Raw genomic sequence first — 55,229 nt, 5'->3', positions numbered from 1 at the left:
CGACCCGGCGTGGTGCACTCCCGCCGGGCTGCCCCAGGAGCTGCTCACGTTCAGCGGTGTGGCCCGGGACGGCCTGGCGGTCGGTTCCCCGGGGAAGGCGGGGGTGCTCGACCTGGCCCTCGCTCCGCGGGCCGGGAGCACCAGGGTGGTCCGGCAGTACCAGCGGGCACCCCTGCACATCTATCGGCCGATCTACCTGGACCCCGGCCGGCCCGACATGGCGTTCGTGTTCCTGCAGCAGCAGGGCGACGGGATCGTGCAGGGCGACCGGCACCGGGTGGACGTCGACTGCGCGCCCGGCTCCGCTGTGCACGTCACGACCCAGGCATCGACCAAGGTCTTCGCCGCGCGGGACGACTTCGCGACGCAGTTGGTCAACCTCCGCGTCGGTGCTGGTGCCGTACTGGAGTACCTGCCGGATCCGGTCGTTCCGTTCCGCGGCTCGCGGCTGTTCCAACGGACGTCCCTCTCCGCGGCCGAGGACGCGACGGTCATCCTCGGCGAGGTCCTCCTGCCCGGCCGGATCGCGCACGACGAGGTGCACGCGTACGACCTGTACTGGGCCGAGACCGAGGCGCATGACCTCGACGGAACGCTGCTGTTCACCGATTCGGTGCGCCTGCGGCCCGGCCACGTCGGCGACCCGAGATCGGCGGGCGTGCTCGGTGGTTACGACGTCCTGGCCACCCTGTACGTGGTGTGCTCCCGGATGTCACCGCCCGACCTCGTCGCGCTGCTCCGCGAGGCGCTCGCCGAGGCGCCGGACGTCCTCGCCGGAGCCACCGAACTGCCCGCAGGGTGCGGTGCCGCAGTCCGCATGCTCGGGCACACGTCCGCAGCGGTCCACGCAGCAATGCACACCGCGTGGAACAGGGCACGCATCGCGCTGCTCGGCGCCCCGGCACCTGATCTGCGCAAGGGCTGAACGACGCCCGCGCGGGAACCCACGGACTCGACCGCACCCGAGCCGGCGCGGCACTGGGCGGCCGACTGGGGTGATCCCCGAGGCGAGGTCGAGGCGGCCGGCGTGACGCTGTGTGCAGCGCCAACACCCGGCGCGAAATCACCGAGGTCGGCCGAGCCGATGGAGCGGAGATCACCATGAGTCAGGACTTCGAGGGGCGCAAGCTGATCGTGGTCGGGGGCAGCAGCGGGATGGGCCGGCAGACGGCGGCCGACGTCGTCGCGGGCGGTGGGAGCGCCGTCATCGTCGGCCGCAACCGGCAACGGGTCGACGAGACGGTGGCGCTGCTGTCGACCGCGGGCAAGGCGTGGGGCATCACGGCCGACCTCACCGACCGGGATCAGGTCGCCGGGGTGCAGGAGCAACTGGCTGCAGAACACCCGGACGCCACTCTCCTGGTCAACGCGGCGGGCGTCTTCGTTCCGACGCCATTCCTCGATCACGACGGCGCCGCGTACGACTCCTACATGGAGCTCAACCGCGCCACCTACTTCCTGACCCAGACGGTGGTGCGCGGCATGGTCGACGCCGGCCGCGGCGGTGCGATCGTCAACATCGGCAGCATGTGGGCCCACCAGGCGATCGGCGCCACCCCGTCGAGCGCCTACTCGATGGCCAAGGCCGGCTTGCACGCCTTCACCCACAACCTGGCCATCGAGCTGGGCGGTCAGCAGATCCGGGTCAATGCCGTCGCGCCCGCCGTCGTCGCGACACCCATCTACGAGGCCTTCATCCCGAAGGAGAAGGTCGACGAGACACTGCAGAGCTTCAGCGGGCTGCACCCCCTCGGCCGCGTCGGCAGCGCGCAGGACATCGCGTCGGCGATCACGTACCTGCTCTCGGACGACGCCGGCTGGGTCACCGGGACCGTCCTCAACGTCGACGGCGGCGTGATGGCCGGGCGCAACTGAGAACCGGAGCCACGCCGGTCCACGGCAGGGCGGGACCCCCGTGGACCGGCGTGCCGCGGACGACCTCGAATCCGGGCCACGTGGAAGGTCCAGCCGAATCCCGAAGGAGACGTTTCATGAACCGCGCGCAGGGGTCGACCGGAAGTCCCCAGGCCCTCTCCGACGACCTCGCCTACGCCACTGCCGCGGAGTTGGCGATGCGGATCCGCCGCCGCGAACTCTCACCGGTGGAGGTCGTCGATGCCGCGATCGCGCGCATCGAGGCCCGCAACCCGAGCGTGAACGCGTTCGTCCACCTCGGCCTGGACGACGCGCGAACGCAGGCACGGCTCACGGAGCGGGCGGTCGTGGCCGGCGAGGACCTGGGCCCGCTGCACGGCGTCCCCTCCGCGCTGAAGGACCTGTTCGACTTCAAGCCGGGCTGGCCCGCCAGCCTGGGCGGCATCCGTGCACTCGAGAACAACGTGGTGAATGGCTACTGCGCATTCTGCGAGCGGATGGAGCATCGGGGCGGGGCGGTGCTCCTCGGCAAGACCAACAGTTCGCTGATGGGGTTCCGCGGCACCTGCGACAACTACCTCTTCGGCGCGAGCCGGAACCCGTTCGACCTGACGAAGAACACCGGCGGCTCCTCGGGTGGGAGCGCGGCAGCCGTGGCCGACGGCCTGTTGCCGATCGCCGAGGGATCGGACGCCGGCGGCTCGATCCGCATCCCCTCGGCCTGGTGCGGCGTCTACGGCTACAAGCCGTCATTCGGACGCGTGCCCTTTCTGGCGAGCCCCAATGCCTTCGGCAACGCCGATTCGCCCTTCCTGTTCGAGGGGCCGATCACCCGCACGGTCGAGGACGCGGCGATCGCGCTCGACGTGCTCGCCGGCTACGACGCGCGCGACCCCTTCAGCCTGACGGGTCCGGCGCCCGACTTCACCGCTGCCACCCGCCGTTCGATCCGCGGGCTCCGCATCGCCTACAGCCCCGACCTGGACGTGTTCCCGATCGACCGCGGGATCGCCGACGTGGTCGGCGAGGCGGTCCGCGCGTTCGAAGAGGCCGGGGCCCACGTGGAGGAGGTCACGCTGGGCATCACCCGCTCGCAGCGGGAGTTGAGCGACGTCTGGTCCCGGCTGTACATGCTGCTCAACCTGCAAGCGCTGGACGACATGAAGCGCCGCGGCACCGACCTGCTCGGCGATCACCGCGCGGACTTCCCGCCCGAGTACCTGTACTGGGTCGAGCAAGCCGAGCGCATGTCCGGCCTGGACTTCTTCCGGGACCAGGCCGTGCGGACGGAGGTCCACCACGCCCTCCGGGGCGTCTTGGACGATCACGACCTCCTGGTCACCCCGACGCTCGCGTGCCCGCCGGTGGACAACACCGGCGACGGCAACACGCTCGGGCCCAGCGTGATCAATGGTGAACCGGTGGATCCACTGATCGGCTGGTGCCTGACGTACTTCGTCAACTTCACCGGGCATCCGGCAGCGTCCGTCCCCGCGGGCCTGTCCGACGGACTACCGGTCGGGATGCAGATCATCGGTCGGCGCGACGCGGACGTCGACGTACTGGCGGCCAGCGCAACCTTCGAGCGCCTGCGGCCGTGGCACCGGTCGTACGAGATCTGCGCGGAGAGGCCACTCGGGCCACAAGAGCTTGCGTCGTAGACCCCGATTCCCCGCTCACGAAGGAGACCGCCATGTCCCTGCTCGCACCTGGTTCCACGTTCCCCACGATCCCGCTGGACCTGCCCGGCGGCAGCACACTCCAACTCCCGGACGCTCTGTCGGGCCACTACGGCGTCGTGCTGATCTACCGGGGATCGTGGTGCCCCTACTGCAACGGTCAGTTGCGCGCGTTCCAGCGCGCCGCGGACAGCCTCGCCGAGGTCGACGCGCGCGTCGTCGCGCTGTCGGTCGACGACGAGGGCACCACCCAGGCCACCATCGACAAGCTCCGCCTGCAGTTCCCGGTCGGCCACAGCGCGGACGCCCGGGCCATCGCCGACGTCACCGGTGCGTTCGTCAACGAGGATCCGGTGTACCTGCAGTCCACGGGGTTCGTGCTCGACCCCGCCGGATCGGTGATCGTGTCCGTCTACTCCAGCGGAGCGATCGGGCGGCTCGTCCCCGACGACGTCATCGGGCTCATCCGCTACGCGCGGGAGCACGCGGGCTGACGGCTGTCCGGGTCGCCCTGCCCCGAGTGGCTCCGCACTCCCGAGCCCGAGCCTTGGCCGCACGCCTCGGCACGGGGCCACCGGGGCGTCGCACTCGGGTGGCCCTGATGCGATCGGGCGGCCCTCGCCAGCACCATCGACGGGGTTGGACCGCAGGGCCGACGCCGGTGATCGGCCGGGTTTCCTGCGTCGGCACTTCCTGGACGGACCAGAAGAAATGTGGAGACGGAGAAGATGGCCCGATCGCTCGAAGATCTGCGTGTTGCCGACGGCGAACCCGTGCCGGCGGAGCACGTGGCGACTGCTGTGACGGCAGGGGAGTTCGCCTACGGTGATGGCAGCACCCAGACGTTCGACCCGGACGGTGCGACGACGTACGTGGAGAACGGGCGCACCACCCAGGGGGAGTGGTACCTGGACGGTCAGGGACGGTTCTGCTCGTTCTGGCCGCCGAGCTACCGTGCCTGTTACGAACTCCACTGGCTCGCGGAGAACGGCCGTGTCGTCGGCCTCCGGTTCACGGAGCACGGCCGGGGGTCTGTATTCGACGGGCATTACAGGTGAGCGGCCGAAACCTCCCGTGCGATGCAGCCGAGCTCAGGACGCTGTTCCTGTTCGAGAAGCTGGATGACGACCAGTTGGCCTGGCTGTGCCGCAACGGGCGCGTGGAGTGGTTCGAGTCGGGCTACGTCTACCGGGAGGACGACCTGGCGACGTCCTTCTTCGTCCTGCTCGAGGGTGAGTTCGCGATCTCGCGCCGGGTCGCCGACGAGGACGTCGAGATCAACAGGACCAGTCACGTCGGCGCGTACGCCGGCGCCTGGCGGTCGTTCTTCGGCGACCGGGTGAGCCAGACCCTGGACAACACCTTGCGCACGACGAAGCCTTCCCGGGTGTACGTGCTTCCGGCGGACAAGTTCGCAGAGCTCATGCGCGAGTGGTACCCGATGCCCGTGCACTTGCTCGAGGGCCTGTTCCTCGGCCTGAAGAACACCCAACAGGCGATCAGCCAGCGAGAACGGCTGCTGGCGCTGGGCGCGCTGGCGGCCGGCCTCACGCACGAGCTGAACAATCCGGTGGCCGCGGCGATGCGCGCGACCGCGGCACTTCGTGAGCGGCTCGCCGGAACCCGGCGCCCGCTCGGTTCCCCCTCGGCCGAGGACGTCGATCGCGACGAGCCGGCCTCCCTGGTCGATCTCCGCCGGCAGGCCATCGACCACCTGGAGCGAGCGCAGCAATTGGGTCCGCTGGAAGCATCCGACCGTGAGGACGATCTGGTCGACTGGCTCGACGCACACGGCATCACAGATGCCTGGCGCATCGCCTCGACCTTCGTGCAGGCGGGGTTGACCGCCGACCGGCTCGGCGCGGTCGCGGACACGCTCGCGGATGACTCGACGCTCGCGGACGTTCTGGGACGGCTGCACCGGGCGATCGACATCGAGCTCTTGATGGACGAGATGGACGGTGCCACGGCGCGGATCGCGGCGCTGGTCACGGCGGCCCAGGAGTACTCGCAACTGGATCGCACGCCCTACCGGGATGTCGATGTGCACGAGTTGCTGGACAGCACGTTGCTGATGCTCAACCGCAGGATCGGCGACGGCATCGCGGTGGTCGTGGAGTACGACCGGGACCTGCCGCCGATCCCGGTGTACGCAGCGGAGATGAACCAGGTGTGGACGAACCTCATCAGCAACGCCGTCGATGCGATGAACGGCCACGGCACCCTGACCGTGCGCACGTCGCGGGACGACGACCGGCTGCTGGTGGAGATCTGTGACACCGGAGCAGGTGTGGCGGAGGAGATCAAGAGCCGCATCTTCGAACCGTTCTTCACGACGAAGCCGGTCGGTGCGGGCACCGGCCTCGGCCTGGACGTGTCGTGGCGCATCGTCACCAACAAGCACCGCGGCGACCTGTCCTTCGAATCGTCTCCCGGACACACCCGGTTCATGGTGCGACTGCCCTTCGACGCTGCCCCGGGCACCGGCGGGCTCCGCGAGGGGGCCCGCTCGCCCGGGTGCCGGCCGCGATCGAAGGCCTGACCGCCGTCGCACCTCGCCGTCGCTACCGGGGCGGCTCCCGCGTCTCGGTCAGGTCGCCCCAACGAGAGCCAGACCGTCGGCGATCACCGGGTAGAGCCAGGCGGTGGCAGGCGGAACCTGCGCCATGAGCGCGGCCTTGCACCAACCGTGCGCGGGTGGCCGCGATCGCGTTGGCGGCTACAAGCAACTCGCCGCGGCGGGCTGGATCGCCGTCAGGAGCTGGGAGCACGAGGATCCGGTCGAAGCGGCCTACTAGGTGATAGACAGCTCGTTCGCGACCGAACCGCCGAGAAGCCGCCGCGCCGGACACGTGAGCGCCTGGACGGGCGTGTCCCAGTGGTAGTTGAACCCCCACGCCTCTGACCAGGACCAACACGGTAGGCGGCATACGACCCGCACGAAACGCGCTGGTCAGAAAGCATGATTTTGTGTCCGAGGGGGGAATCGGCCACAGAAACGCAGCACACCTGCACAATGCAGGTGTCCATACGCTTAAGTGTACAGCATCCTGTCGTCGAGAGGTCCGGGCGTTCTTGAGAGTCGGCGACGTGTGGACCGCGCGATCTGCGCGTGTGGGAGCTGGACCGCAGCGTTGTCGCCCACGCCGGGATCACGTTGCGCCGCCGCGAACGGGCCGTCGATCGCTCGTACGGGATCCGTCCAGTATGCGACACTCACACCTCGCCCCGCGTGCGCTCTGTCGGCAACAATGCTGGCTGTTCTGGCGCGCTGCCTTCCCAAAGCCGCTCGTCGGCCACCGCTCAGCCTCTGGTCGGGGTGGATCGGCCGGGACGCGTATGACAGCTACGCGTTGCGCGAAATGGCCCAGGATCGATTGCAATTCCGGCATGGTGCTGACGATGATGTAGTGCAGGGGTGGGTGACGGAGGGCTCTGGGTGACCGACGAAGACGCTGTTCGTGTGAGGCTAGAGGTTGAGCTCGACGTCGAGGTACTTGACCTAGCCCTCCTCCAGTCAGCTGCGCTGAAGAGGATCGACGCCACGGAGTTTGCCGTGGATGAGGGCGACGATGCGGAGGCGCTCAAGGAGCAGGAGCGCAACGAGGTCCGATCGGGCGGCCCTGGCGCGGCACTGCTCGCGCTCGTTGATCCGTTCGACTTGATCCCGAATGGAGTCGGCGCCGAGGCGCGGGGCTCGGTGTGCGGTGTCCTGTCTGATGGGCGGCCCGGCGGCGGGCCCGACTTCGATGCGCTGTTCGAGGTTTGTACATGTGGCGACGAGGACTCGTGTGATCGATGCGCCGGATTCCAACTCACACCGCCCACGGCAAACGTGTTGTGGAGTGCGGCGCAGGTGCTGGCCGACTGGGGGTTTGACGATGTTGAGGCCAACGGTGATGAGTCGGTCACAAGTACCAAGGACTGGGCGCTCTTCGACGAGTACCCGGTGATCACCTATGGCCAGGACGCCGTGTGGCGGCGGCAGGCAGCTCGATGCTTCGACGACCTGGCCGGGGACCTCGAGCGGGGGGAGTGGCCACGGCCGACGTGTCCGGGAGAGGAGATGGCTGTCCACTTGATGCTCAAGTACGCAGAGTCGATGCTCGAGGACGGTCTCTGGACCGAGGACGGCATGCGTTCAGAGAGTCCCGTTCACGATGACGATTTCGACTGGGTGATGGCCGGCGAGGTGTTCGTGCAGGACACCGACATCCTGAGCTTGTTCGACGAGACGCTCGACGGCATTGACGACCCGGAGTCCGAGCTCAACCAACAAATCCGCATGGGAGACTACCGGCCGTCAGCATGGTTCGTCCCGTTCAACAACATGCCACGGCGTGATGGCCGACGCCCGTTCCGCCGATGACGCCGCCCGGTGGCGCTGCGGCGACCAGCAACGTAGGCCCTCGCGAACTCCTCCGCACGTAAATGTCCTGTCTGCTGGTGGGCAGCTGACAGAGCGATGCAGGTCAACATCCGGAATGTCCCGTTGCGGTCCCCGGCTTCGTCATCGGTCCCGCCATGGCGCTCTGATCGAACGCATGGACCGACGGGTGAGCTGGGTCAGCGCGATCTCTTGGATGGGTAGGTGCGCCGGACGGGCAGCAGACCCGCTGGTCGAGAGCGGATCGGGTGGGTCGGCCCGGGCCGAGGCGGGTTGAGGTTTGCGTTCTATGGCCGTACCTCGACGGCGGAGTAGCAGGACCAGTCCACGTCCCGGGCATGGCAGCGTGAGGTCGCCGGGAGCGTCATCGCCGGCCGGGGCGTGATCGTTGCGGAGTACTTCGATGTGGGGTGTTCGAGGCGGGTGCCGTGGGCTCGCCGACCCCAGGCGGGGGCGTAAATAGCCTCGGTGGTAACGAGGTCGAGCAGACCGACCCGGCGGCTGGCGCCTCAGCGGGAGTGAGTCGTAGGCCATTTGGCGGAGCATGGGCTGCCGCAATACCACACTTGAAGCAGTAGTCGCGACCTCGGAACGGGTGGAAGCGGTTACCAGATTGACCTTGTGTCGCAGGTCGCATTGCGTCATGCTGTCCAGTTGCTCAGTCACGACTAGGGGATAGGTGGCGATGGCCAGCACTGGGGATGCACAGGTCTTGGCAAGGACTCTGAACCTCGTTGAATATCTAGCTGAAGTAACGGACGCTGCCGAGCGTGATCCCGTCCGCGACATTCTGTCCGACGAGACAGGCGCCCCGGAAATCGTGCGCTGGCTAGATGAGTTGCCCAACGGTGTCCGGCTTGTCTCTACTCCTGCCGATGATGTGATCCTCCGCATCAGGCCGCCGCAGCAGCGAGCGGAACCCCGTATACCTGAGCGGTTGCGGGGCTGGACCGATTCGGACGAACCGAGAGGGGATACGGAACACGAACCGCGCCTTCTCTCTGCCATAGAGAACTACCCGGAACCGCCGAGGGCTGTCGTTGTAGAGTTCGAGTCATGGGTCCAAAAATGGCGTGCGTGGGCGGCGGAACACGACAGGCAGCGGGAAGTCCTTACGCTCTACAGTGAGCTTGAACGTGCGGCGAAGATCATGGAGCAGCAGGATGATGCATTCGAGTTCGTTCTGGGAGTGGGACTCATATCTTGGCGCAGTCCGACGGGCGAGTGCGTCCGTCGCCACCTGGTGACCGAGGCAGTTTCACCACGGATCGACCGGGCGACAGCTGAGGTGACTGTCACGATAGGGGCTGGTCGCCGCAGGGTCGAGGACAAGGAGGTCTTTGGGGGCGAGGAGGCTTACCAGCCGGAGCGGGCCCGCGTGCAGCGCCAGACTGTTGTCGATACCGACGTTCCCCTGCTTGACCCGGCATTGCTGGAATTGGTGCGCGAATGGCTGGCGGTCGGTCTTTCGGTGGCCTGCGAGCATGGAAATGTCCGCCCAAGTGAATCCGACCTGCGTTCTACTCCGACGTTGACGCTGTCGCCCTCGCTCATCCTTCGGCCTCGGAGCCGGGTGCTACTTGCTGAGGCCTACAAACAGATTGCAGCGGCACTCCGAGATCCGGATGTTCCTGTCCCCGTCGCGCTGGCACAGCTCGTTGTTGACACAGAGCGACACGAACGGGACGCATGGCTGCACGAGCAGGGGGCCGCGTCTGGCAACGTCCTCGGTTCGGACCCTCTGTTCCCTTTGGCCACCAACGAGGAGCAGAACAGGGTCATCGAGCTGCTACGAACCGAGACCGGGGTCGTGGTCCAGGGACCGCCTGGCACTGGCAAGACACACACCATTGCGAATCTTGTGTCGGCGCTGCTCGCCCGCGGCCAGCGAGTGCTGGTGACGAGTCAGAAAGATCAGGCGCTGAAGGTGCTCCGGGAGAAGATCCCGCCCGACCTCCGCCGCCTGTGCGTGCTGCTCGCCGGCGGATCAAAAGACGCGGCCAAGGAGTTGGAGCAAGGCCTCGATGCGCTGTCCGAGGCGCAGGCCTCGGCCGCGACCGCGACCTTGCCCGCCCAGATTGAGTATCTCGAGGCGGAGCGGTCTGCCTTGCGCTCCAAGGCTGCCGCTCTGAATAACACGATCAGGCAACTCCGTGAAGTGGAAAACATCCGGCATCCGGCAGTGGTGCCCACCTACAGCGAGACGGACTACGTCGGCTCGCTCACCGAGATCGTTCGCCAGGTGAAGGCCAACGCTGGCCAGTATGACTGGCTGCCTCGGGTGGATGCCGCGCAACCGGACGAGCCGCCCTTGGGAGCCGGCGACCTCGTTACGCTACTCCGGCTTCTACGCACTGCGTCCCCTGGCCGTATTGCACGAGCCATGCAGCGTATCCCGGCACGAGGAGATTTGCCCAGCGTGGGTGCCCTCACGGAGATCATCACCGCTGAACGACAGGCTCGGGAGACGGCCGAGGCTGACACCGGCGCGTTCGTCCAGTACCTGGCGGGCATTGGGGATCAGCGGTTGGCAGCGTTGGCCGATCTCCGGGGCCAAGTGCAGGCACTGGTCCAGCGTCTTGGTGCCGGCGGTGATAACACTCCGGAATGGGTGCGCATCGCGCTCGATGACCGGTTCGCGGGTCGGAACAGCGGTCTGTGGGGACATCTCGGTGCCGTGCGTGACGAGCCAGCGCGGCTGCAGCAGCGCCTGCAGGATCAGGGCGTCCGCTACGTCGTCGATCTCCCGCCGATCGCCGAGATCGGCCTGGGACGGGCCAAGAACCTCCTCGACAGCGGCCAGCAACTGCTGGCCCACCTGGAGCGAGGCGGCAAGCTACGCAAGGTAATGAAGAACGCAGTTCAGAAGCAGGCACGTGAGCTGTTAGAAACGGTGCAGGTCGACGGCCGACCGCCCGTTGAGCGCGCGCAACTGTCCGCCGCACTCGAACGCATGGAGGCCGAGATCGCCGCGGCTCTTCTCGTCACCAAATGGCACGACGCACGAGTTCCGGTGTCCGCAGGGAACCTGACACAGACCCTCTCGGAGCTAGACGATAACGGAAAGAAGCTCCAAGATATCGACCTCCTTGCCGACGCCAGAGACCGTGCGGTCACGATGCTGGCCGCCGGTGGACGCAACGTCGACCTGTCCACGCTGGATGCATTCCAAGCGACACTCGCAAACGTGGCGGGCGCCCAGCGCTTCCTCGCGCTCGAGCGAGCACGTACCCAGGTCGCCCACCTCGCTGCGACAGTCCGCGAGATGGCGGCTGCACCAGAGTCCTGTCCCGAGGTTGCACGGCTCGGTACTGCAATCGACGAGCGGGACGTTGATGCATACCAGGCCGGCCTGGCGGCCATAGAGATCGCGCGCACCGAGCAGGAAGAACAACGGCGCCTCGACGCGCTCTTCCGCACCCTACGGTCAGTACACCCGCAGCTGGCAGACCTCGTCGCGGCCTCAGCTGCGGACCCAGCGTGGGACGCCCGCGTTCGTGACCTTCCGGCGGCGTGGGCATGGTCGAAGGCCGAGCAGTTCGTCGAAAGCTGGCGCAACGCGGACGAGGAGCGCCGACTGGTGGCCGAATTTGAACAGGTCGAGGATCAAGTGCGACGGCTGACCGAGCAGCTCGCAGCGGCCAGAGCACTTCACGCATGCATGTCGCGGATGACCGACACGCATGCCAGAGCTTTGCGTAGCTACCGGGAACACATGAGCCACGTCGGTGCTGGCAGCGGCCGCAAGACCAACGAGTTTCGCAAGGCTGCCAGAGCCGCCATGGAGAAGGCCAAGGATGCGGTGCCAGCCTGGGTCGTTCCGCTACCGAACCTACTTGACAATATTCTGGCACAACGCGATTCGTTCGACGTCGTTATTGTCGATGAGGCGAGTCAGGTCGGGCTTGAGAACCTCTTCCTGCTATGGATGGCCCCACGGGTGATCGTCGTCGGCGACGACAAGCAGTGTACTCCCAGTGCATCGCGGATGGGCAGACTAGACGATCTCTTCGAACGCCTCGGGGAGCACCTCGGCGACATCGATCCGGAGATCCGGAACCACTTCACCTCCAAGACCAACCTTTACGGGCTGCTCTCGGCCCGCTCTGGCCGGGATGCTGTGGTTCGTCTTCGCGAGCACTTCCGATGCGTGCCCGAGATCATCAACTGGTCCTCCCGTCAGTTCTACGGCGAGGAAGGGTTGCCCGGTCTCGTCGCACTGCGAGAACGTAAAGCGGGCAGCCTTGATCCGCTCAGGGTTGTGTTCGTAGACGGCGCATACACAGAGGGGCGCAACCAGGCAAAGCGGAATCCGATCGAGGCGAAGCGCATTGTTGCGCAGCTCGTGGAGTGCCTCGGCGACCCACGCTATAAGCGTAAGACGTTTGGTGTGATCGTGTTGCAAGGTCAGGCTCAGGTGAAGTTGTTGGACCTGGAGATTATGGAAAATACTACGCCTGAACAGCGCGAAGACCACAAGATCCGGGTAGGAAGTCCCCCCAATTTCCAAGGCGACGAACGTGACGTGATCTTCCTATCGATGGTCGTCGCCGAGCCGCCGAATCTGCAGACGGCGCAGATGTGGCAGCAGGCCTACAACGTGGCGGCGAGCCGCGCGAAGGACCAGATGTGGCTGTTCTCGTCGATCAGGCCGACCGACCTCAAACCTGGTGACCTGCGTGCTTCACTGATGAACTATATGCTCACACCACCGTCAGTGTTCGGATCGTCGCCTGCGCTGGAGGCGGTCAGTGCGACACGGCACTGCGAGCCGTTCGACTCCCTGTTCGAGCAGCGTGTATTCCGAGACATCAGGAAGCGCGGCTATCACGCGGTGCCGCAGTACCGCGTCGGCTCACGTTCGCTCGACATCGTCATCGTCGGTGCGGGCGGCAGGATCGCCGTCGAGTGTGACGGACATTACTGGCACACGTCCCCGAACCGCCAGGTCTCCGACGCGCGTCGTGACCGTGAGTTGTGGCGAATGGGGTGGGAGGTCGTGCGGATCCGAGAGAGCGAATATGAGTTCGACCCAGAGCGGGAGCTGGCCCCGCTGTGGAGCCGGCTTGGCGAACGAGGCATCAGCCCTCGCGACGACGAGCCGAGTGACGGCGGGCGCACGAGCTGGGCCCCGGTTGAGCTACAGGACGAGCTGACAGAGGACGAGCAGGAGGCGCTCGCGTGAGCGACGAGCCGGAGGTCGCCGTGCGGCTGGACGACACAGTGCTTGATCGCCTTGCGGAGCTAATCTGCGGCGACGACACGCTCGCCTACCGCAGCGGCTACCAGCTGACGAGGTTCTTCGAGGCAGCCGGTTGGCGGCGAGTCGGTGAGATCGATGGGGGCCGCCTCATGTGGGTGCGCCGAACATTGCGGTCAAGACGCAACGATTCCGATGCGCTACGCGCTGTGCTCTTGCGGTTGGCTGATCCGCGCGAGTACCTCGACGAGGCGGATGCCCGCGTGACGGTAGTGCGAGAGCTCAACGAACTCCTCGCGCTCGAGGGCTACGAAGTGGTCTACCACGGCAGCCGCCCTCACCTGGTTACGCGCACCGGGACGCTGGCCAGGCCCGAGATGCGTGAACCCGTACGGCTCACTGCAGACCTTGCCGAGATCGTTAAGGACGAGAAGTTCGGTCAACAGCTCACTCGCCGCCTCGAAGAGGCCCACCTCTGTTGGGGATCTGGTGCGTATACAGCCGCCGTGATCATGCTAGGCAGTGTGCTAGAGGGGGTGCTCTACGACGTCGCACGGAGCCGGCACGTCGGCGGGCCGGAGCCAAAGGACCACTTGTACGGACTCATCGGACTGGCGGAGCGTAAAGGGTGGATCGCCAAGGACGTGACCGACTACGCCCACGTGCTACGCGATCATCGGAATCTCGTACACCCGAAAAAGCAGCTCGTCGACAACTACGCCCTGAAGGATGACACGGTCCGTATAGCCTGGAACGTTGTCGTCGCAGCCCTCAATGACCTTGGAGTCGAACCGGGAACAACCTCGCTGGATCAGCAGTTGTAGCTCGGGTCCCCGGAACATGAGCCAATACGGTTTCCGGGGACCGAGCTGGCGAAACAGCATGCCTCGTCCAGATCTGAACCGGGCACGGAAGTATGTCGATTATATCCCCCGCGCAGCAGATCGCAGGAATCTCTCCGGGACGTTTTGCGAGATACGCCCGATACTGTCCTGGAGGGTCTGTCGATTGTTGCTGGTAACACGGTTGAAAGATCAACCCGTTCGGCAGCCCGCGATGGTCAGGCGATGGCGGTGATGTCGCCGTCGTCGAAGTAGATGGCTTGGTGGAGTCGGCCGCCCAGCGCGGTGGCGTAGCGGGCCAGGACCTCCTGTCCGGAGATCTTTCCGCGTTCGATCTGCGACACGCGGCCCTTACTGACGCCCATGCGGTCGGCGACCTGCTGCTGAGTTAGGCCTCGGGTGCGGCGGATCTCGGCGAGGCGGTGCCCGATGACCTCGGCCAGCAGTTCCCGCTTGCCGGCCTCGACCGCGGCTTCCCCGCCCGCGCGGGCGACGTGTTCGGCGCGGATGTCGTTCCAGGCCACGTGGCTGGTCATCGCTGTTCCTCCTCCTGTGTCCGCTCCTTGAGGTAGCGCTCGTAGCGTTGTTCGGCCAGTGGGATCGCTTCGCGGTACCACTGCGTCCAGCGGCCGGCCTTGTCGCCGGCGACCAGCAGGATGCTGTCGCGCCACGGGTCGAAGGCGAACAGGATCCGTACCGTTCCTGGTCGTAGTTCTTTGAGGTTGGCGATCGTCGAGCCGTGGATCGTGTCGACCAGCGGTCGACCGAGGCCGGGTCCGACGTCGGCCAGGGTGTCGATGGCCTGCACGACCCTGGTGTGCGTTGTGGCGTCGAGGGAGTCGATCCAGTCGCGTACCTCGTTGACGACGTAGACCTGCCACTGCCCGGGCACCACGGCGGCGAGTGTACCGATCGCTAAACCTGGCGGCCAGTGGCTGATCCGGCCCGGCGGGGCGTGGCGGCGTCCTGGTCGGCTCTGCGCTGTCAGTTATGAGTGGGCGAGGGGGTGTGGGTGTCCGGTCATGGCGGCCAGCGCGGTCGCAACGGCTTGAAGGTCGGCCTTGATGTAGGTGGTCGTGGCGGGGCCGACGCTGTTGGTGTGGCCGGCGTAGGCGCGGGCGATGCCGTAGCCGTAGTGGCGTTCGACCCAGGTCAGGGTGGTGTGGCGCAGCCAGTGGGTCGAGATCCCCTGCGCCGCGACCCACGGCAGTTGTTGGCCGAGGCGTTTCCAGAGGTGGTCGTAGCGGCGGCTGGACAGGGCGCGGCCGTCGCGATAGCGCAGCAACGGGTCGGTGGACAGGACAGCATCGCGACCAGCGGCGTGCTCGGCCAAGCTCTTCGCGAGCGCAGGGCTGACTGGTTGCCACCGGACGGTGCTGCCTTTCTCCCGGAGCTGGATCAGGCAGTGCTCGGTATCGAGATCGCAGAGCCGTAGGGCGAGGGCGCCGCCGCGGCGGCAGGCGGTCTCGGTATGCAGTCGCAGTAGCAGCGCGTCGAGGATGACGTCGTTGCCGCTGGTGCGGGCGGCGATGTTGATCTCGTCGAGCTCGTGGGCGGTCAATGCTCGCCGGGTGCTGGGGAGTCTGCGGGGTTTGTTGACGCGGTGGGCGGGGCTGGCGCCGGGGGCGATGAGGTTGTCGGCGATGGCGCGGGTGTAGATGGCGCGGGCGGCGGCGATGACGTGTTCGCCGGCGTGGCGTCCGTGGCGGCTGTTGCGTCGTGACCGTGCTGTGGCGGCTGCGGCATGTTGGAGGGCTTCGATGTCGCTGGCGGTGATCTGGTCGAGCTGGCGGTCACCCCACGCTGCGAGCATCTTGCGCCAGTAGTTGCCGTAGGTGCGGTTGGCGCCGGGGCCGGCCGCGGCGATGACGTGGGGCAGGTACTCGGCGAGCGTCGGCACGCTCGCGGCCTGATCGGGTGGGGTGGTGTTGGCGTGGTTCAGGTCGTCGAGGGTGACGCCGAGCTGGTCCAGCAGCAGGCGTGCGGTGGCGATCCGTTCCGGGTCAGCGCTCATGGGGCCCGCCCAGTTGGTCTGCGTAGTGGGTGGCCAGGAGCCGGGCCACGACCTTCTCCGGATGGATGACAACGGTCTGTTCGGGAACCGAGGCGGCGAGCACGACGGGTAGGCCGGGGTTGATGCCGCACATGTTGCGCGCGGCTGCCGGTAGATGGAGCGCGCCGCGGTGGTCCAGAACGTGTGGGCCGGTCGAGCTTGGCCGTACGACGATCAGTCCGTGGATCACGTCCAGGGCGAGCTGCTGTCCGGGCAGCCAGCTCAGTGCCTGGAGTAGTCGGCGTTCATGGAACCGGCCGGAGCGGTCGATGCGGGCCATCCCCAGGAGCAGGTCGTCAGTGCTGGATGTGGGAAGGGTCGTGGGGAGCGTCGGCAGCGGGGCGGGGGAGTGTGGTGCTGGCTCGACGTGGACGTCCGGTAGCAGAGCTGCGATCAGCTGTTCCTGGACGGCCGGTGGTGGCTTGCAGGTGTGCCTCATCGCAGCATCGTCCGCGACGGATCAGACCCTGTGCCTGGTCGTGGCCTGTGTTTGCGCTGGTCAGGCGTGCGGCGTGGTGTTCGGCTCGCCCGCCTCGCCGTCAGCGGGATGGTGAAACTCCACCAGAACTGGTGTCCGAGGGGGGATGCGCACTAACCACACGCCTCGTGCTCGGCTGATCTCCAGGTTCGATTGGGCCGGAGGGGGCACCGTGCCAGGTCATCCATCCTCACGACGGCGTCCGGCATCAGATCAGGCACCAAGTGCAGTGCCACCCGGTTCCGGCTCGCGTGATCGTTGGCGCAACTCATTGTTCGGCGGCGGGCCAGGATGTCGTCGAGCACCGCGATATCGGCTTGATCGGCCGGATCGAGACCGAGCAGTATCGGCAAGTCGTCGAACTCGAAAGCGCGGCAGTTCTTCACGCCCGGCCCGTTTCGACCGTTGCCCGTCGGCCCCGGGAGCGTCGGATGCGGCGGTCGTGACGGCGCCGCAAGCGACCCTCCAGCTTGCCGACCGCGTCGTCGAGCACCGCGGGGAGATCCACTCCGACGGCTTCGGCGCGGACGGCCGGACCCCTGCCATGGCTGGTGATCACAACCTGCTGGGCCGACTTCGCCTGGCGCGGATTCGGCTCGTGATTCAGCCTCGACGTCGTAGCGGACGACATCGTGATCCAAGTGATCGAGTCTGCTCAGTTTCGCGGCGACCAACGATCGGTAGCGGTCGGGCCCGGCGATGTGGTGGCCTGTGATGACGATCTCGACTGCCGCGTCCATCTCGGCCTTCCTGAGGTTGTTGAGCTCGAGTTCATCCGACCGCTGTGTTCGAACGTTCTCGACGGTGTCACCCTACTCCTGTTCCCGGACGTCACCGCGGGAGTTCCGGTGATCGCGAGCAGGTCGAAGGAGCGAGGACTCCGAGGGCCAGCGACGACACACCCGAAACCGAGTGGGGTGAGCACGTCACCGACGTGGAGTATTCGGTCGGCCGCGATGGTTCATGGGGTTCTGGCCGGGCACCGGAAGTGCTTACGCCTCATGCCGAGCCTTGCCATCGGGGGGTCGCGGCGAGGACTATTGACCTCCTCGAGTGCCTCCAGATCGGGGTGGCACTTCGATGACTCCACTACGCGCACCCACCATGGCGCGCGGCGACCGGCGGGGCGCTCGACGACGATCAGGGAAGGCCTGCGAACCCGACGAGCGCCGGGAAAGCCGCACGGAGCGCCGCGGTCGCCGTATCGCTTCCCGCAGCGCTGCGACTGACTCCAGGCCCGAGCGTTCTGCCCCCGCCCGGCCCACCGTGCAGCGCCGCCGAGCCGCGTCACCCGGATCCGCGCAGCGGGCCCAAGCCGGCGGAGCGTGCCCCGAGACGGGGCCGGCACACGTTTCCGAGAGACCGAGAGCGCGCCCACGATCGCTCACCCAGGAGGAATAGTGCGATGACCAGTTCCCAGGAGCAACTCAGCGAGCTGACGCGCCGGACCCAAGAGGGCTTCAGGAATCTGTGGCAGCAGTGGGCCGAGAAGAGCAGCGAGCTGATGAAGGGGATGACGAGCCGGACGCATGCGGCAGCGCCCCCCGCGGGTTCCTCGAAGGAGGTCCTTGACGCGGTGTTCGACTTCGCCGAGCACCTGATCGCCCAGCAGCGCATCTTCGCCAAGCAGATGCTGGCCGCGGCCGCCAAGGCCCAACAGCCCGCCCCGCCGGCGACCGAAGCCCCGGTGTCCGCGCCGTCGCCCCCGGGCACCGCGAGCGCCGGCCCGGTAGGCCCTGGCCAGAGCAGCAGTCCGGAGGCCGACCGCCCCGGCGCCGGCCCGATGGGCCCTGGCCACCGGCCTCGGTTGACGTGTGCGGAGCCGTCAGCGGGTACGCCACGGGCGAGCACGACGAGGGAGACGCGATGGCGACCACCGAACGACCTCCGCCTGCGCCTCCAGCGGGTCCGGCCGCTGCCGCTCGGCCTCCGCGCTCCCGATCGGAAGGGCAATCTCGGCCCGAACCGCTCGACGACGTCGGAGCGTTCGTCCCGCGGACACTGCGGATCAGCGCTGCGCTGGGCTGGCGACTGCTCGTCGTCGTCGCCGCGCTGGCCGTGATCGGCATGATCGTGGCCTATCTGGCGGCGATCGTCGTCCCCGTCGCGATCGCCCTGCTGCTCGCCGCACTGCTGTCCCCAGCCGTCGGCTGGCTCACCCGGCACCACGTACCCCGGGGCCTCGCGACCGCACTGGTGATGATCGGCGGCCTCGCCGGACTCGGCGGCGTACGCACCTTCGTGATCATCACCTTCATCCGGGGCCTCCCCGAGCTGGGCAATCAGCTCTCCACCAACATCGACACTGTCGTGACCTGGCTGACCACGGGTCCCCTGCAACTCAGTGACCAGCAGCTGCGCGCCGTCCAGGACGAGATGCTGGCAACACTGAGCGCCAACCAGTCGTCCATCACCCTCGGGGCGCTCACCACCGCAGCGACGATCGGGGAGATGGTCACCGAGCTCCTGCTCGTGGTGTTCACCCTCATCTTCTTCCTGCACGGCGGGCAGGGCATCTGGCAATTCCTCCTGAACGCGGCGCCGGCCGAAGTCCGCACACGGCTGGACGTGGCCGGACGCCGTGGCCTGGCCGCGCTCGTGAGCTACATCCGGGCGACCGCGGTCGTGGCAGTCGTCGACGCCGTCGCCATCGGGAACGGGCTGGCCGTGCTCGGCATACCGCTGGCCGTCCCGCTGGCCGCGCTGGTCTTCCTCGGCGCGTTCGTACCGATCATCGGTGCCGTGGTCACCGGTGGCGTCGCCGTACTCATCGCCCTCGTAGCCCAGGGGCCCGTATCAGCCTTGATCGTGTTGGCCATCATCGTCGGGATCATGCAGCTCGAGGGCCACGTCCTGCAGCCCCTGCTGCTCGGCCGGGCCGTGAAGCTCCACCCACTCGCCGTGATCCTCGCCATCGCAGCAGGACTGCTCACCGCCGACATCGCCGGAGCGCTGCTCGCCGTGCCGCTGCTCGCCGTGCTGAACTCCGGGATCCGCTCACTGCGCAGCGACGCCGACCGGCACACCCGCCCACAGGACGTGCACACCAGCGAACCCGAGGCCACCGGCCCCGACGAACCCGGTGTCGACCGGCAGCCGGAGCTCGCCTCCTGACCACCCGCTGCCGATAGCGGGCCTCAGGACCGGCTACCCGACGCGGCGCAGAGGACAGTTCGCGCATGGCTCAGAGTGGCGGCGTGCCCCAGGTCGACCGAGCTCTCGCAACCGTGGTTGGAGCGATCAACGACCTGACCGAGATCCAGGACGACGGCCCTGGTGTCGTACTCACCCTGGGTGGCTTGGTCGTCAGCGGGACGGTCATCCCGGACTGGCAGTGGTTCGACGAGGTGGAGCACGCGGCTCGCGCCGCTTTCGTCGTGCACACCGGCGGTTCCATCGACGACGAGCACGGTGGTTGGGCGAGCCTGTTCGAGGGCGTCGCCGAGTCACTCGTGCAGGCCCGCAACGAGCGCCGATTCGCGCGGGAGGCAACAGCCCGCCTCTCCGCCCGTTACCAGCACCTCGTCGCCCAAGAGGACCGCACGACCTACATCCACCTCCGCGATGCGCGCGTGATCGCTGCTGGTGTCAGTCCGCTGCCGGTTGCGGGGATGTACTGGCGCGGCCGGATGTCGGAGGTCTCGGGATGGTCCTTCGGCCATCTCGGCGCCGAACCGCCGCCTGCGGCAGGCCAGTGCACCGTTTGAGCCTCGACGGACGATCTCTCCACGATGGAGCCAGGGCCGGCGCCGACGAGTAGCGTCAGCGGCCATGGCCGACCAGAGTCTCAGCGAGCAAGCCCGCGAGGCTGTCCTCAAGGCGATCATCAAGTCTGCTCCGACGGTGGGCAACAGCCCGGCAGGAATTCGCGACCTCGCCGAGGCGTACGCCCTCCTGGAGCGAGAGCTGCACCCCGTTGCCGGGGTCGTGAAGAACAAGACCTAGTAGTACTTTGTTAGGTGTGTCGCTACCGCTGATCCGGCTCATCGTGTGATCTTGTTCTGAGTCGTGACGCCGGAGGAGATGGACCAGGTCAGGCCGCGCCTGGAGGCGTTCGCCGCGGAGATGTTCGGCGGGTTCGCGCGGTCGGACCAGCGTGCCAAGGGTGAGCTGTATCTGCGCGGGGTGTTGCTGGATGGCAAGCGCAAGTCGATGCAGCCCATGGCAGAGCGGCTCGGTGTGGATCATCAGCAGTTGTAGCAGTTCGTCACTTCCTCGACCTGGGATCACGTCGAGGTTCGGAAACGGCTGGCCCGGTGGGCCGATGGGTTCATCGATCCCGAGGCCTACGTCGTCGACGACAGCGGCTTTCCGAAGGACGGGTCCGATTCGCCCGGTGTGGCGCGCATGTACTCGGGGACCCTGGGCAAGGTCGGGAACTGTCAGATCGGGGTCAGTGTGCACGCGGTCACCGACTGGGCCTCGGCGGCGATCGACTGGCAGTTGTTCATGCCGGCCTCCTGGGACGAGTCCACCGCCACCGACGCCGACATCGCTGCCGAGATCATTCGGCGCCGGAATCGGTGCAAGATCCCCAACGACGTGCGCCATCGGGAGAAGTGGCGGCTGGCCCTGGACATGATCGACCGCATCCTGGGCGAGGAACGCGACGGCGGGTGGGGCCTGCCCGCGCGGACTGTCGTCGCCGACGCCGGCTACGGCGACACCACCGAGTTCCGCCTGGGCTTGGCCGAGCGTGGGCTGGGCTACGTCGTCGCGGTCAAGCCCACCACCAGCGCCTACCCGGTCGACGCCGTCTCGACCGCACCGCCCTATACCGGCCGCGGCCGGCCCCCGACGCCGCGCTACCGCGAGGACCCGACCAACCTCGCCGGACTCGCCCGCGCCGCCGGCCGCGACGCGCTGCGCCGCATCACCTGGCGACACGGATCGCGCAAGAATGCGCACAACCCGACGGCCGCGATGCGATCGAGGTTCATGGCGCTACGCGTCCGCCCGGCCAACCGCGACATCCCCCGCGGCCCCGACGGCAGCCTCCCCGAGTGCTGGCTGATCGCAGAATGGCCTCCCGGTGAACCCGAACCCACCGACTACTGGCTGTCCAACCTGCCCGCCGACACCCCGCTGCGGACATTGGTCCGCCTGGCCAAGATCCGCTGGCGCATCGAGCACGACTACCGCGAACTCAAAGACGGCCTCGGGCTCGACCACTTCGAAGGCCGCAGCTACATCGGCTGGCATCGCCACGTCACCCTCACCGCACTCGCCCAGGCGTTCTGCACGCAACTGCGCTACGACCCAAAAGCCCCTGCGCCGGCCTGACCCTCTACGCCGTCATCCGCGAGCTCCAGACCCTGCTCAACGTCTGGACCGGCGCCTGCCGCACCTGCATACAACCCTTCGTCCCGGCACGACACCCGGTCCCGCTCGACACGTTGACAACGGCCTGAGGGTATGGGTCGGGTGCTCGCCGGCCAGGACGTCCAACAACACCGCGGCCGCGACCGATGCCGAGGCGCCGAATGCAAGGGACACCCGAACGGTTCCCGAGCTTGGTCCGATGGGTGTCATGTGCAGGACTCCCGGGCGTTCCCGGCTCCGGTCCGCCACTCGAGTCGAGGGGAAGCGGGGCACCCGCGAACCCGCATCGCTCCACCCTTCAGCCACGAACCTGCATCCGGCCCCGAGTATGCGTCCCTCGACCTGTGACGACGCTGAAGAGTTCCAGCAGAACGTCGCCAACCGTTCACCCTGTGCGAGAGCTGATCGGCGCACGCGAGACCGTCCTGCCCGTCCGCATGATGTTCATCGTGCGGCGAACGAGGCGCCGGTCCACGCGTTCCGCGCGGCATGCGCGGCCGCCGTGACACTCCTCGATGTGCGGACGGCCGGGGGAGCGGGGCGCGGCTCCCCCGACCGTTCGAGCGGACGGTGGTTCAGCCCGCCTGCAACATCTGCCGCATCTGGGCGATCTCGGCGTTCTGGGCGCTGATGATCTGCTGCGCGAGCTCCTTCGCCTGCGGGTTCACGCCCTCGGCGACCTCACGCTCCGAATCGCGGACCGCGCCCTCGTGGTGCGCGATCATCATCTCCAGGAACATCCTGTCGAACGCCGGGCCGCCGGCGCTCTGGAGTTCGTTCATCTGCTCCGGCGTCATCATGCCCGAGACATCTCCCATGCCGGAATGATCCATACCGCTCATTCCTGGCATCGCGGACATGTCGTCCTCGGCGGGCACATCGGCGCCCCACGCCTGCAGGAATCCGCTCAGCTGCTCGATCTCGGGGTCCTGCGCCGCCTGGATCTGCTCGGCGAGGAGCTTCACGTCGGGGGTCTCGGCGCGCTCGACGGCCATTCCGGCCATCGCCACGGCCTGGCGGTGGTGCGGGATCATCATCTGGGCGAAGCGGATGTCCGCCTCGTTGTGCTCGGCGCTGACCCCGGCCTGCGCCGACGCGCTCGGAGCCGCCGGAGCGGGCGCGCTGGCCGCGGTCGCACCGCCGCCGCAGGCCGAAAGGGCCAGTGACAGGGCGAGCGCGCCGCCGATGAGGTGGGCGCGGGACGTGCGAGTGGTGGACACGGAGTTTTCTCCTCTGCGTGAAAGGTCGGCAAGAGACGTGGCAACCCGGCCGGGACCGGGTGGCCGTCTCACAGCCGGAACACGCAGAGGGACAAGAAGATCGGCTTCGGTGGAGCGCGGGAACGTCGGTGCCCGACGCCGGGCGATCGCCTCGGATCCGGCGGGGAGACCCCGAGGTGGCCGCTCAGCGCGTGCAGCACGACGGCACCGAGCACGCTGACCAGCACGAACACGCAGGCGGCCATCAGCGCGTGGCCGTCGTCCCGGTCAGGAGCGCCCGCGAGTGGCGCCGTTGCCGTGGGCACATCGGCGTCGGGCCTCGCATGGTCTGGGCCGGACGGGCCGGTGTGCTCGACGGTCGCCGACACGCTCATCGGGTTGTGATGGGCGCCGCCAGGGTCAGTCACTGCGACGCCGTGCATGGCCACGAACCCGACCGCGGCGAGCGCGAGCAGCAGAAGGCGGGCCGCGCCCACGGCGAGGCCTCGCGTCACGACCGCCCACGGATCCACCGTCGCTCATGATGCCGGAACGGCCGGCACGGATGTCTCGGGGTCCACGCGATGGGGGCGCCGAGGCTGCGCCGTGGTCGCCTCCCGGATCACGATGTCGCTCGGCGGGCGCCCCCGGGTTGCCGCCACCCGGCGCGTGGCCGGGTGGCGGCGCGCATCATGCCGGCACCACGGTGTACCCCGGCCTCGGACGGTGTAGGTGCTGCTGGTCGTCCTGTGCGTTCCTCTCGTGTGGTGGATCACCCGTCGCCGGGCCCGGAGAAGATACCCCCTACGCCTATGTGGTACAACGAGTACCCCCGGGTGGTATCTGGGAGGAGGGGGTGGGACGCATGGTCGAACGGCAGCGAGTGGTCGTCATCGGGGCGGGCGCGGCGGGCAGTGCCGCCGCAACGGCGCTGAAGCAGGTTGCTCCCCAGCTGGACGTCGTCGTGGTGGGCGCCGAGGGTCGGCTGCCGTACAACCGGACGACGGTGAACAAGGGCCTGCTGACCGGGGCGGTGGGCGATCACGAGGTCGGGATGCCCGGCATCGACGACCTCGGCGTCAGCTGGCGGCTCGGTCAGCGGGTCCAGGCGGTCGACCCGTCCGCGCGGCTCGTCGAGCTCGCGGACGGAACCCGGGCGACCGCGGACGCGATCGTCCTGGCGACCGGGGCAAACCCACGGCCACTTCCGGCGGCGATCGATCCAGCGGCCGCGGACCGAGTCTTGACGATGCGCACCGCGTCCGACAGCTCGCGCCTGCGCGAGGCGCTCGCCACCCGCCGACCCTCCCGTGTGGTGATCGCCGGCGCCGGCCTCCTCGGTGCCGAGACCGCGGGTTCCCTCCACACGGTGGGGGTGACGGTCACCCTCGTCGATCCCGCGGTGCGGCCGCTGTCGCGGCACCTGGGCGCGACCGCGGCGGGCTGGGTGCACGACGAGCACCTGCCGCGGGCGTCGACCTGCGGACGGGTATCGCCGTCGCCGCGGTGGGTACCGCGGGCGACGCGGTCGCCGTGAGGTTGGAGGACGGCGACACGGTGCAGGCGGACCTCGTGGTTGCGAGCCTCGGCGTGACGCCGGCGGTCGCGTGGCTGCGCGACAGCGGAATCCCCGTCGCGGACGGCGTGCCGGTCGATGCGGGAATGCGGGTGCTCGACCGTCCCGGGTTCTACGCGGCGGGCGACCTCGCCGCCGTGCCCGGACCCGACGGCGCACCGATCCGGACGGAGCACTGGGGGAGCGCGCTGGCACAGGGGCGCGCGGCAGCGACCAGCGTGCTCGCCGACCTCGGCCTCGCCGTGCCGCCCGACGTGCCTCCGGCCGTCGAGCCGCCGGGCTACAGCACCTACGTCCACGGGACGAAGCTGACGATCGTCGGCTGGGCGCACGCCGCCGTCGACGAGGTCGTCGTCCACGGCGACGTGGGAGATCAGCGGTTCACGATCGCGTTGCTCGACAGCGAGGACCGCATCGTCGCCGCCGTCGGAGTCGGCGGCGCGCGGGTCGCGAACCGGCTGCGCGGGCTGATCGCGCAACGTGCCTGGATCGGCGAGGTCGACCGCGTGCTGGAGAGCGCGGCGTGACCCGGGCGAAGATCAGTCTCATCGGCGAGCGCCGGATCGGCCGGTGGGCCGTGGTGCTCAACCTCGTGATCGACATCGCCCGCTGCTGCGCGCGCGGCCGGCCGCGCTGACCCGGCTCGAGTCGCGCTGGTCGAAGCGCGCCGATCGTCCTGCTCGGCCGGGCTCGCGGGCCTGGGACGCGGCGAACCAGGCCTCGGGCATCGGAGGAGCGCCCACCCTCCGGGCGACAGCGGCGGGAAGGGCTTCACCCGATGGCGGCGCTGCGCCGAATACTGTACCTAGGTAGGGTTGCTGCCGCCCGCGGTCCGCTCCGCTCGCGGCACCGAGGAGGTCGACATGCCCGTTCGAGTGCCACCCGTCCCGGGTGAGTGAGCGGTGGCCGAGTTCGGTCCGATTCTCGCGCTGCTGGCGGTGGCGCTCGGCCTCGTGCTGGCCGGGTACGGGATCGCATCGGCGGTCGCGGTGGCCCGACGGATGGATGACAGCCCGGCCTTCTCGGGCGGGCTCCCGCCGGTCGAGCACGCGGTGTCGCGGTTCCACGTTCGTTGGTACCCGGTGACGATGGTCTTCCTCGCCTTCGACATGGAGATGCTGTTCATGTACCCGTGGACGCTCGTCGTCTCGCGGATCGGCGCTCCCGCGGTGATCGAGATGTTCCTGTTCCTGGGGATCCTGCTGGCCGGAGTGCTCTACGCGTGGCGCGAGGGAGCACTGCGGTGGACCTGACCGCAGTGCTGTTGCGAGCGGCCGCCCGCCGCCCGCACGTGCTCGTCGTGTCCGCGGTCGGGGCCACCGCAGAGCGGTTGGCGGTGGAGGCTGCGATGGCGCGGCGTGGGTGGCCGCCGGCCACCGCGCCCGCCGACGCGGACGTCCTCGTCGTGGCCGGCTCACCGGGGCCTGCGCTCGACGCCGTCATCGAGCAGGTCTGGGCGCGGGTGTCCGCCCCACGCGCTCGGGCGCACGTCCGTGCACCTGGGCATACGGACCGCGAGCTCGACGAGGCGAGTGCACTGCTGGCCGATCCCGCGCTCCAGCGCGCGCAGGCTCCGAGCGGTGCCACGCCGAGCCCGGCCACCGGCGGGCGGCCGGGCGCGCACGACGGAGAACCCGAAGGCCACGCCCACGGCGACGCCGGCCACGGTCGGGCCGGCGATGAACCGAGCCCGGACCACCTGGTCGCCCACGGACACCGCGAGGGTGGTCACTCCGCGCCGGAGGATCACGGCGGGCGCGAGGCGGACGCAGCGCACGGCTCGCCCGAGGGCCACCGGGGCGACGGCGACCGGAAGAACATCGGGCACGGTGGTCACGAGGGGGGTGGGCACGAGGCCCACGGAGGCGAGGCTCCTCACGAAGGTCACGAAGGTCACGAAGGCCACGAAGGGCACGGGAGTCCGGGCGGCCACGGCGCGCACGCGGGGCACGGCGCACACGCCGGCCACGGCGGTGGGATGGAGCTGCCCGGCGGGTTGCCGATGGCCGACCTGGGGGACGACCGTGACGGGTTGCGGCTGGATCGGCTGCACGTGCCGTTGGGGCCGGTCCTGCCCGACTGGCCACCTGGCCTGGTCGTCCGCACGGTGATGCAGGGCGATGTGATCCAGGAGGCGGCCGCGGAGGTGCTCGACGCGGGGTCCGGTCGCCCCTTCTGGCGCCACGCCCACCCGGCCGCACGTGAGCTGGACGGACTCGCCAGGTTCCTGGGGGTCGCGGGCTGGGCCGACGCCGCGGCTCGGGCCCGACGTCTGCGCGACGAGCTGCTGGCGGGGGCATCGGCCGAGCACGTCCGCGGGTCCGCGGCGGCGCTGCTGCGGCGGGTCCGCCGCTCGCGCACCCTGCGCTGGCAACTCCGCGGGCTCCCGGCCGGCCCGACCGACGTCGCGGCGCTGCTCGACGGGCGGTTGGCCGCGGTCGAGGCCGCTGTCTCGGCTGCCGCGGGATCCGCCGGCCGCCGGGCGTCCCGGGCGGCGCTCGACGAGCTGGCGGGCCTGCTGGTGGGGTCCGAGCTCGCGGCTGCTCGGTTGATCGTCGCCGCGGTGGATCCGGAGACCGAGGGGGCGTCCGCCCACGAGGAGGTGCGGCATGGGTGAGATGCCGCAGGAGGTGGCGACCTCCATGGCACTGCCGTGGTGGTCGGTGTTGCTGCTGCCGGTGCTGTTGGGCGTCGCGACGTGGGTGGTGCTCGCCTGCGACGCGGCGCTGGAGGCGCGGCCGGTGGGCGGCCCGGCCGGAATGGGGCCGGCGGTCGCGGCGCCGTTGCGCGAGACGGCCCGGCTGCTGGTGGGCCAGCGCAGGCGCACGCTCGCCGGCGACCGGGTACTGGGCGGGATCGGCGGCGCGGCGCTGCCGGTGGCGGCTGTGCTCGCTGCCGCTGTGCTGCCGCTGGGTGAGCGACCGGTGGCGGACCTGTCGATCGGGGTCGTGTGGTTCAACGCCATGGAGGTGGTGGCGTGGGCCGCGGTGTGGATGGTCGGGTGGGGCTCCAACAGCGCGTTGGGCCTGGTGGGTGGGTACCGGTTCGTCGCGCAGGGGCTGGCCTACGAGCTTCCGCACATGTTCGCGATCATCACGGCGGCCCTGGGCGCGGAGAGCCTGCGGCTGACCACGATCGTCGACGCGCAGCGGGACCTGTGGTTCGTCGTGATCATGCCGGTGGCGTTCGCGGTGTACCTGCTGTCGGCGGCGGCGATGGCGTTCTGGGGGCCGTTCGACACGCCGCTCTCGCGCGAGGTCGCAGGCGGCGCCGCGGTGGAGCTCGCCGGGGTGGACCGGCTGGTGTTCGTCGGGGGCCGGTGGTTGCTGCTCGTGGTGGCGGCCGCGATGGCCGTGCCGCTGTTCCTCGGCGGGGGAGTGGGCCCGTTGCTGCCGGCATGGGCCTGGGCCGTCGTCAAGACCGCGGCTGTCCTCGCGCTGCTGGTGTGGCTGCGCCGGCGGTTCCCGGCGGTGCGGATGGACCGCTTCACCGAGTTCGCGTGGGTGGTGCTGATCCCGTTGACGATCGCGCAGGCGCTGGTCGTGGCGCTCGTCGTGCTCCAGCGAGGGGGGATGTAGGTGCTCCCGATCATCCTGTTCTGGGTGCTGGCGATCGGCGCGCTGGTGCTCGGGTACCTGGTGTTCCGGCTGGACTCGATGGCGCAGGTGACGTTCGCCCTGCTCGGGTCGTTCCTCGCGGTGGCCGGGCTCGTGCTGCTGCTCGGCCTGGCCTACCTGGGCGCGGTCATCGTGCTGATGATGATCATCGAGATGGTGATCATGGCGGTCTTCATGATCATGTACATGATGAACCCGGCCGGGTTGATGCCGATGACGATGGTGCACAACAAGGTCGGCTCCGCGGCGATCGCGATCGGCACGTTCGTCGTGCTGGCGGCCGGGATCCTGCTCGTCGACTGGCCCGGCCGCGAGGGCGCGCCGGCGCCCGACCCGACGTTCGCGCTCGGCGAGGCGCTCATGGGCGGCCAGATGCTCACGATGATGACGCTCGGCGTCGGCCTGTTCGCCACGATCGTCGCCACCGTGGTGCTCTCGACCGACCGCGGCCGCTACGACCGGCTCGGCGACGACCTGCGAGCGCCGCGCGCCGACGGCCCGGCCGGCGGAGGAGTGGGCCGATGAGCCTCGAGCTGTTCCTGCTGCTCGCCGCGGGCCTGTTCGCGATCGGGCTGTACGGGGCGCTGTCGCAGCAGTCGATCGTGATGCTGATGATGGGCCTCGAGCTGATGCTGGGCGGGGTCATCGTCGCCGCGGCAGCGTTCTGGTACTACGTCGCGCCCGGCGGCACCGACGGTCAGGTGCTGATCGTGGTGGTGATCACCGCGATGGCCGTCGAGATGGCCATGGGGTTCGCCGTTGTCACCGCCATCTACCGGGCCCGGCAGGTCGACATGACCGACGACGCCGCAGACCTGAAGGGCTGACCGGATGCTGCTGTGGCTCTTGATGGCGGTGCCGCTGCTGGCCGGCGGGCTGCTCGCGTCCGCCGGTCGGCGGGCCGACCGGGCCGCACCGGTGGTGGCCGTGCTCGTCGCGGCGGCCACGCTGGCCCTCGCCATCGCCACGGCCGTGGCGCGCCCGGCCGTCGACGCCCCACTGCTCGCGGGGATCCGGGCCGGGCTGGCCGTCGACGGGCTGTCCGCGCTGATGGTCGTCACAGTTGCCGGCGCGACGCTCGCGGTCCTGGTCTTCGCGGCCGGCGAGGCGGAGCTGCGCACCGCCCGGTTCGCCGGATTCATCCTGCTGTTCGCGGGCGCGATGCTGGTGACCGTCACCGCTACCACCCTCGCCGTGCTGCTGATGGCGTGGGAGGTGATGGGCGCGATGAGCTGGGCGCTCATCGCCTACGACTGGCGGGATCCGGGATCGGTGCGGGCCGGGCACACCGCGTTCCTCACCACGCGGCTCGCCGACGTCGGCCTCTACGTCGCGGCCGGGGCCGCGCTGGCCGGCGGTGTCGGCTCGTTGGCGCTCGCGGAGCTGCCCGCGGCCACCGTGCCGTGGCTGCACGTCGTCGCGGCCGGGGTGGTGCTCGCGGCGCTCGGCAAGTCCGCCCAGCTGCCGCTCTCGTTCTGGTTGTCGCGCGCCATGCGCGGCCCGAGCCCCGTGTCGGCGCTGCTGCACTCGGCGACGATGGTGGCCGCGGGCGCGTACCTGTTGCTGCGGCTGGTCCCGCTCCTCGAGCCGACCGGATGGGCCGGCCCGCTGGTGGCGTGGGTCGGCGCGGCGACGGCCCTGCTGCTCGGGCTGGTCGCGATGGCCCAGTCCGATCTGAAGCAGCTGCTCGCGGCCTCGACGTGCGCGCAGATCGGGTTCATGGTGCTCGCCGCGGGCGTCGGCGGTGTTGCCGGCGGCGCGCTGCAGCTGGTGGCGCACGCGGCGACCAAGAGCCTGCTCTTCCTCGCTGCGGGCGCGTGGCTGGTGGCGCTCGGCACCAGGCAGCTCGGCGAGCTGCGGGGCGCCGCGCGACGGTTCCCGCTGGTCGGGGTGACGTTCACGGTCGGCGCGGCGTCGCTGGCCGGGTTGCCGCCACTCTCGCTGTGGGTGGCGAAGGACGCGGTGCTGGCGGCCACGCTGGAGCACGGCGGGGTGGTGCTGTACGCGGCCGGGATGGCGGGGGCCGTGGTGTCGGCGATCTACAGCGCGAAGGCCGTCTGGTACGTGTGGCAGCCCGCCCCCGCCGCCGCGGCGGCCGTCGAGCGCGAACCCGCTGGGCGGGTCCACGGCGCGATGCTGATCCCGCTGGTCGTTCTGGCCGCGTTCGCCGCCGCCCTCGGGGTCCTCCCGCTCGTCACGAGCGGGGCGCTCGCCGTGGCGCCTGCGCCCGCGCCGTGGGAGCTGCTGCTGTCCGCCGTGCTCGCCGTCGTCGCGGCGCTCGTGGCCTGGAGGATCGGCGCCGGGATCGGTGAAGCGGCCCCGTTGACGGGCTGGCTGGGCCTGGAGCGCGCCGCCCACGTGGTGCTCGTACGCCCGACCCGTGCCCTCGCCGAGGCGCTCGCGAGGTTCGACGACCGGGTGCTCGACCGGTCGGTCGAGGCGGTGGCCCGCGGCGTCGGTGCGGCGGCGCGGGCGCTGGACCGGCGGGACGAGCTGTCGGTGGACGGTGCGGTGCGGAGGCTCGCGGCCGGGGCCCGCGCACTGGGCCGGCTCGCGCGTCGGCCGCAGACCGGCCAGCTGCACCAGTACTACGCCCAGGCTGCGGTGGCGTTCGCGGTGCTGGCCCTGCTCGTGATCGTGGTGAGGTGAGAAGTGCTGTCGTTGATCGTGTTCCTGCCCGCGGCGGTGGCCGGTGCGCTGCTGCTGGTGCCGGGGCGGGCGTCGCGCACGACGTTCATCGGCGCGTGGATCGCGGTCAGCGCGGCCGACCTCGCGCTGGTGGTGGCGGTGTGGCTGGGGCTGGACCCCGCGGCCGGCATCCAGTTCGAGGAGCGGACGGCCTGGATCCCGAGCGCCGGGATCTCCTACCACGTCGGCGTGGACGGCCTGTCGTTGCCGCTGGTGGCGCTGACCGTGGTGCTGTTCGGCGCGTGCGCGTTGTTCGCGCTGCGGGAGACCCGCCGCGTCAAGAGCTACGTGACGCTCTTCCTCGGGTTGCAGACGGTGTCGCTGGGGCTGTTCGTCGCGCTGGACCTGATCCTGTTCTTCCTGTTCTTCGACCTGTCGATCGTGTTCATGTACTTCATCATCGCCGGCTGGGGGCACGGTGAGCGGGGCCGCGCGGCGGCGCTGAAGTTCTTCCTCTACACCTTCCTGGGATCGTTGGCCCTGCTGCTCGGGTTCATCCTGCTGTACCTGGCTGCGGAGCCGCACACGTTCGACATCGTCGACCTCACGGCGGCGAACCCCCTGGCGGGCGGCGGGGCCTACGCCGGGCTGGCGCTGCTCGCGATCGGGATCGGGCTCGCGGTGAAGACGCCGACGGTGCCGTTCCACACCTGGCTACCGCCCGCGCACACCGAGGCGCCGGCCACCGGCTCGGCGATCCTGGCCGGGATCCTGCTGAAGATGGGCACCTACGGCTTCGTCCGGATCGCGATGCCGATCCTGCCCGGCAGCTGGCGGCAGTACGCCCTGGTGGTGGTCCTGGTCGGCGTGGTATCGGTCCTGTACGGGGCGCTGGTCGCGCTCGCCCAGACCGATCTGAAGCGGATGATCGCCTACACCTCCGTCAACCACATGGGGTACGTGATCCTCGGGGTGGGCGCGGCCGGGATCATCGCCGGCACGGACGAGCAGGCCCGCCGGCTCGCCACGACCGGAGCGGTGACGCAGATGGTGGCGCACGGCCTGATCACCGGTGCGCTGTTCCTGCTCGCCGGCGTGCTGTACGACCGCGGCCGCACCTACGACATGGGCGCCTACTCGGGCCTCGCGGCTCGGACACCGCTGTTCGCGGGCGTGTTCGCCGTGGCCGCGTTCGCTTCCTTGGGGCTGCCCGGGTTTGCCGGCTTCATCGCCGAGTTCCAGATCTTCACCGGCTCGCTGTCGAGCGCACCGGTGCCCACCGCGATCGCCGTCACCGGGATCCTGGTCACGGCCGGACTCTTCCTGCTGGCGTTGCAGCGGGTGTTCCTCGGGCCGGAGCGCGTCCCGGACGCGCCGGGCACCCCGCGGCCGTTCTCCGACCTGCACGCCAGCGAGATCGCAGCGATCGTCCCGCTGCTCGCGCTGGCCACCGTGATCGGGGTGCTGCCCCGGTTCCTGCTCGATGTGATCGAACCGGCGTCCCGTGCGCTCGTGGAGCTCGTCGCGCGATGACACCGATCGCGATGACACCGATGACGATGAACGAGAACCCCGCGGCGCTCGTCCCGGAGCTGCTGCTGCTCGGCAGCTCCGTGTTCGGGTTGCTGCTCGGGGCGTGGCTGCCCCGGGAGCGGCAGCGGCTCGTCCGGCTGCTCGCCGCCGGGGCGGCGCTCGCCGGGCTGGTGGCCACCGCGGTGGCCGCGACCCGGCCCGACGAGATCGTGTTCGGAACGAGCTACGCCGTCGACACCCCCACCCACGCCACCCGGGCCATCGTGCTGATCGCGCTGCTCGGGGCGCTGGCGCTGTCCGTCGACGGGACCGCGGGACACCGGCGCGAGACCGAGTTCGTGGTCCTGCTGCAGCTCGGGGCGCTCGGCACGATGGTCCTGGGCGGCGCGAACGACCTGCTCCTGCTGGCGGCGGCGTTCCTGCTGGCCAGCATCCCGTTCTACGCGTTGGCCGGTTGGGACAAGCGCGCGCTGAGCACCGAAGCGGCGATGAAGTACTACCTGTCCGGGGCGTTCCTCGGCGTGGTGATGCTCGCCGGTGTCGCGGTCCTGTACGGCGTCGGCCGCTCCACCGCGTACGAGCCGCTGCGCGACGGCCTCGCCGCCGCGCCGGTCGCGGCCGTCGGCGTGGGACTGATCGCCGTCCTGGCCGGGGTGCTGTTCAAGATCGGCGCCGTTCCGGCGCACTTCTGGGTGCCCGACGTCGCCGACGGTACCCCGCCCGCGGTGGCCGCGATCGTCACGACGATCCCGAAGATCGGCGGCCTCGTCGCCGCGTACCGGCTGCTGCTCGTCGCGGTCCCGGCCGAGACGCTCGACTGGCCGCTGCTCGTCGCGGTCCTCGCGGCGGCGTCGATGACGCTCGGCAACCTCGCCGCGTTCTTCCAGACCACGGTGCAGCGGCTGCTCGCGTACTCCACGATCAGCCAGGTCGGCTACCTGCTGATGGTGGTCGCCGTCGCCGGGCGCGCGGAGCTGGCGCAGCCGGCCCTGCTCTTCTACCTCGCCGGCTACGCGATCACGAACCTGGGCGCGTTCGCCGTGGTGGCCGAGCTACCCCGCGCCCGCACCCTGGACGACTACCTGGGCATGGCTCGCCGGTACCCGGCCCTCGCGGTCGCGCTCGCCGTCAGCCTTCTGGGGCTGATCGGTACCCCGCCCACGGCGGTGTTCCTCGGCAAGCTCACGGTGTTCACCGCCGCCATCGACGGCGGGTTCGCCTGGCTCGCCGTCCTCGCCATCGTCAACACCGTGGCCAGCGTCTTCTACTACCTGCGTTGGATCGCGCCCACCTTCCGGCTCCCCGCCGGTGACGACGACGTCGCCGACGCCGCGCTCACCCCGGTCGCGGTGCTCACCCGGGCCGGAACGTGGTCGGCGGCCACCGCCTACGCCTGCGCGGCCGGCGCGGTTGCCCTGGGCGTCGTCGGCGGCCTGTTGCTGCCGCTCCTCACCGCGGCGCCGGCCGGTTGAGCCTCCGCTACCGGTCGGCCTCGCCGGGACTCGGACCCCGCCCCACCAGATCGGGCACGGGCTCGAGTGCGGAGCAGAACCGGGCGAACCGGCCCGATCGGCCCTCAGCCGCGGCGTGCGTGCGCGAGTGAGTGGGCGATCCCGCGGATGGCCCACAACGAATAGACCGCGGCGGATTTCGAGACCAACCCGGATACGGGCGCGAGGACCACGTGGCGGAGCCCGGCGTCCCCGAACTCCCGGAGCTTGTCGGCGACCTGCTCGGGGGATCCCCACAGCAGCGGGCCGTTCTCGACGAGCTCGGGCGGCACCGCGGCGATCGCCTCGTCGATCGTACGGCGGTCGTACCGGTCAGCGACGAGGTCGATGTAGCCGCGGAAGCTCGGTCCGAACGGGTGCTGCGCCCCGACCCGCGCCCATTGCTCCGCGGGTGTCCCCAGTCCGAGGGCGCGGATCGCCTTGTGTTCGAGCTGAGCTCTGGCGTCGCGTTCGGTGGGCGCGACGACGAGGAACCGGTGAAGGGCCGGCAGGATGTCACGTGGGTTGCGTCCCGCGACCCGGGCGGAGGTTCGGACGGCCTCGAGCTTGGTGGCGTACTCCTGCGGGGTGGCGAGCATCGTCGGGTACCAGCCGTCGCCGTAGGTCGCGGTCAGCTCGAGCATGCGCGGGCCGTGCCCGGCGACCCAGATGATGGGCGTCCTACCGGGTGGTGCCTTGAGCTCCATCAGGGCGCCGTCGAGGGTGTAGTGGTGCCCTTTGAAGTCGAGGCGTCCCACCTGGGAGAAGCACATGCGGATGATCTGCAGTGCTTCCTCGAGGCGGTCGACGGGGTGGGAGAAGTCGAGTCCGTACGGGTCGATGTTCATCCGCTCGCCGGCCCCGATCCCGAGTATCGGCGCGTGCCTCGTCATGTGCGCCAGCGTGAGCATCCCCTGGGCGATGAGGACGGGGTGGCGCCGGATCGGGTCCGTGACGCCCACCCCGAGCCGCAGGTTGCCGGCGTGGCCGGCCAGATGACCCAGTACGGCCTGGTAGTCGAAGTGTTCGTGCGGGGTGGGGCGCTGCGTGGCGAGCCAGCTGAACTCCTCGTCCCACGCCGCCGTTGGGAAGATGTTCTGGAAATGATCGATCGCCATGAGTGATCGGAGCCCGATCAGCCTGGCATATCTCGCCACCGTCCTGGTCAGCCGCAACGGCGGCTGGGTGCCGATCTGAAGCCCGACGGATATTCTCGAACTGGACATCATTCGTCGTCCGCCTCCACTTTCCTGGCTGATCGGACAGCTGCTCGGCTCTCCCCGAATCTTCTGGACGAATCCATTGGAGCGGTGGCTCGACCGACTGCATCAGAGCCGAAGGGCACCCGGGCAGCTCGCCGTTGGCCCCTGCCTGCGCGGGGGTGACGACTCCGACGCTGACGAGTTCAGGCTCGGGTCCCGATCGCCGTCGTCGGAGCCGGAAGCGGACGAACGGCCCCTGCTGCGAGGGCCGGACAGGGGCAGGCTGGGAGGCGGGTCGACGCAGTCGACCCGATCGTTCTAAAGGCGGGTAGGAAGCGTGAGTACCCAGGCCGGGGGCGGGGCCGAGGAGACGCGGGTGCTGGTCGTGGAGGACGACCGTGGCATCGCGGAGTCATTGGTGCGCGGTCTGCGGCAGGCCGGATACGCGGTCGAGGGCGTGCGAACCGGGCATGCCGCGCTGGCGGCGCCCTCGCCCGATGTCGTGCTGCTCGATCTGGGGCTGCCGGACATCGACGGGGGTCGAGGTGCGCCGGAGGCTGCGGGCCCGGTCCGATGCGGCGATCATCGCCGTGACCGCCCGGGGTGAGGAGGCGGACCGGCACCGCGGCCGAGACGGCCCGGATACTCGCCTACCTGGCCGGCCAGAGCGCCCGCCAGTGCGGCCCCTGTCAGTTCGGGCTGCCGGCCGTGGCCGAGGACTTCGCCCTGCTTGCCGCCGGACGGGCCGCCCCGGACCTGCGGTCCCGGCTGCATCGCCGGAGCGCTCTGCTGCCGGACCGGGGTGCGTGCCGCCACCCGGACGGTGCCGCCCGCCTCGCCGCGTCGGCCCTGCGCACCTTCGCCGACGACGTCGACCGGCACCTCACCCACGGCGCCTGCCCGGCAGCGCACCGGCGCCAGATCCCCCTACCGCCCGCGACACCCCCGGAGCACTGGCGATGACCCGCACCCGGACCCTGCACGTCGACCGCATCGCCTGCACCGGGCACGGGGTGTGCGCCGAACTGCTCCCCGAGTTGATCGCCCTCGACGAATGGGGGTACCCCATCGTGAAGAACCCGACCATCCCCAACCGGCTGCGAACCCACACCCGCCACGCCGTCGCCGCCTGCCCCCGCCTGGCCCTGCGCACCGACAACGGGCCGGCATGACGCGCCCGGCCGAAGGATCCCGCCGATGACACGACGGCGCTGAAGTAGACGATCATCCGAGCCCGGTGCCGACGGCCGCGCCGACGCCGTAGGTCAGCGCAGCAGCGGCGCCGCCCAACAGCAGCTGCCGTGATCCGGTCCACCACCAGGGACGTGCCGTCACCCGGGACACGATGGTGCCGGCGACGAACATCCCGGCGGCGGAGACGAGCACCGTTGGCAGCACGGTGGTCGCGCCGAGCAGGTAGGGCAGCACCGGCACCAGCGCGCCGGTGACGAACGCCAGGAACGAGGTGACCGCTGCCAGCAGCGGCGACGGCAGGTCGGACGGGTCGACCCCCAGCTCCTCGCGGGCGTGCGCCACCAACGCCTGCTCCGCGTTCTGGGACAGCTGTCTCGCCACCTCTCGGGCGAGGCCGACCTCGACACCTCTGGCCACGTACAGCTGAACCAGCTCCGCCTGCTCGACCTCCGGGCTCTCCGCCAGCTCCCTCTGCTCCACCGCGAGTTCCGCCCGGGCGAGCTCCGCCTGAGAGGCGACCGAGGTGTACTCACCCACGGCCATGGAGAACGCTCCCGCGGCGAGGCCGGCCAGCCCGGCCAGCACCAGCGTTCCGCTCGCCGCGCTCCCACCGGCAACACCGCCCGCCATCCCCGCGATCAGGGCGAAGTTCGACACCAGACCGTCCATCACCCCGAACACCGCCGGCCGCAGCCATCCACCGGTGACGTCCGCGTGCTCACCCTCACCACGAGTGGGGTCCTGACGCCTGCTCACCCTCGGATGGTGCGCTGCACGCTCCACCGGGCTGCACGGCCGAGTGGCCCCAGCGCATCGACAAAGGACCCGCAACCCGAGCCACGGCAGGGCGCAGGGCGACAAGCAGGCACCCGCGGTCACGGGCGCTCGCGAGGGTGCCGGGGGTCGAAGGGCTCTGGCGGTCCCGGGTGCCGGCACCGAGCCTCGGTGCGTCCACCGGCAAGGAGGTCACGAGATGCCCCCGCACTGCGATTCGCTCGACGGTCCGGTGGTGACCGCCGCGCGCCAGGCTCTCGACCAGAGCGATGTCGACCTGGTCCTGCCGTACGTGCACGCCGACGGCGAGCAGGAGGTGCAGCGTGCCTTCGAGCTCGCCCTCGAGGTGCGGAACCTCGGACCGGAGGCGCGCGAGGTCGCGGACCGGTGGCTCTTCGAGACCGTCGTCCGCGTGCACCGAGCCGGGGAGGAAGCCCCGTTCACCGGGCTCAAGCCCGCGGGCCTCGACGTCGGGCCGGTCATCCCGGCGGCGGAACGGGCGCTCGACGCGGGCTCACCCGAGCCGCTCGGCGACGTGCTGTGCGGGATCGTGCGCGAGCAGGTCGAGCGCCGACACCGGCACGCGATGGAGCGCAGGACGCACGGCGGCGACGGAGTACCCGCAGCCCGCGCGGCCGTCGAGGCCGTGCTCGGCCTGGAGGTGTGGGCGCATGCCGTCTACCGGCAGCTCATGGCGGACCCGCACGAGCCCGCCGGTGCCCACGAGCACGAGTGATGCTCGATGTTCGGGGCCGCGACCTCCGGCACCGCGCCCGACCAGCAGGGGGTCGCCTCCGGGTCGGCCTCCACCGCCCAGCAGATCGGCGGTGCGGTCGGGCTGGCGGTCCTGGTCGCCATCGCCAACGCGGTAACCGAGGGTCTCACGGGCTCCGCCCTGCGCTCGACCACCACCGACTGCCTGCGCGCAGCGATCTTGGTCGCGGCCGCCGGGATTGCCGTGACCGCGCTGGTCGCGCGCCGGTTCATCCCCGAGCGCGGGGCGGCGCGCCATGCCGCCCGGTAGCCGACTCAGGACGTCGGATCCGGCGTCGTCGTGGCCAGGTGCAGGAGCCGGACGGCGATGCCGTCGGCCCAACGCTCGATCTCGCTCCAGTCCCGCAGGTCGCCGTACCGTCCGCCCAGCAGGCGCAGGATCACCCGGGCCTGCGGAGGTGTCGCCGCGCGGTTGGCCACGCCGGCGAACGCGTGGTAGTCCAGGGCGCCGAGGACGTCGCGGACGGCCGCGATCCGCGGTGGCACCGCCCTGGCAGCGCCCGGCCCAGCGGTCCGCGCAGCGACGGTCCGATGCCGACGCTGAACAGCCACACCGGGATGCGCGGCCACCGGTCACGGTGGTCGGCCGCGAACCGCGTCGCTGCGGGAAGGAGCGCCCGGTCGTGCACCGCGCTGCCGACCACCACCGCGTCGTACCTCGCCGGGTCGGGACGGTCGGTGACCGCGGCCACGTCCACCTCGCAACCGCGTACGCGCAGCGCGGTCCCGACGAACTCGGCGACGCTCTTGGTGGCGCCCGCCGCCGTGGCGTAGGCGACGAGCACTGTCGGCTGCTTGTGCATCCATCCACCCTGGGCGGAGCGGATGGGCGGCCGGTAGGGGCGCCGGTCACCTTCTGCCACGGCCGAGGGGCACGAGTGCACGGGGCGGGCCCGGACAGCGCCGGCCCGAGCCGCGCCGGCCGCTCGGGAATACCGGGCGGTACACTCGCCTTATACCCCCGGGGGTAGGTCGAGAGGAGCGCTGCTCCCGTGAAGGAGGACTGCGATGGACGTGAACGCCGCGAAGCTGACCGATGTGGTGGCTCGGCTCAAGCGGGTGCAGGGGCAGCTCGGCGGGATCGTCCGAATGATCGAGGAAGGCCGCGACTGCTCGGACGTGGTCACCCAGCTCGCGGCCGCATCGCGCGCGCTCGACAAGGCCGGATTCAAGATCATCTCGACGGGGTTGCGTCAGTGCATCGCCGAGGGTGAGGACGGCTCGCAGCAGGTGAACGAAGCCGAGCTCGAGCGACTGTTCCTGTCGCTGGCCTGAGCCACGTCGAGGACGCCGGGTCAGGCGATGTGGTCGACGGATACCCGCTTCCGGATGGGGTGAGCCCAGTGCCGGTTCCCGGGGTCGACACCGGTTCCCGACATACACGCCGCAACACATCAGATCCCAAGGACGGGAGGAGTCGTCGGATGGACGTCGCCCGCAGTATCGCCCTCGACCAGCCCTACGCCGAGGTCGTGCCCAGGGTCCGGAAAGCTCTCGCCGAGCAGGGTTTCGGCGTGCTGACCGAGATCGACATGACCGCGACGATGAAGCAGAAGCGCGGCGCCGACATCGAGGACTTCGTCATCCTCGGCGCCTGCAACCCCGAACTGGCCGAACGGGCCCTCGAGATCGACCGCCGCGTCGGGGTCCTGCTGCCGTGCAACGTCGCCGTGCGCGCGCTCACCGACGGCGCAGGCACGATGGTGCAACTGATGAACCCGCAGCTCCTGGCGGCGGTGACGGACAATCCCGAGCTCGGTCCGATCGCCGACGAGGCCGACCGGCGGATGAGCGCCGCACTGGACGCCCTGCAGCGGTGACCTCCCCCTCACCGGGAGCGTGACCGAAGAGCACCACCACGAGAACACCATCGACCCATGAGCAGGGGATACCCTACGGGGTAGGGAAGGCGGAGCGATGAGCGCCAATCCGACACCGGACGCCGGACGGACGGGGTTCCGGGTCGAGACGATCGAGACCACCAGCCTGGGCGATCGCAGCTATCTGGTCCACGACGACGAGACCGCGGTGGCGGTCGACCCGCAGCGTGACATCGACCGGGTCACCGGGCTCCTCGACGCGCGCGGGCTGCGGCTCGCGCTGGTGGTGGAGACCCACGTGCACAACGACTACGTCTCCGGCGGCCTCGAGCTGGCCCGCACCACCGGTGCCACGTACGTGCTCGCGAGCGGCGACGAGCTGGACTTCGAGTACCGGCCGGTCACCGACGGCGACCTGCTGGAGGCGGGTCGGATCCGGCTGCGGGTGCTGCACACCCCCGGGCACACCCACCACCACATCAGCTACGTCCTGCAGGACGCGGCCGGTCGGGTGCACGGGGTGTTCACCGGCGGCTCGATGCTCTACGGGGCCACGGGCCGCACCGACCTGGTGCGCCCGGGGGACACCGAGCAGCTCACGCACGCCCAGTACCACTCGGTGCGCCGGTTGGCCGCGGAGTTGCCCGCGGACACCCCGGTCTACCCCACCCACGGGTTCGGCAGCTTCTGCTCGGCCACCCCGACCAGCGGTGACGCGTCGACCGTGGGCGCGCAGGCCGAGGTCAACCCGGCACTGACGTTGGAGGAGCAGGACTACGTCGACACCCTGATCGCCGGCCTCGCCGCGTACCCGGCCTACTACGCCCACATGGGTTCGCTCAACCGCCGGGGCGCCGGCCCCGTCGACCTGTCCCTGCCCGAGCCGGTGGACCCCGCGGAGCTGCGCCGGCGGATCGAGGCCGGGGAGTGGGTGGTCGACCTGCGCGGGCGCACCGCGTTCGCCGCCGGGCACCTCGCCGGTTCGCTCGGGTTCGAACTGTCCACGAACTTCCTGACCTATCTGGGGTGGCTCCACCCGTGGGGCGCCCCGCTGACGCTGATCGGGGAGTCGGCCGAGCAGGTCACGCAGGCCCGCCGCGAGCTCGTGCGGATCGGGATCGACCGGCTCGCCGGGATGGCATACGGCGAGATCGAGACGCTCGCCGACGGGCGGCCATTGCGGTCCTACCCGGTCAGCGACTTCGCCGGGCTCGCCGCCGCCACGGCGCAGCGGCCCGAGGTATTCACGGTGCTCGACGCCCGCCGGGACGACGAGCGCGCCGGGGGCGGGGTCCGCGGGTCGATCCACATCCCGATCCACGAGCTGGCCGAGCGGGTCGACGAGGTGCCCGACGGGGAGGTGTGGGTCTACTGCGGCTCCGGCTACCGCGCCGCCATCGCCGCCTCGATCCTCGACCAGCCCGGCCGCGACCTCGTGCTGGTCGACGACGACTACGAACGTGCCGCCGATGCCGGCCTGCACACCGAGCACCCCGAGCACCCCGAGCCCGCCCACCGCTGACCTGCACCGGCCCGGGCGATGGGCTTGGTACGCGACCTCCCGACGAGAGAAGGAATCATGAGTACGCCCACCGCCTCCAGCAGTTCTACCGCCGACCACCCTGCTTCGGGCAACCCCGCTCCCGTGGGAGCCGCACGGGAGCACACGGTCGACCCGCAGACCCTCCGGGCGTGGATGGACGCCCCCGAGCAGCTCACCGTGATCGACGTCCGCAGCCCCGCGGAGTTCGAGACCGTGCACATCCACGGCTCCTACAATGTGCCGCTGCCCCTGCTCGGCGAGCACGCCGCCCAGGTCGCCGACCGGATCGACCACCGCACCGTGCTGGTGTGCCAGTCCGGGGTCCGGGCGGCCGACGCCCGGCGGCGCCTGGCCGCGGTCGGCATGGGCGACCTGCACGTCCTCGGCGGCGGCGTCCCGGCCTTCGAGCGCGTCGGCGGCGAGGTCGTGCGCGGCCGAGCCCGCTGGGCGCTGGAACGCCAGGTCCGCCTGGTCGCGGGCGGCCTCGTCACCGCAGGGGTCCTGGGCAGCCTGTGGAAGCGGCCCCTGGTCGCCCTGGCCGGGGCGATCGGCGCGGGGCTGACGGTCTCGGCGCTGACCGACACCTGCGCGATGGGTCGGCTGCTGTCCGCGTTGCCCTACAACCGCGCCGGGGGCGCCCTCGATCCAGCCCTCACGCTCGACGCCCTCCCTCGCGCCGGGAGCTGACGAGCCTGTGATTGCCGCACTCGGCCTCGGTCTGGTGATCGGGATCCTGCTCGGCCTGCTCGGCGGCGGCGGATCGATCCTCGCCGTCCCGGCATTGGTCTACGGGGTCGGAGTCCCGGTGGCTGCCGCGATCCCCACCTCGCTGGTCGTCGTCGGGATCTCTTCGGCCGCCGCTCTGCTCCCGCGGCTGGCCGGCGGGCAGATCCGCTGGGGCATCGCCGGGATCTTCGGCGTGACCGGGGCGGGTGCGGCGTTCGCCGGGGCGGTGGTCAACCGCCTCCTCGACCCCCGGCTGGTCCTCGCCGGCTTCGCCCTGCTGATGATCGCCGCTGGTTTCCGCATGCTCGCCGGGGCGACCGGGCCGGCGGGGACTGCGCCCTGCCCGGGGGCGGGGTGAACTGGCGTGGCTGCGTGCTCAAGTCCATCGCCGCCGGGCTCGCCGTCGGGTTCCTCACCGGCCTGTTCGGCGTCGGCGGCGGCTTCCTGATCATCCCGGCGTTCGTGCTGCTCCTCGGCCTCCCGATGGGCTCAGCGGTCGCCACCTCACTCGCGGTCATCGTGGTCAACTCCGCCGCCGGGTTCGCCGCGCACCTCGGCGACGCCCACCTCGATCCCGCCGTCACGCTCGCCTTCTCCGGCACGGCCGTCGTCGGCTCCCTGCTCGCCGGGCGCCTCGCCCACCGCGTTCCGACCATGCGGCTGCAGCGCTGGTTCGTCTACCTGATCTTCGCCGTCGCCGCGTTCGTCCTCGTCCAGGTCGCTGTCGGAGGACCCGGCTGATGATGCGGCGATCGTCGGCGGAAGCGGGCCCTTGGGCCCTTCTCGCCCACCGGCCCAGCCGAGATCCTTCGCCCGAGGATGTGAATCTCCATGATGAATTCGGTAGGCATTGGCCTGTTCTGGATCTGGCCGCTGCTGGTGATCGTGGGTGTGGCGTTGCTCGGCTACACGATCGCCCGGACCTGGGGCGGCGGTGCGCGAACCGAGCATCGTGATGCGGCTCGCCGGGTCCTCGACGAACGGTTCGCGCGCGGCGAGATCGACGAGCAGGAGTACCACCGCCGGCGATCCGTACTGGAAGACCGGTTGCGATGAGCCCGCGCCCGATCAGTCGGCGCCGCGCACTGGTCTTCGGCGGAGCCGGTGTCGCGGCCCTGGCCGTTGGCACCGCCGGCTGGATCACAACCGCCGGCTCCACGTCCGCCGGCGGCCCCGGCGCCGCGGGAGAGCCCCTCGCCCGACCGCCGGAGCTGACCGCGCGAGACGGCCGGCTGCAGGTCGAGCTGGTCGCGGCCGCCGGGGCCCGGCTGGCCGGCCAGGACACCCGCGCGCTGGGCTTCAACGGCTCCTCACCGGGCCCGACCCTGCGGGTGCGGCCCGGCGACGAACTGGCCGTGCGGCTCACCAACCGGCTCGACCAGCCCACGAACCTGCACACCCACGGGCTGCGGGTGTCCCCGGAGGGCAACGGCGACAACCCGTTCGTACGGATCGACCCCGGGGCCTCGTTCGACTACCGGATCCTCGTGCCCGCCGACCACCCGCCGGGGACGCACTGGTACCACCCGCACCACCACGGCGCGGTGGCCGACCAGCTCTTCGGCGGTCTGGCGGGCGCCCTGCTCGTCGACGGCGGCCGGGCCCTGCCGGTCGACGACGACCGTCTCCTGCTGGTCACCGACACCACCCTGGCCACCGACGGCACCGTCGCGCCCGTCGGCCCGCCCGAGCGAATGTTCGGTCGCGAGGGGCGGCTCGTGCTCGTGAACGGCCAGTACCGGCCGGTCGTGCCGGCCGCACCCGGGCGCGCCCAGCGCTGGCGGTTGGTCAACGGGTGCACCTCACGGGTGCTCGCCGTCCGGCTCGAGGGCCACACCCTGCAGCAGATCGCCCAGGACGGCACGTTCCTGCCGTCCCCGGCACCGCGGCAGCAGCTGGTGCTCGCGCCGGGCAACCGCGCCGACGTCGTCGTACAGCCCGATCGGGCCGGGCGGTTCACGCTGATCGCCGATCCCTACGACCGCGGTAGCGGCATGGGCGGCGCGCCGGCGTCGACGGGGCCGGTCCCACTGGCAACCCTCGTCGTCGACGGTCCCGCAGCGGTGGCACCCGCGTTGCCGGCGACGTTGCCCGCCGAACCCCCGCCCGCCTCCGCGACCGCCACCCGCTCCACGAGCTTCCGGATGGGCATGGGCGGGATGCGCGGCGGCCGCGGTGACGCGATGCCGATGAGCTTCACCGTCGACGGCCGCGCCTACGACCCCGACCGCGACGACCAGATCGTCGCCGCCGGGACGGTCGAGGAATGGACCGTGACCAACACCGGCCCGCTCGCCCACCCCTTCCACCTGCACGTCTGGCCGTTCACCGTCGTCGCCGCGAGCGACGGCCGCCCGCCGCTCGGGGTGCCGCAGGACGTCGTCCTCGTGCCGCCCGGGGGATGGGTGCGGCTGCGCATCCCGTTCACCACCCACACCGGCCGCAGCGTCTACCACTGTCACATCCTCGACCACGAGGACGCCGGCATGATGGCCACGATCACCGTGCGCTGAGGCCCGCTGGTGACGAAGAAGGGTGCACGGCTCCGCGCCGCCGCCCCGGCGGTCAGAGCGCGGAGAGGGGAAGCGGCCGGTGGGCGAGGCTCCGCCGCGGCGAAGGCAGGGCGGCAGCGATCCGGGCTAGCTCGCGCGCCGACGCGGCCTCCGGCGAGGCGAGCACGACGGGCCTGCCGGCATCCGCCCGCTCGGCGGAGCTCCACGTCGAGCGGTACCCGGCCGAGCAGCGGGGCGCCGGCCTCCTCTGCGAGCAACGAGCCGCCGCCCTCGCCGAAGACCGGTGCCTGCCCGCCGCAGGTGGGGCAGCTCGACGCGGACATGTTCTCCACGACCCCGGCGATCGGCTCCCGGCATCGGTGGCCATGCGCACCATCCGCCGCGCCACCACGCGGGCGGCCGTCTGCGGGGGCGTCACCGCGAGCAGCGCGGCGTCGGGTAGCAGCTCCAGCAGGGAGAGCGCCGCGTCCCCGGTGCCGGGCGGAAGGTCGACCAGGAGCGTGTCGAGCCGGCCCCAGTGCGTGTCGCGCAGGAACTGCTCGATGGCCTTGCGCAGCATGGGGCCGCGCCAGACGACCGGGCTGTCCTCGTCGACGAAGAAGCCGACCGACATGAGCATGACCCCGTGGGCGGGAACGGGCAGCATGGCGTCACCGAGGACGACCGGGTTGCGCCGGACGCCGAACAGCTGCGGTATCGAGTAGCCCCAGACGTCGGCGTCGAGCACGCCGACCCGCTTGCCCCGAGCCGCCGGTGCCGCGGCCAGGTTGGCGGTCACGGTGCTCTTGCCGACCCCGCCCTTGCCACTGGCCACGGCGTAGACCGCCGGTCGCCCTTCGCCGACCACCGAGTCGATCCGTGCCGTATCGCGCCGGAGCCGATCGGCCAGCTCGCTGCGCTCCCGGACGCTCATCGCCCGCGTGTCTACCGAGACCTGTCGAATGCCGGGTACCTGCCGGGCGGCCTCGGTCACGGCGCCGGTCAGCTCGGCGGCGAGGGGGCAGCTCGCCGTCGTCAGCCGGAGCTCGATGTGCGCCCGCCCCCCACGGCCGACGTGCACCTCGCCGATCATGCCGAGCCCACCCAGCGGCAGACCGAGCTCCGGGTCGGTCACCGCGGCGACGGCGGCGCGGACGCGCCCGGCATCGACGTCGGCGTGCCGACCGAGCAGCGAGCTCACGGCCGGTCCACCCGGAAGGCGCGGCGGCACGGTTTGACCGGTCGCATGAGGAACTCGGGCCGGCGCTGACCGCCGGGCCCGAGCGCGCGACGGGCCAGGGCCAGCCATTCCCGGTACACCTCCCGCGAGCGCCGGGCGTCGACGTAGACGTCGCCGTCCCGGTCGCCCGGGTGGGCCTTCTCCATCCGCACCTTCTGCAGCCAGCAGTGCATCCCCGACCAGGGGTCGGGCTGGACGCCGAAGGCGAGGTTCTGGTGCACGCCGGGGTCGGTCCACCAGATGCGGGAGGAGTCGGGGTCGTCGGACTCGAACGGCTCGACGCCACCCCGGTACCGCAGCAGCCAGGACTCCGGCCCGTCCGGGTGGCTGATGTCGACCAGGCCCTGCACCCACCGGCTGCCCTCGTTGCCGTGCAGCCGCCAGCGGCCCATGTGGTGGGACAGGGCGCAGACGCCGGGGCGGATGCCCTCGGTCACCCAGACCCGCGCGACGAGGTGCCCGATCGAGGTCGACAGCCGCACCAGGTCCCCCGTCGCGACGCCGTGCCGTCGGGCGTCGCGCGAGTTGAGCCACAGCGGGTGGGAGTTGGAGATCTCGTTGAGGTACTTGGCGTTCCCCGAGCGGGTGTGGATCAGCATCGGCAGTCGGAAGGTGGGCACGAGGACCAGCTCGCCTGCCTCCAGGTCGAGCTCCGAGCGGGCCACGTGGGAGGGGATGTATCCCGGGGTCGCGTGCTCCTCCCAGCCCCAGTCCCGCATCGTCGTGGAGTAGACCTCCAGCCTGCGCGACGGGGTGAGCCAGCCTGCGGAGACCGTGCCGTCCGCGTGCCGGACGCCGACCGAGCCGGCCTCGCCGATCAACGGCGGCACGGAGTCGGGACCGGTCGGCTTGCGCAGCACGCCCTCGGCGTCCGGCTCGGCCCCGGCCAGCTCCTCGGGGGTGAGCGGGCGCTCGTCCTGGCGGTACAGGTCCGAGCCCGCGCCAGGTGCCGGCACCGGCGCCGGGTCCGCCGGAGTGGCTCAGACCTGGAGGCGCTCGATCGTCTCGTCGATCGGCCGGCGCGGGGTCGGGGGGAGGGGAGCACCGGCGGGTGCCCAGCCCGCCCGGACCACCAGTTGCGGAACCGCCGACCCGCCGAGCACCTCGTCCTGGACGACCTGCCTGGTCGATCCGACCTCCAGCGGCTGGCTCAGCGGGCACGTCGCGAGACCGAGCGTGGTGGCGTGCAGCAGCACGGCGCTGAGCGCCTCGCCTGCGCGCAGCTGGGCGAGGGTGTCATCCGACGCGGTGGCAAGCATCAGCAGCGCGGCCCCGTCCGGGTCGCCGGCGGTCTGCTCGATGAGGCCCTCGCTGAACCGGCGGGCCGTCCCGGCGCCGGTCGCGACCGGGTCCCGCAGCAGGTTGGCCGCGGGCACGCCGTCCACGTCGGCATAGCCGCCGCTCCACACGGCCGTCTCCGTCCGGTAGGCGGCATCGCCCTCCTGGATCTCCGCCGCCTCCCTGATGGCGGCCACCAGCCGCGCCCGTGGCGCCGCTTCCGTGACCGCTCGGAGCAGCACTCCCTGCCCGGCGGCGCGTTCGATCAGCTCGTCGATGAACGCGGCGGGCACCTCCCAGTCGACGAACCTGCGGCGGTCGGTCCGCCGGCGCGAGATCGCCGCCGCGAGGGCGAGCTCCGCGTCTCCGGCCGGACGCGGATGCAGTTCGAGTGCTGCGAGGTGGTTGGGCTCCGTCGGGTTGGGCATGCGCCGCAGGGAGCTCGCAAGGCCCGCGGCCGCCAGCGCCACCCGGAGGTGGTGGAGCGCGGCCCCGCAGCTCACGATCAGGTCCCGGCCCTGCGCGTCGGTCGCGGGCAGCCAGCGGCGCAGATCGGCGTACAGGTGCACGCTGCGCGGCCCGACGACCCAGCGCCACGGCTGGCTGTTGTGGATCGAGGGGGCCCGGGCGGCCAGCGCCAGTGCGGTCCGCACGGTGCGCTGGTCGATGTGGTTGGTCGTCATCATCGCTCCTCGTCGGGAACGGCAGGGCACGGGTCCGGGACTGGAGAGGGCGCTGTATCCCGACGACTCCCACCCTCTCGCCGGGTGGCATCGCGCGGGAGCAGGCGCAGGTCCCGCTTCGTGGGGCCACTGGGCCGGGACGCCGGGGATCCTTCAGGCCCGCGCTGACTCGTGGCGGACGGCCAGGCTCCCCGACGAGTCCGCGCTCCTCGCGCTCGGGAGGGCCGGCGCGGGGACCTGTTTCGTCCTCCCGCCGGACCCGCACAGCCCCGAGGCGAGATCGGGGCCGGCAGGCTCGCGTGCTCGGCAGGCTCGCAGCCGGCCAGACGGGCGGTCACCGTCTGGCGCGTGACGTGCTCGTACCGCCCGCGACGGCGTGCGCCGCCCGGCCGGCAGGGCCCGGTCGAAAGGACCCGTCCCCTGCCGATCGGCGGGGCCCTCACTGCGCACCCGGCCCGTCTCGCTGGTGGCGTTCTGCGCGGGAAACAGGACCGATGGCCTCCCGTCCCTCGTCCGGGCACCGTGCATGCTGTCGGCGATGCGAGCAGAAGGGTCGTTCCGATGCAGTCGAGCGCCGAACTGGCCGAGCTGGAGCGGGCGGACTGCCTGCGGCTTCTAACCGCCGAGCGTGTGGGTCGGGTGGTGTTCAGCGAGGCCGCGCTGCCTGCGGCGTTACCGGTGAACTACGTCCTCGACGGCGAGGAGGTGGTGTTCCGGACCGCGCGGGGTGGCCGGCTCGCCACGATGGTCCCGGGGAAGGTCGTGGCGTTCGAGGTCGACGACTTCGACCTGGCGACCCGCACCGGGTGGAGCGTCCTCGGCGTGGGCGAGGCGTACCAGGTCTGCGACCCCGAGCGGCTCACCGAGCTCGCGGAGTCGGGGCCCGAGCTGTGGGTACCGCAGCGGAGGGATGTCGTGGTGCGCCTGCCGCTGCAGGTGCTGTCGGGTCGCCGGATCTTCCGTCCCAGCGGCGCAGCGCCGAGCCTCCTCGCCGGGATGTCCTCCCCCCGGCCGGACTGAGACCAACGCGTTGCCGGGAGCGCGTCAGACCTTGGCGACGAGCGTCAGACCGGTGAGCAAGGCCGCCGGGTCGACCCGCTCGCTGTCCCCCCCGCAGGAGCAGGCGTAGCTCGTGAGCCGGAGATCGGCGACCGCCCGGTCGAGGTGTGCCACAACGGCACGCAAGCGCGGAGCCGCTTCGGCGTCCTGGCCGATGACCTGCAGCGCCAGGTGGGCCTGGAGAGCGGCCGCGAACAGGTCGTTCGTCATGTTCTGCAGCACGCCGGTGAGCGGGGTTTCCGCTCCGGCGGGACCGTCGTCGGATCGACTCCCCGATGGTGCTCTGGACGGCTCGAGCTCGTTGGCCTGATCCCACTGGAGCATCGTCCTTCTCCTCATCGCTCCCGTTCACCACACAGGCCGACGAGTCGCCGGGGACCGGGACGACACGTCGCCGCGAACCTGTCGCGGCATCAACCTCTGGGTCTGACGTTCGCGCGCCGTCGATGGCAATGCAATCGACCGTTCGGGCACGTCGCAGCCTGCTTGCGCCCCGAATGGCTCAGCGCTCCCGCCCGGCGCACCGGGTTCACCAGGCGGTGAACGCCCATCCGCGCTCGCGGCTGGGCAGCCAGGTGGTTCGGGGCGGTCCGTCGGGCGGCACCACCAGGATCGGACACCGTGCGGCACGAAGCAGTGCGGTCATGGGCGATTCGGCGATCCCGCCGAGGAGGGTGCCGCGGGTCGAACGGCCGAGCACCAGGAGCCGGGCGCGGTGGGAGAACGTGACCAGCAACTCCGACGCGCTGTCCTGCACGGTGGCGACCTGGACGGCCACATTCGGATGAATGACGCGCCACGCGGAGAGCGACATGTCGAGCTCGCGGTGCACCCGCTGCTCGGTTCGGTCCCACTCGGCGATCCGCTCCGGCCGGAGTCTGCCGAGGTCGAGCACCGGATCGGTCCAGGCGCGTACGGCGAGAAGGGAGACGCGCAGCTGCGACGCCATCTCGAACGCGAGCTCGACGACATGCTCAGGTGTCCACGGCGCCACGGCGAGCATGACGGGTCCGTGTTCGGCCTCTGGTGACGGGGTGACCCGGGGCACGACCGCGACCGCGGCGTAAGACCTGGTGACGACGGCGGCGAGGTCGTCGAGCGTCGCGGGAACCACCACGATCGCCGCATCGGCGGACAGCGTCTGCAGCGTGTCGATGAGCGGCGTGCGGGAGTGCTCCAGCACCGCCAGCCCGGGTGCGGCGTTGCGGACCGCGGCGAGTGCGTCGGCGAACGCCGCGCGCCCGGACGAGTCGTCGACAGGGGCCCGTCCCGGCAGGGCGATGTGGAGGGCGGTGCGCCGGCGGCGTGCTTCGGCGGCCGCCCAGCGCAGGGCCCGGTGGCCGACCGGGGATGGCTCGGCGTAGACGACGACGGCGTCCGCGGTCACGACGTGTCTCCGCCTGACGGGTGTTGTGCCGCCGGCGAGGCGAGTGAGGCGATGACGTCGGTCGTCGTCACGATCCCGGCCAGCCGGCCGTGCTCGGTGACGAGCACGGCGTCGAGCCGTGTCTCCTGCATCGCCCGGGCGACGTCGGATCGTCGAGCCGCCGTCGTCACCGCGGCCGCGGGGCGGACGAGGTGAGCGATCGGGCCCGTCGAGCGCTGGGCGGGTTCGCCGACCGCGAGGTGCTCGACGATGTCGATCTCGAAGAGCAGGCCGCAACAGCGGGGCCCGTCGAAGACGGGCAGGTGCTGGACACCGCGTTCCGCCATGAGCCGCAGCGCGCTCATCAGGTCGGCGTCGGCGGTGATCCCGAGGATCCGGGTGGTCATCAGCCCTGTGACGCGAGGGTCGTCGTCATCGGCTTCGGGCGGCGCGGCCAGGCGCCGGGCGTCGGGCGACATCGGTTGCTCTTCTCGTCGAGGACGACCTCGATCGTGGCGTCCCCGGCGTACGCCGTGCAGAGGCGGACGGCCCGGTCGGCGCGGCGGCACGTTACCGGGCGCAGCGGGTCGAAAGGCCCACGAGCTCGCCGTGCACGGATCCCGGCAACACCAGAGACGGAGATCCTGGGACGTTCGCCCCTGTGACCGGCCGCATCCGGGCCGCACCCTGGTGCCGGGCTTCGGCCGTGTGCCCGGTCGCAGCGGAGGCAGCCGGAACCTCGAATCCGGGAGGAAGCAGTGAGCGACACCGACTGTGCAGGCAGCGGCGTGGAGGTGGGGCTCGAGCAGCACGGGCGCGAGCTGTCAGGAGCCACCCTGGACCTGCTCGTGACGGGCTATCTCTCTGCGGTGGCCCACGTGCTGGAGCGCCGCCGGATCGCCGAGGCCCGCCTGCGGATCGGGCCGGCCCAGGACCCGACCCTGGCCGGCTCGCTGGACCTGGAACTGATCCAGTTCTCAGAACGCTTCTCGAGCATCGCGCTGCGCTGGGACGAACGGTCCGGCTGCTCGGCACTGCTGCGCGACCCCGTCCGCGAAGGCATCGGCGTCGGCTCGGGCACGAGTCGGCGATATCTCCACCCCGAAACCGTGCCGGAGCCCGACGCGGTCGCCGCGTTCGTCGCCGACATCGCCGCGGGCCGGGACGCCGGCATGGTCTACCCGGCGGACGCTGTACACGACAGCCGCCGCGGGAACCGGCGGATCCGGGTTCTCGCCGCCCTTGCCCGCCATGCGCTACCCGAGGCGCACCGGTGGCTTTCCAGCGGGTGAGTGCGTGGTCTCCGGCCGCGGGCGCTCCGCGTTCGCGACGAGGTTCCGGCGAGGCACCTGTGGCGGATCCGCGCCGGACGCCGGCCCTCCGACCCGGATGATGCATGTCCACATCCGCAGTTCGCTGGCGTACCCGGGTTCGGTTCGTTGCGTGGTCGCTGCGGTGGCGATGGCGTCGACGAGCTCCCGGCGCCGGTGGGGCTCGGTCACCGCGAGCAGGGTGACGCCGGCGTGCTCGGCCCGATCGGTCGGAGTGCGCAGGAGGCCGTCCCGCTCCCGAGCGCGGTGCGACGAACACAGGTGTCAGCGTTCGTGTCCGCCCTTGCGCATCTCGGCGGCGTAGACGGCGGCTTCGGTGCGGCGGGCGAACCCGAGCTTGTGCAGCAGCGAGGAAACGTAGTTCTTGACGGTCTTCTCGGCGAGGTACATCTCGGCGCCGATCTGGCGGTTCGTGAGGCCATCCGCGATGAGGCCGAGGATGCGGCGTTCCTGGGGGCTCAAGGACTCGTAACGGGGATCGACGGGTTCGTTGCCTCGGCGGAGGCGTTCGAGGATGACCGCGGTCGCTTTGGGGTCGAGGAGGGAGCCGCCGGCCGCGACAGTACGGACCGCGCCGAGCAGGTCGACCCCGCTGACCTGCTTGAGCAGGTAGCCGGAGGCGCCGGCCATGATCGCACCGAAGAGGGCTTCGTCGTCGGAGTAGGAGGTGAGCATGAGGCACGCGGGGGGTGGCGTCACGGCGGAGCGAATGTCGCGGCAGACGCTGACGCCGTCGCCGTCGGGAAGGCGGACGTCGAGGATGGCCACGTCCGGGCGCAGCGCCGGGATGCGGGCCACCGCCTGCGCGGCGGTGCCGGCCTCGCCGACGACGGTGACCTCGTCCGCGGACTCGAGCAGCTGTGCGATGCCGCGCCGGACGATCTCGTGGTCGTCGAGCAGGAACACGGAGATGGTCACACCGATGCCTCTCGTCTCGAGGAATGCCCCGAAACGGTAACCCGGCGGCTCGGTCCCAGGCGGCCGCGTTCGGCCGATAGGGGGCCGGAGGTCCATGGCGTCCGGGCTCAGCCCGCCACGTCATCGTGCGGGGCCTCGCCGGCCCGTTCGCCGCCCTCGGCGCGCGCCGCCGTGACGAGCGCATCGAGCTCGTCCTGCAGAGCCGTCGCGATGGCGGGGAGGTCGGGGGCGTGGTCGGGGTCGGCGGTGACGGTGACCACGAGGACACCGGCGTAGGACAGGGCGACGAAGCCGACGGTGATGTTCCCGGCCTCGCCCACCGAGATCGGGATGATCGACTCGATCGGTGCGTCCGCGACGCGACGTTGCCGGTCCGGTCCGCGGACGTTGCTCGTCAGGGTGTGCAGCCGCCGCTGGTGGGCAATGTACCACCGGTAGATCCCGAGGGCGGCGAGCGCCCGGAACAGGGGCGCGATCAGCGCGACCGGGGCGGGGCCCGTTGCCGAGTCCCGCCGGGCCCGGACCGTCCCCGCGATCGCGGCCAGCCTCGCCTCGGGCTCAGAGCTGCTCGGGACGTCGACGAGCAGCGGCGCCGTGGAGTTGCCGAGTGCCTCCGCAGGCGCCGACCGCCTCGCCGCGACCATGAGGCCCACGCGGAACGTCTCGACCCGCTCGCCTCGTTGCACGAGCACCGTGCGCAGAGCGCCCGCCACCGCGGCGAGCATGGCGTCGTTGACGGTGCCGCCGTAGCGGTGGGCCGCGGCGCGCAGCCCGGCGAGGTCGGCACGGGCGACTGCGAAGCGCCGCCGCGAGCCCGTGGGCTGCAGTAGTGAGCACGGCGCAGCGGGCCGTGGATGCATCCCGCCTCCCGCGGCGAGCGAGACGCGCAGCGCGCGCAGCACCATCGGGAAGCGGCGCAGGCTGCGCAGTCGGGCTCGGGCGGCCTCGGCGGCGAGGCGGGCGAGCGCCGGTCGAGGGGTGGGGAACGCCCGGGACTGGGTGCTGACCGCAGCCCCGTCGACGAGGCGGTCCAGGACCGCGAGCCCGCCGATCCCATCGGCGACGACGTGGTGCAGCACGATGACCAGCGCGATCCTTCCATCCGCGAGGCCCGTGACGATCGTCGAGATCCACAGGGGCCGGGAACGCGGTAACGGCTCCGTGGCGATCGCGGCCGCGAGGTCCAGCAGCTCCTGCTCGGTTGCGGGGTGCGGGCAGCGCACCCGCCGCATCTGGCGGGACGGGTCGAAGTCGGCGTCGTCGATCCACACCGGGTTCCCGCATCCGGGCGGGACCCTGACCAGGCGCTGGCACAACCTGGGGATGAGACGCGCCCGCTCGGCGATCACACGTTCCACCGCCACGACGTCGGTTCCGGCGCCCAGCACCAGAACCGCACCCAGGTGCTCGGGGGTCCGCCCCCTGCGATCCATCGCCAGCGTGACCAGGTCGCTGGGCGCGATCCGCTCGATCGGGCCGCCGTTCCCGCCTTCCACATGGGCAGCACACCCCGGGGCCGGCGTGGTCTCCAGGGCCGTCGGACAACCCGGCACGGGCCCGAAGTCCCCTCGCCCGGATACCGGCCCACTCCGGGCGGCCTGTCGGGCAATCGGGTGAGCGACGTGGTCAGCTGCCGTCCCGGCGGCCTGCCCACGCGATCGCGTCGTCGAGCCGGTCGTAGCCGAATGCTCGCACCTCCGGGTGGATCAGCCTCGTGATGACGCGCGGCGCCACGGAGGCGGCGCGGCTGTCGCTGGCCAGGGCCAGCCGGTCGATCCGGCGGTGGTGGCCGCGCACGAATCCGACATGGCGCAGCAGGCTGCCCAGCGTCGCCCACCCCGGCACGCGGCGGGTGTGCACGACCAGTCCCGTCAGGGTGGGGTGCTCGGCGAGCCAACCGTCCACGATCTCGGCGAGGAGGACGAAGTCGGCCGTGCGCAGCGGTTCCGAGACCTCGACGAGGACGACACCCGGTCCAATGAGCTTCGGCCGGATGGCGGCCCCGGACGGCAGGTCGGTGAGCCATTCGACCGCGGCGGTGCGCTCGTCCAGTCCGAAGACCTTGACCCGGCACGGCATGACGAAAGCGGCCACCCGGCTCGCGTCGGCGACGCGGTCGTTGCCGGTGAGGACCGCGCATCCGTCGAACGCCCGCATTGCCCGCAGGCCGAGCCGGACGTCCTCCCAGGCTGCCGCCGGGGTGACTCCGGTGAAGTCCGGCCCGACCTCGACCAGGCACCGAAGCCGCTTGCGGTTGCGGGTCACGTCGTCGACGACCGGGGCGACGACCTTCGCGTAGTCCTCGGCGGTCAGAGTGCCGACAGCCCGCACGCCGAAGATCCCGGCGGGGATGTCGTCGATCCGCTCGATCAGTTGAACCTCCTGTCCGACCGCAACTCCACCCGATGGTCTCCTCGTCATCCCGGGACGTGTGGGATGACCATGTCCCGGGTCCCGTCCCGCAGCACCCATTGGTCCTGCGGTCGGTGGGGGAGCCGACGGTGACGAGGACCGCCTCGACCTGCTCGGGTGAGAGGACCCATCGCGCCGGGGACGTCGGTCATCGGTCACATCCAGTGAACTGTCGTCATCGCCGTGCTCAGCGTTGCCCCGTCCCGTCGCGGCCGGCAGAGGCGGACGTCCTGGCCGGCGCCGGCCGGAGGTCACGATGAACCACCTCGGCCGGGCAGAGGGATCGGCACCGCCGGTGAGCACCGCCCGGTGATCTGGCTCGAGACCCGATCTCGGTGAAGGCCGAGGTGCGGCAGAGGCCCGGCCGTGGTGCTGCTGGCGCCGGTCGAACGGCCTGCGCGCGATCGACCCAGGTCCCGGGTTGCCCGGTCGCCTCAGGGGCCCCGACCGGGTCGTTGTCCTCTGGGGTGCACGCGGGTGGCGGCGGACGCTTGTTCTCGGCAGAACGGCTGCCCGCCGGACCGAGGAGGCGACCGAT

General features: G+C 70.9%; 59 protein-coding genes and 2 pseudogenes (2 of these 61 only partly in view). 40 read left to right on the top strand and 21 right to left on the bottom strand.

Going from position 1 to position 55,229, the window contains the following annotated elements:
* The 9 genes from ACFPL3_RS30345 to ACFPL3_RS30305 all read left to right on the top strand — a co-directional run.
* On the top strand, positions 1-925 hold the 3' portion of the coding sequence (locus ACFPL3_RS30345) for an urease accessory protein UreD (protein WP_343946690.1). Its footprint begins 14 nt before the window's first position; 925 of the gene's 939 nt are visible here — the last part of the coding sequence; its start codon lies off the left edge, out of view; it ends in the stop codon at positions 923-925.
* A gap of 176 nt (positions 926-1,101) precedes the next feature.
* Complete coding sequence (locus tag ACFPL3_RS30340) at positions 1,102-1,875, top strand: SDR family NAD(P)-dependent oxidoreductase (protein ID WP_343946691.1); 774 nt, start codon at positions 1,102-1,104, stop codon at positions 1,873-1,875.
* A gap of 116 nt (positions 1,876-1,991) precedes the next feature.
* Entirely contained in the window at positions 1,992-3,536 is a 1,545-nt protein-coding gene (locus ACFPL3_RS30335) for an amidase (RefSeq protein WP_343946692.1), read from the top strand.
* Positions 3,537-3,568: 32 nt separating this feature from the next.
* Entirely contained in the window at positions 3,569-4,048 is a 480-nt protein-coding gene (locus tag ACFPL3_RS30330; protein WP_343946693.1) for a redoxin domain-containing protein, read from the top strand.
* A gap of 219 nt (positions 4,049-4,267) precedes the next feature.
* Positions 4,268-4,612: a hypothetical protein gene (locus ACFPL3_RS30325; protein WP_343946694.1), complete on the top strand. Its 345-nt coding sequence runs from the start codon at positions 4,268-4,270 to the stop codon at positions 4,610-4,612.
* Positions 4,609-6,096 (top strand): ATP-binding protein, encoded by a 1,488-nt coding sequence (locus tag ACFPL3_RS30320; protein ID WP_343946695.1) that lies wholly within the window; start codon positions 4,609-4,611, stop codon positions 6,094-6,096. Before ACFPL3_RS30325 ends, ACFPL3_RS30320 begins: the two co-directional genes overlap by 4 nt.
* An 897-nt stretch (positions 6,097-6,993) precedes the next feature.
* Positions 6,994-7,923 (top strand): hypothetical protein, encoded by a 930-nt coding sequence (locus ACFPL3_RS30315; RefSeq protein ID WP_343946696.1) that lies wholly within the window; start codon positions 6,994-6,996, stop codon positions 7,921-7,923.
* A 703-nt stretch (positions 7,924-8,626) separates the two neighbouring features.
* The gene (locus ACFPL3_RS30310; protein WP_379589786.1) at positions 8,627-13,126 is read left to right on the top strand and encodes an AAA domain-containing protein; all 4,500 of its coding nucleotides are present in this window, start codon (positions 8,627-8,629) and stop codon (positions 13,124-13,126) included.
* Positions 13,123-13,965 carry a hypothetical protein gene (locus tag ACFPL3_RS30305; RefSeq protein ID WP_343947341.1) on the top strand — a complete coding sequence of 281 codons (843 nt, stop codon included), beginning with the start codon at positions 13,123-13,125 and terminating at the stop codon, positions 13,963-13,965. The genes ACFPL3_RS30310 and ACFPL3_RS30305 overlap by 4 nt, the downstream gene beginning before the upstream one ends.
* Positions 13,966-14,201: 236 nt before the next feature.
* Here ACFPL3_RS30305 and ACFPL3_RS30300 read toward each other — a convergent pair whose 3' ends face one another.
* From ACFPL3_RS30300 to ACFPL3_RS30280, 5 genes are all read right to left on the bottom strand, one after another.
* Positions 14,202-14,519, bottom strand: coding sequence for a helix-turn-helix domain-containing protein (locus tag ACFPL3_RS30300; protein WP_343938450.1), 318 nt, complete (start codon positions 14,517-14,519; stop codon positions 14,202-14,204).
* Positions 14,516-14,878, bottom strand: a complete 363-nt coding sequence (locus tag ACFPL3_RS30295; RefSeq protein WP_379589785.1) for a type II toxin-antitoxin system RelE/ParE family toxin — start codon at positions 14,876-14,878, stop codon at positions 14,516-14,518. The genes ACFPL3_RS30300 and ACFPL3_RS30295 overlap by 4 nt, the downstream gene beginning before the upstream one ends.
* A gap of 93 nt (positions 14,879-14,971) precedes the next feature.
* Positions 14,972-15,997 carry a tyrosine-type recombinase/integrase gene (locus ACFPL3_RS30290; protein ID WP_343938452.1) on the bottom strand — a complete coding sequence of 342 codons (1,026 nt, stop codon included), beginning with the start codon at positions 15,995-15,997 and terminating at the stop codon, positions 14,972-14,974.
* Positions 15,987-16,316, bottom strand: coding sequence for a hypothetical protein (locus tag ACFPL3_RS30285; protein ID WP_343938454.1), 330 nt, complete (start codon positions 16,314-16,316; stop codon positions 15,987-15,989). The genes ACFPL3_RS30290 and ACFPL3_RS30285 overlap by 11 nt, the downstream gene beginning before the upstream one ends.
* A 580-nt stretch (positions 16,317-16,896) precedes the next feature.
* Positions 16,897-17,145 carry an HPF/RaiA family ribosome-associated protein gene (locus ACFPL3_RS30280; RefSeq protein ID WP_343938456.1) on the bottom strand — a complete coding sequence of 83 codons (249 nt, stop codon included), beginning with the start codon at positions 17,143-17,145 and terminating at the stop codon, positions 16,897-16,899.
* Positions 17,146-17,919: 774 nt separating this feature from the next.
* On the opposite strand from ACFPL3_RS30280, the gene ACFPL3_RS30275 reads away from it, so the two are divergent.
* The 5 genes and pseudogenes from ACFPL3_RS30275 to ACFPL3_RS30255 all read left to right on the top strand — a co-directional run bounded on the left by ACFPL3_RS30275 (position 17,920) and on the right by ACFPL3_RS30255 (position 21,797).
* A complete protein-coding gene (locus ACFPL3_RS30275; protein WP_343938458.1) occupies positions 17,920-18,576 on the top strand; it encodes a hypothetical protein in 657 nt (218 codons plus the stop codon).
* A gap of 5 nt (positions 18,577-18,581) precedes the next feature.
* Positions 18,582-19,628 (top strand): AI-2E family transporter, encoded by a 1,047-nt coding sequence (locus tag ACFPL3_RS30270; RefSeq protein ID WP_343938460.1) that lies wholly within the window; start codon positions 18,582-18,584, stop codon positions 19,626-19,628.
* Positions 19,629-19,711: 83 nt separating this feature from the next.
* Positions 19,712-20,221, top strand: a complete 510-nt coding sequence (locus tag ACFPL3_RS30265; RefSeq protein WP_343938462.1) for a hypothetical protein — start codon at positions 19,712-19,714, stop codon at positions 20,219-20,221.
* A 64-nt stretch (positions 20,222-20,285) separates the two neighbouring features.
* Positions 20,286-20,459, top strand: a complete 174-nt coding sequence (locus tag ACFPL3_RS30260; protein ID WP_343938464.1) for a hypothetical protein — start codon at positions 20,286-20,288, stop codon at positions 20,457-20,459.
* A 63-nt stretch (positions 20,460-20,522) separates the two neighbouring features.
* A pseudogene (locus ACFPL3_RS30255) lies at positions 20,523-21,797 on the top strand (IS701 family transposase).
* A gap of 614 nt (positions 21,798-22,411) precedes the next feature.
* Here the strand turns inward: ACFPL3_RS30255 and ACFPL3_RS30250 are convergent.
* Together ACFPL3_RS30250 and ACFPL3_RS30245 are read right to left on the bottom strand one after the other, a co-directional pair.
* Positions 22,412-23,128, bottom strand: coding sequence for a DUF305 domain-containing protein (locus ACFPL3_RS30250; protein WP_343938466.1), 717 nt, complete (start codon positions 23,126-23,128; stop codon positions 22,412-22,414).
* Positions 23,125-23,532, bottom strand: coding sequence for a hypothetical protein (locus ACFPL3_RS30245; protein ID WP_343938468.1), 408 nt, complete (start codon positions 23,530-23,532; stop codon positions 23,125-23,127). The genes ACFPL3_RS30250 and ACFPL3_RS30245 overlap by 4 nt, the downstream gene beginning before the upstream one ends.
* Positions 23,533-23,900: 368 nt before the next feature.
* Here ACFPL3_RS30245 and ACFPL3_RS30240 point away from each other — a divergent pair, with 368 nt between their 5' ends.
* The 3 genes from ACFPL3_RS30240 to ACFPL3_RS30230 all read left to right on the top strand — a co-directional run bounded on the left by ACFPL3_RS30240 (position 23,901) and on the right by ACFPL3_RS30230 (position 25,864).
* Positions 23,901-24,572 carry an FAD-dependent oxidoreductase gene (locus tag ACFPL3_RS30240; RefSeq protein WP_379589784.1) on the top strand — a complete coding sequence of 224 codons (672 nt, stop codon included), beginning with the start codon at positions 23,901-23,903 and terminating at the stop codon, positions 24,570-24,572.
* Complete coding sequence (locus ACFPL3_RS30235) at positions 24,542-25,138, top strand: FAD-dependent oxidoreductase (RefSeq protein ID WP_343938472.1); 597 nt, start codon at positions 24,542-24,544, stop codon at positions 25,136-25,138. The genes ACFPL3_RS30240 and ACFPL3_RS30235 overlap by 31 nt, the downstream gene beginning before the upstream one ends.
* Before the next feature lie 375 nt (positions 25,139-25,513).
* Positions 25,514-25,864, top strand: coding sequence for an NADH-quinone oxidoreductase subunit A (locus tag ACFPL3_RS30230; protein WP_343938474.1), 351 nt, complete (start codon positions 25,514-25,516; stop codon positions 25,862-25,864).
* Between the two features lie 161 nt (positions 25,865-26,025).
* Here ACFPL3_RS30230 and ACFPL3_RS30225 read toward each other — a convergent pair whose 3' ends face one another.
* Positions 26,026-26,580 (bottom strand): hypothetical protein, encoded by a 555-nt coding sequence (locus ACFPL3_RS30225; protein WP_379589783.1) that lies wholly within the window; start codon positions 26,578-26,580, stop codon positions 26,026-26,028.
* Positions 26,581-26,589: 9 nt separating this feature from the next.
* Here ACFPL3_RS30225 and ACFPL3_RS30220 point away from each other — a divergent pair, with 9 nt between their 5' ends.
* Genes ACFPL3_RS30220 through ACFPL3_RS30190 form a run of 7 tightly spaced genes read left to right on the top strand, consistent with a single transcriptional unit; the run spans position 26,590 to position 33,861 of the window.
* The gene (locus ACFPL3_RS30220; RefSeq protein WP_343938478.1) at positions 26,590-27,228 is read left to right on the top strand and encodes a hypothetical protein; all 639 of its coding nucleotides are present in this window, start codon (positions 26,590-26,592) and stop codon (positions 27,226-27,228) included.
* Positions 27,221-28,189, top strand: a complete 969-nt coding sequence (locus ACFPL3_RS30215; RefSeq protein ID WP_343938480.1) for a complex I subunit 1 family protein — start codon at positions 27,221-27,223, stop codon at positions 28,187-28,189. The genes ACFPL3_RS30220 and ACFPL3_RS30215 overlap by 8 nt, the downstream gene beginning before the upstream one ends.
* Complete coding sequence (locus ACFPL3_RS30210) at positions 28,190-28,753, top strand: NADH-quinone oxidoreductase subunit J (RefSeq protein ID WP_343938482.1); 564 nt, start codon at positions 28,190-28,192, stop codon at positions 28,751-28,753.
* Positions 28,750-29,055 (top strand): NADH-quinone oxidoreductase subunit NuoK, encoded by a 306-nt coding sequence (nuoK, locus tag ACFPL3_RS30205; RefSeq protein WP_343938484.1) that lies wholly within the window; start codon positions 28,750-28,752, stop codon positions 29,053-29,055. The genes ACFPL3_RS30210 and nuoK overlap by 4 nt, the downstream gene beginning before the upstream one ends.
* Before the next feature lie 4 nt (positions 29,056-29,059).
* Entirely contained in the window at positions 29,060-30,877 is a 1,818-nt protein-coding gene (locus ACFPL3_RS30200) for an NADH-quinone oxidoreductase subunit 5 family protein (protein WP_343938486.1), read from the top strand.
* A gap of 3 nt (positions 30,878-30,880) precedes the next feature.
* A complete protein-coding gene (locus ACFPL3_RS30195) occupies positions 30,881-32,389 on the top strand; it encodes a complex I subunit 4 family protein (RefSeq protein WP_343938488.1) in 1,509 nt (502 codons plus the stop codon).
* The gene (locus ACFPL3_RS30190; RefSeq protein WP_343938490.1) at positions 32,386-33,861 is read left to right on the top strand and encodes an NADH-quinone oxidoreductase subunit N; all 1,476 of its coding nucleotides are present in this window, start codon (positions 32,386-32,388) and stop codon (positions 33,859-33,861) included. Before ACFPL3_RS30195 ends, ACFPL3_RS30190 begins: the two co-directional genes overlap by 4 nt.
* 104 nt (positions 33,862-33,965) lie before the next feature.
* On the opposite strand, the gene ACFPL3_RS30185 is transcribed toward ACFPL3_RS30190, so the two are convergent.
* The gene (locus tag ACFPL3_RS30185; RefSeq protein ID WP_343938492.1) at positions 33,966-35,108 is read right to left on the bottom strand and encodes an LLM class flavin-dependent oxidoreductase; all 1,143 of its coding nucleotides are present in this window, start codon (positions 35,106-35,108) and stop codon (positions 33,966-33,968) included.
* A gap of 349 nt (positions 35,109-35,457) precedes the next feature.
* Here ACFPL3_RS30185 and ACFPL3_RS30180 point away from each other — a divergent pair, with 349 nt between their 5' ends.
* The 3 genes from ACFPL3_RS30180 to ACFPL3_RS30170 are packed head-to-tail and all read left to right on the top strand — an operon-like array spanning position 35,458 to position 36,253.
* A complete protein-coding gene (locus ACFPL3_RS30180) occupies positions 35,458-35,688 on the top strand; it encodes a response regulator (RefSeq protein ID WP_343938494.1) in 231 nt (76 codons plus the stop codon).
* Positions 35,685-36,044: an NADH-ubiquinone oxidoreductase-F iron-sulfur binding region domain-containing protein gene (locus ACFPL3_RS30175; RefSeq protein ID WP_343938496.1), complete on the top strand. Its 360-nt coding sequence runs from the start codon at positions 35,685-35,687 to the stop codon at positions 36,042-36,044. Before ACFPL3_RS30180 ends, ACFPL3_RS30175 begins: the two co-directional genes overlap by 4 nt.
* Positions 36,041-36,253: a ferredoxin gene (locus tag ACFPL3_RS30170; protein ID WP_343938498.1), complete on the top strand. Its 213-nt coding sequence runs from the start codon at positions 36,041-36,043 to the stop codon at positions 36,251-36,253. Before ACFPL3_RS30175 ends, ACFPL3_RS30170 begins: the two co-directional genes overlap by 4 nt.
* A gap of 52 nt (positions 36,254-36,305) precedes the next feature.
* Here ACFPL3_RS30170 and ACFPL3_RS30165 read toward each other — a convergent pair whose 3' ends face one another.
* Positions 36,306-37,031 carry a VIT1/CCC1 transporter family protein gene (locus ACFPL3_RS30165; protein WP_343938500.1) on the bottom strand — a complete coding sequence of 242 codons (726 nt, stop codon included), beginning with the start codon at positions 37,029-37,031 and terminating at the stop codon, positions 36,306-36,308.
* A 253-nt stretch (positions 37,032-37,284) separates the two neighbouring features.
* Here ACFPL3_RS30165 and ACFPL3_RS30160 point away from each other — a divergent pair, with 253 nt between their 5' ends.
* Together ACFPL3_RS30160 and ACFPL3_RS30155 are read left to right on the top strand one after the other, a co-directional pair.
* Complete coding sequence (locus ACFPL3_RS30160; RefSeq protein WP_343938502.1) at positions 37,285-37,785, top strand: DUF6448 family protein; 501 nt, start codon at positions 37,285-37,287, stop codon at positions 37,783-37,785.
* A gap of 6 nt (positions 37,786-37,791) precedes the next feature.
* On the top strand, positions 37,792-38,073 hold the full coding sequence (locus tag ACFPL3_RS30155; protein ID WP_343938504.1) for an MFS transporter: 282 nt from the start codon (positions 37,792-37,794) through the stop codon (positions 38,071-38,073).
* Between the two features lie 5 nt (positions 38,074-38,078).
* Here the strand turns inward: ACFPL3_RS30155 and ACFPL3_RS30150 are convergent, their stop codons facing one another.
* Together ACFPL3_RS30150 and ACFPL3_RS30145 are read right to left on the bottom strand one after the other, a co-directional pair.
* A complete protein-coding gene (locus ACFPL3_RS30150) occupies positions 38,079-38,309 on the bottom strand; it encodes a hypothetical protein (protein ID WP_343938506.1) in 231 nt (76 codons plus the stop codon).
* Positions 38,204-38,626, bottom strand: a complete 423-nt coding sequence (locus ACFPL3_RS30145) for a flavodoxin domain-containing protein (RefSeq protein WP_379589782.1) — start codon at positions 38,624-38,626, stop codon at positions 38,204-38,206. The genes ACFPL3_RS30150 and ACFPL3_RS30145 overlap by 106 nt, the downstream gene beginning before the upstream one ends.
* A gap of 205 nt (positions 38,627-38,831) precedes the next feature.
* On the opposite strand from ACFPL3_RS30145, the gene ACFPL3_RS30140 reads away from it, so the two are divergent.
* The 8 genes from ACFPL3_RS30140 (at position 38,832) to ACFPL3_RS30105 (ending at position 44,425) form a co-directional block, all read left to right on the top strand.
* Complete coding sequence (locus ACFPL3_RS30140) at positions 38,832-39,098, top strand: metal-sensitive transcriptional regulator (protein ID WP_343938508.1); 267 nt, start codon at positions 38,832-38,834, stop codon at positions 39,096-39,098.
* A gap of 149 nt (positions 39,099-39,247) precedes the next feature.
* The gene (locus ACFPL3_RS30135; protein ID WP_343938510.1) at positions 39,248-39,643 is read left to right on the top strand and encodes a DUF302 domain-containing protein; all 396 of its coding nucleotides are present in this window, start codon (positions 39,248-39,250) and stop codon (positions 39,641-39,643) included.
* Between the two features lie 97 nt (positions 39,644-39,740).
* Positions 39,741-41,165 (top strand): MBL fold metallo-hydrolase, encoded by a 1,425-nt coding sequence (locus ACFPL3_RS30130; RefSeq protein ID WP_343938512.1) that lies wholly within the window; start codon positions 39,741-39,743, stop codon positions 41,163-41,165.
* A gap of 123 nt (positions 41,166-41,288) precedes the next feature.
* A complete protein-coding gene (locus tag ACFPL3_RS30125; RefSeq protein WP_343938513.1) occupies positions 41,289-41,873 on the top strand; it encodes a rhodanese-like domain-containing protein in 585 nt (194 codons plus the stop codon).
* Between the two features lie 7 nt (positions 41,874-41,880).
* Positions 41,881-42,270, top strand: a complete 390-nt coding sequence (locus tag ACFPL3_RS30120) for a TSUP family transporter (protein ID WP_343938515.1) — start codon at positions 41,881-41,883, stop codon at positions 42,268-42,270.
* 14 nt (positions 42,271-42,284) lie between these two features.
* Entirely contained in the window at positions 42,285-42,653 is a 369-nt protein-coding gene (locus ACFPL3_RS30115; RefSeq protein ID WP_343938517.1) for a sulfite exporter TauE/SafE family protein, read from the top strand.
* A gap of 90 nt (positions 42,654-42,743) precedes the next feature.
* Positions 42,744-42,968, top strand: a complete 225-nt coding sequence (locus tag ACFPL3_RS30110; RefSeq protein WP_343938519.1) for an SHOCT domain-containing protein — start codon at positions 42,744-42,746, stop codon at positions 42,966-42,968.
* Positions 42,965-44,425 carry a multicopper oxidase family protein gene (locus ACFPL3_RS30105; protein WP_379589781.1) on the top strand — a complete coding sequence of 487 codons (1,461 nt, stop codon included), beginning with the start codon at positions 42,965-42,967 and terminating at the stop codon, positions 44,423-44,425. The genes ACFPL3_RS30110 and ACFPL3_RS30105 overlap by 4 nt, the downstream gene beginning before the upstream one ends.
* On the opposite strand, the pseudogene ACFPL3_RS30100 reads toward ACFPL3_RS30105, so the two are convergent.
* The 3 genes and pseudogenes from ACFPL3_RS30100 to ACFPL3_RS30090 all read right to left on the bottom strand — a co-directional run bounded on the left by ACFPL3_RS30100 (position 44,371) and on the right by ACFPL3_RS30090 (position 47,608).
* A pseudogene (locus ACFPL3_RS30100) lies at positions 44,371-45,713 on the bottom strand (Mrp/NBP35 family ATP-binding protein). The gene ACFPL3_RS30105 and the pseudogene ACFPL3_RS30100 sit on opposite strands and share 55 nt — an antisense overlap.
* Positions 45,602-46,600 carry a molybdopterin dinucleotide binding domain-containing protein gene (locus ACFPL3_RS30095; protein ID WP_343938527.1) on the bottom strand — a complete coding sequence of 333 codons (999 nt, stop codon included), beginning with the start codon at positions 46,598-46,600 and terminating at the stop codon, positions 45,602-45,604. The pseudogene ACFPL3_RS30100 and the gene ACFPL3_RS30095 overlap by 112 nt, the downstream one beginning before the upstream one ends.
* A gap of 24 nt (positions 46,601-46,624) precedes the next feature.
* On the bottom strand, positions 46,625-47,608 hold the full coding sequence (locus ACFPL3_RS30090; protein ID WP_343938529.1) for an Acg family FMN-binding oxidoreductase: 984 nt from the start codon (positions 47,606-47,608) through the stop codon (positions 46,625-46,627).
* Between the two features lie 558 nt (positions 47,609-48,166).
* Between ACFPL3_RS30090 and ACFPL3_RS30085 the strand changes: the two genes are divergently transcribed.
* Positions 48,167-48,625: a pyridoxamine 5'-phosphate oxidase family protein gene (locus tag ACFPL3_RS30085; protein WP_343938531.1), complete on the top strand. Its 459-nt coding sequence runs from the start codon at positions 48,167-48,169 to the stop codon at positions 48,623-48,625.
* Positions 48,626-48,649: 24 nt separating this feature from the next.
* Here the strand turns inward: ACFPL3_RS30085 and ACFPL3_RS30080 are convergent, their stop codons facing one another.
* The 3 genes from ACFPL3_RS30080 to ACFPL3_RS30070 form a co-directional block, all read right to left on the bottom strand.
* Positions 48,650-48,988: a hypothetical protein gene (locus ACFPL3_RS30080; protein WP_343938533.1), complete on the bottom strand. Its 339-nt coding sequence runs from the start codon at positions 48,986-48,988 to the stop codon at positions 48,650-48,652.
* Positions 48,989-49,193: 205 nt separating this feature from the next.
* Entirely contained in the window at positions 49,194-50,051 is an 858-nt protein-coding gene (locus ACFPL3_RS30075; protein ID WP_343938535.1) for a universal stress protein, read from the bottom strand.
* Positions 50,048-50,509 carry a CBS domain-containing protein gene (locus ACFPL3_RS30070; protein WP_379589780.1) on the bottom strand — a complete coding sequence of 154 codons (462 nt, stop codon included), beginning with the start codon at positions 50,507-50,509 and terminating at the stop codon, positions 50,048-50,050. The genes ACFPL3_RS30075 and ACFPL3_RS30070 overlap by 4 nt, the downstream gene beginning before the upstream one ends.
* 279 nt (positions 50,510-50,788) lie before the next feature.
* Here ACFPL3_RS30070 and ACFPL3_RS30065 point away from each other — a divergent pair, with 279 nt between their 5' ends.
* On the top strand, positions 50,789-51,322 hold the full coding sequence (locus ACFPL3_RS30065) for a DUF6292 family protein (RefSeq protein ID WP_343938539.1): 534 nt from the start codon (positions 50,789-50,791) through the stop codon (positions 51,320-51,322).
* Between the two features lie 303 nt (positions 51,323-51,625).
* Here ACFPL3_RS30065 and ACFPL3_RS30060 read toward each other — a convergent pair whose 3' ends face one another.
* The 3 genes from ACFPL3_RS30060 to ACFPL3_RS30050 form a co-directional block, all read right to left on the bottom strand.
* Entirely contained in the window at positions 51,626-52,279 is a 654-nt protein-coding gene (locus ACFPL3_RS30060) for a response regulator transcription factor (protein ID WP_343938651.1), read from the bottom strand.
* A 107-nt stretch (positions 52,280-52,386) separates the two neighbouring features.
* Complete coding sequence (locus ACFPL3_RS30055; protein ID WP_343938541.1) at positions 52,387-53,775, bottom strand: wax ester/triacylglycerol synthase domain-containing protein; 1,389 nt, start codon at positions 53,773-53,775, stop codon at positions 52,387-52,389.
* Positions 53,776-53,905: 130 nt separating this feature from the next.
* Positions 53,906-54,700, bottom strand: a complete 795-nt coding sequence (locus ACFPL3_RS30050; protein WP_343938543.1) for a SpoIIAA family protein — start codon at positions 54,698-54,700, stop codon at positions 53,906-53,908.
* A 527-nt stretch (positions 54,701-55,227) separates the two neighbouring features.
* On the opposite strand from ACFPL3_RS30050, the gene ACFPL3_RS30045 reads away from it, so the two are divergent.
* On the top strand, positions 55,228-55,229 hold a 2-nt sliver of the coding sequence (locus ACFPL3_RS30045) for a CBS domain-containing protein (protein WP_343938545.1). It continues 445 nt past the right edge of the window; only 2 of the gene's 447 nt are visible here; its start codon straddles the right edge of the window (only 2 of its three bases are visible, at positions 55,228-55,229); its stop codon lies beyond the right edge, outside the window.

It is taken from the genome of Pseudonocardia zijingensis, assembly GCF_042657305.1.
Taxonomy (GTDB): domain Bacteria; phylum Actinomycetota; class Actinomycetes; order Mycobacteriales; family Pseudonocardiaceae; genus Pseudonocardia; species Pseudonocardia zijingensis.
Note: the sequence above shows the minus strand (reverse complement) of the source record. Positions and strands in the feature narration are given on the sequence as shown.

Bases quoted from the DNA above. Each gene is read 5' to 3' on its own strand.
- ACFPL3_RS30340 (WP_343946691.1), top strand. From the start codon at position 1,102: ATGAGTCAGGACTTCGAGGGGCGCAAGCTGATCGTGGTCGGGGGCAGC.
- ACFPL3_RS30335 (WP_343946692.1), top strand. From the start codon at position 1,992: ATGAACCGCGCGCAGGGGTCGACCGGAAGTCCCCAGGCCCTCTCCGAC.
- ACFPL3_RS30330 (WP_343946693.1), top strand. From the start codon at position 3,569: ATGTCCCTGCTCGCACCTGGTTCCACGTTCCCCACGATCCCGCTGGAC.
- ACFPL3_RS30310 (WP_379589786.1), top strand. From the start codon at position 8,627: ATGGCCAGCACTGGGGATGCACAGGTCTTGGCAAGGACTCTGAACCTC.
- ACFPL3_RS30300 (WP_343938450.1), bottom strand. From the start codon at position 14,519: ATGACCAGCCACGTGGCCTGGAACGACATCCGCGCCGAACACGTCGCC.
- ACFPL3_RS30290 (WP_343938452.1), bottom strand. From the start codon at position 15,997: ATGAGCGCTGACCCGGAACGGATCGCCACCGCACGCCTGCTGCTGGAC.
- ACFPL3_RS30285 (WP_343938454.1), bottom strand. From the start codon at position 16,316: ATGGCCCGCATCGACCGCTCCGGCCGGTTCCATGAACGCCGACTACTC.
- ACFPL3_RS30280 (WP_343938456.1), bottom strand. From the start codon at position 17,145: ATGTCGTCCGCTACGACGTCGAGGCTGAATCACGAGCCGAATCCGCGC.
- ACFPL3_RS30275 (WP_343938458.1), top strand. From the start codon at position 17,920: ATGACCAGTTCCCAGGAGCAACTCAGCGAGCTGACGCGCCGGACCCAA.
- ACFPL3_RS30270 (WP_343938460.1), top strand. From the start codon at position 18,582: ATGATCGTGGCCTATCTGGCGGCGATCGTCGTCCCCGTCGCGATCGCC.
- ACFPL3_RS30260 (WP_343938464.1), top strand. From the start codon at position 20,286: ATGGCCGACCAGAGTCTCAGCGAGCAAGCCCGCGAGGCTGTCCTCAAG.
- ACFPL3_RS30240 (WP_379589784.1), top strand. From the start codon at position 23,901: ATGGTCGAACGGCAGCGAGTGGTCGTCATCGGGGCGGGCGCGGCGGGC.
- ACFPL3_RS30220 (WP_343938478.1), top strand. From the start codon at position 26,590: ATGGAGCTGCCCGGCGGGTTGCCGATGGCCGACCTGGGGGACGACCGT.
- ACFPL3_RS30215 (WP_343938480.1), top strand. From the start codon at position 27,221: ATGGGTGAGATGCCGCAGGAGGTGGCGACCTCCATGGCACTGCCGTGG.
- nuoK (WP_343938484.1), top strand. From the start codon at position 28,750: ATGAGCCTCGAGCTGTTCCTGCTGCTCGCCGCGGGCCTGTTCGCGATC.
- ACFPL3_RS30200 (WP_343938486.1), top strand. From the start codon at position 29,060: ATGCTGCTGTGGCTCTTGATGGCGGTGCCGCTGCTGGCCGGCGGGCTG.
- ACFPL3_RS30190 (WP_343938490.1), top strand. From the start codon at position 32,386: ATGACACCGATCGCGATGACACCGATGACGATGAACGAGAACCCCGCG.
- ACFPL3_RS30185 (WP_343938492.1), bottom strand. From the start codon at position 35,108: ATGATGTCCAGTTCGAGAATATCCGTCGGGCTTCAGATCGGCACCCAG.
- ACFPL3_RS30170 (WP_343938498.1), top strand. From the start codon at position 36,041: ATGACCCGCACCCGGACCCTGCACGTCGACCGCATCGCCTGCACCGGG.
- ACFPL3_RS30155 (WP_343938504.1), top strand. From the start codon at position 37,792: ATGTTCGGGGCCGCGACCTCCGGCACCGCGCCCGACCAGCAGGGGGTC.
- ACFPL3_RS30145 (WP_379589782.1), bottom strand. From the start codon at position 38,626: ATGCACAAGCAGCCGACAGTGCTCGTCGCCTACGCCACGGCGGCGGGC.
- ACFPL3_RS30140 (WP_343938508.1), top strand. From the start codon at position 38,832: ATGGACGTGAACGCCGCGAAGCTGACCGATGTGGTGGCTCGGCTCAAG.
- ACFPL3_RS30135 (WP_343938510.1), top strand. From the start codon at position 39,248: ATGGACGTCGCCCGCAGTATCGCCCTCGACCAGCCCTACGCCGAGGTC.
- ACFPL3_RS30130 (WP_343938512.1), top strand. From the start codon at position 39,741: ATGAGCGCCAATCCGACACCGGACGCCGGACGGACGGGGTTCCGGGTC.
- ACFPL3_RS30110 (WP_343938519.1), top strand. From the start codon at position 42,744: ATGATGAATTCGGTAGGCATTGGCCTGTTCTGGATCTGGCCGCTGCTG.
- ACFPL3_RS30105 (WP_379589781.1), top strand. From the start codon at position 42,965: ATGAGCCCGCGCCCGATCAGTCGGCGCCGCGCACTGGTCTTCGGCGGA.
- ACFPL3_RS30090 (WP_343938529.1), bottom strand. From the start codon at position 47,608: ATGATGACGACCAACCACATCGACCAGCGCACCGTGCGGACCGCACTG.
- ACFPL3_RS30085 (WP_343938531.1), top strand. From the start codon at position 48,167: ATGCAGTCGAGCGCCGAACTGGCCGAGCTGGAGCGGGCGGACTGCCTG.
- ACFPL3_RS30080 (WP_343938533.1), bottom strand. From the start codon at position 48,988: ATGCTCCAGTGGGATCAGGCCAACGAGCTCGAGCCGTCCAGAGCACCA.
- ACFPL3_RS30070 (WP_379589780.1), bottom strand. From the start codon at position 50,509: ATGTCGCCCGACGCCCGGCGCCTGGCCGCGCCGCCCGAAGCCGATGAC.
- ACFPL3_RS30050 (WP_343938543.1), bottom strand. From the start codon at position 54,700: ATGACGAGGAGACCATCGGGTGGAGTTGCGGTCGGACAGGAGGTTCAA.